Genomic DNA, 57,671 nt, shown 5'->3' on the forward strand with positions numbered 1-57,671 from the left:
TGGTAGAGCACCTGACTTTTAATCAGGGTGTCGTAGGTTCGAGTCCTACATGGCTCACCATTTATTAAACAAACAAGTACCACAGACCACGGTCTGTGGTTTTTTTGTGTATAACAACAATTAAACATGTTCCCTAAAGTGGTTCTAGACCTCGAGCAGGCGTAGTTCTTTAGGATAGGTAGCAATTTATGTTACAATGTCCTAAAGAAAAAGGCTTTCATGGATAGGGGATAAGGAATGAGCATGTCGGATTGGGATCAGCTGCAGCACATTTTGAAATGCCCGATCATTGCTGATGATCTGCTCGTATCGGATCATCCGGAATGGACAAGCTTAGAGCCGGGAACGGTAATGATGGAGCAAGGCGACTCACTTAAAGTCGTCTGGCGTGTCGATTATCGTACATTACGCCAATTAACGATTAAACGCAGCACATGGACCGATACGGAGAAAGCATTGGTGCAGTGGGCGATAACACAGCAAGCGGGACAGGGCTTGGGAAGTACGTACGAGCTGGATAGTAAATCGGATATTGAACGAAAATCTCGTGCCTTAGGGGAATGGATCGTACAGCAGGCTGCTATTGGAGGTACGGAAACGGTACCTGGTAGTTTAGCTTCTGATGGGCGACTATATGCAGAAATGATTCCTTTCTTATTAGAAACGGATCAAGCAACTGAAGCCTCGGCTTTTAGCGATTTGCAGAAGCTTCTGGCATCTTTCTTAGATGAAGAAGTCATTGTCATCCCGCTCAAAACTCAGGAGTGGCTTGTTCTTGCGCCAGTATCGCTGATGCGAGATACGCTGGAGGAACGCGATGATCAGACCGATGTGCTGGAGGAGAGTTTAGTTTCTATAGGCTCTGGACTTCACGAGATGTTGGCTAGCGAGTGGATTGGCGAATGCCATTTAGCAGTCGGTCGACCGATGAAGCCGGTAAAGTCCATTGTGCAGACGGTCATACTGCTGCAGGAAACGATTGAGCTTGGACGGATTTATGACATGGGATCGAATATACATTTGCCTTGGAATATGCATTTGGAGCGGTTGCTTATTAGCATTCCGGAAAATGTACGGTTGCGCTATGTGGAGCAAGCATTCGGCAGGTCGGATGTATTCATGGAGCCGGAGACGTTGTCTACGCTGGAGACTTTCTTTGCATTGGATTGTAATGTCAGTGAAACAGCGAAGAAGCTGTTTATTCATCGGAATACATTGTTGTACCGATTAGATAAGCTCAAGCAGGAATCGGGACTTGATGTTCGCGTATTCCGGGACGCAGTTTTGATGAAGATCATTTTGCTATTGTACAAAGTTACGAAAAGGACCTAAATTTTTTGTAAGGAATGTGCATAGTCATATGGGATGCACTGAGTTAATATAGAAACATAACGAAACGAATCATATAATTGTTTAGGGGGAAATGACTCATGGCAGGCGTACGCTTAGAGCATGTGTACAAAAAGTATCCAGGTTCCGATCTCGCATCCGTTAAAGATATCAATCTCGACATTAAGGATAAAGAATTCCTCGTACTCGTCGGCCCATCGGGTTGCGGTAAATCGACGACGCTTCGGATGATTGCCGGCCTTGAAGAAATTTCCGAAGGTAAACTGTTCATCGGCGACCGTCTGGTGAATGACGTTGCACCTAAAGATCGCGACATCGCGATGGTATTCCAATCCTACGCCCTGTACCCACACATGAACGTGTACCAAAACATGGCGTTTGGTCTGAAACTTCGTAAATTCAAAAAAGCAGACATCGACAAACGCGTTCGTGAAGCTGCTAAAATTCTCGATATCGAGCACTTGCTCGACCGTAAACCTAAGGCTCTGTCCGGTGGTCAACGTCAGCGTGTAGCACTCGGCCGTGCTATCGTTCGTGAACCACAAGTATTCTTGATGGACGAACCGCTTTCCAACTTGGACGCTAAACTCCGTGGTCAAATGCGCGCGGAAATCTCCAAACTGGCTAAACGTCTTGAAACGACTGTTATCTACGTAACACATGACCAGGTCGAAGCAATGACGATGGGTGACCGTATCGTTGTTATGAAAGACGGTATCATCCAACAAGCAGCTTCTCCTGAAGAGCTGTACAACCACCCAACGAACATCTTCGTTGCAGGCTTTATCGGCGCTCCTTCGATGAACTTCATCACGGGCAACCTGAATGACAAAGGCGGCGAGCTTCGCTTCAAAGCTGATGGCATCGACGTTGTTATTCCAGAAGGCAAAGCTAAAGTTCTTCGTGACAAAGGCTATGCTAACAAAGAGGTTGTTCTTGGTATTCGTCCAGACGATTTCCACGAAGAGCCAGTATTCATGGAAGCTTCGCCAAACACAATCGTTTCGGCTCATATCGACGTTGCTGAGAACCTCGGCCACGAGATGATCCTCTACCTGAACGGTATTGGTACGCAAGCGGTAACGGCGCGTGTAGACGGTCGTTCGACGCTTCGTGAAGGCCAAAACGTTAAACTCGCACTCGACATGAACAAAGCTCATGTATTCGATAAAGAGTCCGAACTGAACGTATTCGAGAACTAATCGATTCGTAATAGATGAACAGCCTCTGAGCTCACAGCTCGGAGGTTTTTTTTTGTTATACTAAACCGTTTGCCTGCTGGTATGTCTAAATGGAATTCAACGGGTAAGAACCGCCAGAAGCCTTATCGTGTGAGCATGCTGAAGATGAAACTGCTTTAGAGGCAGCGGCGATACAAGGCGATGGAAACTTCGATAAAGATGAAACGGGCTAAACATTGCGTTTGGCCCGTTTTTCATTTACGATGAAGACATTGGAAAAACGGCAATGGGAGGCAGCAGTGATGGCCAAAAAGGTGAAAGTATCGGAACTCGTTCAACAGTTCCAGCTTGAGATTTTGTCCGGCGAGGAAGGGCTGCGCCGTACGATAACGACAGATGACCTGTATCGACCAGGTCTTGAGATGGCAGGTTATTTTCATTACCATCCGCGTGAGCGGGTGCAAATACTCGGCAAGACGGAGCTGACATTCCTTCAGACGCTTAGTGCGCAATCACGTTCGGAGCGGATGGAGAGGTTGTGCAATGATGAAGCGCCATGCATCATTATTACACGCGGTCTAGAAGCGCCGCTTGAATTGCTAGAGCAGTCTAAACTCGCGGATGTACCTGTTCTGCGAAGCGGTATGGCGACAACGATACTACAAAGCCGTGTAACGAACTTCTTGGAGCGTAAGCTTGCACCAACTGCAACGATTCACGGTGTACTGGTCGACGTATATGGTATTGGCATGCTTATTACGGGCGGCAGCGGTATCGGTAAGAGTGAGACGGCGCTTGAGCTTGTGAAGCGCGGTCACCGATTAGTCGCCGATGATGCAGTCGAGATCAGGCAGACGTCTGATAATCAGCTGCATGGTTCCGCACCGGAACTCATTCGTCATTTGCTCGAAATTCGTGGTCTCGGCATTATTAACGTTATGACATTGTTCGGAGCAGGCGCAATTCGCAACAACAAACGGATTGAGCTTGTTATTCGACTCGAGAACTGGCAGCCGGACAAGCAGTATGATCGTCTTGGTCTGGATGAGGAAACGACTCGCATTATTGATACAGATGTTCCGCTCGTTACGGTTCCTGTACGACCAGGCCGCAACTTAGCGGTTATTATTGAAGTCGCAGCGATGAATTACCGTTTGAAACGGATGGGTTATAATGCTGCATTGCAATTCACGAACAAGCTGACAGAGACGATCGCTGACGATATGGACGATTATGAATGATGAACGAAGCCGGCTCGCTCGAGCCGGTCTATTGTATGACAAATCGTATAAAGGAGACTCGGCCCTATCATGTTGGAAACGCTTCGTCTTAATCCAATAGCATTTGACCTTGGACCGATTACGGTACACTGGTACGGTATCATCCTAGGCATGGGGGCGCTGGTTGGCCTGCTGCTCGCCGTACAAGAAGGCAAACGGTTCGGCATTACCCCAGATTTCTTCATGGATCTGCTGCTCCTTGGCGTGCCGTCGGCTGTCATCGCTGCACGGATTTATTATGTAGCATTCGAATGGAACCGCTATAAGAACGATTTCTTCTCCGTCTTCAAAATATGGGAAGGCGGTATCGCGATCTACGGCGCGTTAATCGGCGCTTTCGTATGCGGCATTATCTATGCGCGTCAGAAGGGTTACAACTTCCTGCGCATTGCCGATATTTGCGCACCATCGCTTATCGCTGGTCAATTGATTGGCCGTTGGGGCAACTTCGTCAATCAGGAAGCTTATGGCGGTCCTGTCGAGGAATCGTTCCTGCGGGACAAGCTTCATCTGCCGGGCTGGATTGTGGATCAGATGAATGTGGAAGGCATCTTCCACCACCCGACGTTCCTGTATGAGTCGCTCTGGAATGTGGTCGGCATTATTATTCTGTTCGTTCTTCGCCGCCAGAAGTTTCTGCGCGCCGGCGAGCTGCTGTGCACGTACTTCTTCTGGTACGCACTCGGCCGTTTCTATATTGAAGCATTGCGCACGGACAGCTTGGCGTTCTCCGGTCCAGACTGGCTCGCATCGTTCATGAACGGATTGTGGACACCGATGGAGTGGATGGGCTTCCAGCAAGGTTACTTGAACATTGCAGTAGAAGGCAATGTACGTGTGTCGCAGCTCGTTAGTGTTATTCTGCTGCTCGCAGCGGTCGTCTTCGTAGTTGTAAGACGTGTAACGATCTCGAATCCGGTTCATTATCTCGATCCGCTCGTGTCCAGCAAGCAGAAGGCTTCGGATAACAAGAGCGGATCATCGGATATTGCGAATAGTTAATGAGCAGCTCCTGAGTGGAGCGTTGCATTGAAGGAACACAATCGGCTCCGTCTGCTCAGCCATCGATTGGCTGGCGGCGGAGCCGATTAAGCAGGAAGGGGATTTTGGTTTGACACAGCAGCAAATTAAGACCATGTTATTCGATTTGGACGGTACGGTGCTCGACACGAACGAGTTGATTATTCAATCTTTTATCCATGCGCTGGATGGGATTGTTGAACCGGGCTTCGGCGCGGAGCACATTATTCCTTCCATGGGATTGCCGCTCGTTGATCAACTGCGGCAGTTTTCTGGCAGAGAAGATGTAGCAGAACTGCTGGTCAAATATCGCGAATTCAATTTACGTGTGCATGACGATTACGTACAGGCCTTCCCGTATGTGAATGAAGTGCTGAAGACGCTGCATGAACGCGGCATCCAGATGGGCGTTGTAACGACCAAGATGCGCCTTACAACGGAGCGGGGGCTGACGTTCGTTGGCATTCGAGACTATATGAGCAGCATCGTATCGATCGATGATGTGAAGAATGCGAAGCCGCATCCTGAGCCTGTGCTTCGTGCGCTTGAAGAGCTAGGGGCCGACCCGGCCACTACGATGATGGTAGGGGACAGCGCGGTCGATATGGAATCGGCTGCAGCAGCTGGCGCCATCCCTGTTGGTGTTGCTTGGTCGCTGAAGGGAGAACAGAAGCTCCGCGTAAGCGGTGCGCAGCATATTATTCACGACATGCGGGATTTACTAAAGTTCGTCTAACCAACGTCTAACGGGAGCGGGTACTTGATGGGACGTAACGTTGAACGATTCAAGATGGTAGGCCCAAATGCGCTGTGGCAGGTTTATCGTACGGTGAGCCGGTTCAAAGCGGTACGCAATTTCATAGCGATTCAAATCGCGCGTTACTGTCCTTCTCTACCGGTGAAAAATGCGATTTATCGCCATGTGCTTGGCATGAAGGTGGGGCGCGAGACGGCGTTCGCGCTGATGGTGATGGTCGATGTATTTTTCCCGGAGAAGATTGAAGTCGGTGACAACTGCATTATTGGGTATAATTCCACGCTGCTCACGCATGAGTATCTCATCGGCGAATATCGGACAGGCAAGATCGTCATCGGCAACAGCGTTATGATCGGGGCGAACACGACAGTGCTGCCCGGTGTTACGATTGGCGACGGGGCAGTTGTTGCAGCAGGCTCGGTGGTGCACCGGGATGTGCCCGCAGGCGCTTTCGTAGGCGGTAATCCTATGCAGGAGTTACGCAGATCAGGTCAATAATGAAGGCCAGACTCCCTTGTGGAGCTGGTCTTTTCTCATGCATTCGACAGCGTGTGATGTCCCTTGACGGGTACGTCAGATCATGGTACGATTACGACTAATCCTTTGTTTTGGTAGTATGGTAACATGGTATCGCTTTAACGCACTAAATCAACATTAAACGAAATGCATTATTGGATGCAACAACATGAGAAGAACGATGGAACAAAACATAGAGCAATCATCAAGCCATCCATATAACTATCGCTAAGAAGGTGAATCCGTATGTCGAAACCTAAAGTGTTTGAGAAACCGATCGGGGTCAAAGATTATTTGCCGCACGCTGTTGCGAAGCTGCGCCGGATTGAGCGTCAGACGCTCGAGTGCATGAACCGTTGGGGTTATGAGCAGATCATCACGCCAACGATGGAGTTCTACGATACGGTCGGCGTAGCGAGCTCTACATCCGATCAGAAGCTGTTCAAGCTGCTTAATAATCGCGGCACGACGCTCGTACTGCGTTCGGATATGACGGCGCCAATCGCGCGCGTTGTATCGTCATTGTTGAAAGAAACGGCATTCCCGCTGCGTCTGTCGTACCATGCGAACGTCTTCCGCGCGATTGAGGAAGAAGCGGGCCGCGATGCGGAATTTTTCCAAACAGGCGTGGAGCTTGTTGGGGATCCATCGGCTGAAGCGGATGCTGAAGTTGTCGCACTGGCGATTGCATCGCTTAAAGCAGCAGGCGTTGAACGGTTCAAAATCGCAATTGGTCACGTCGGTTTCTTGAACGGTCTGTTCGAGGAGACGCTGCCGGGCCGCCCTGAGGCGCAGGAAGCGCTGAAAGCTTGCCTGCTCGGCCGCGACTATGTCGGCTATCGTGAGCTGCTGCGCAGCCTGTCGCTGGCGGAGCCGGTATTGAAGGAGCTCGAAGGCATTCTTCGTCTGCGCGGCGGACAAGAAATTTGCAATCAAGCGCTGCAGCTGAGCGGTACAGAAACGGCAAAGGCGTCCATTCAGCATCTGTGCGAGATTTGGGATGTGCTGAAGGCGTATGGCGTATGCGAGAATGTGTTGATCGACCTGACGATGATCGGCGATTTCTCCTATTATACGGGTATGACGTTCGAAGGTTATGCGGCGGATCTCGGATTCCCAGTCGTAAGCGGCGGCCGTTATGACAATCTGCTTACGCAGTTCGGACGTCCAGCACCGGCTACAGGCTTCGCGATCAAGACGACGCGGGTGCTCGAGCTGCTTGATGGTGTAGAAGAAGCACAGCCGGAGCGTGTACTGATTAGCTATGATACTAATGGCCGCGCGGCAGCGCTTGAGGAAGCGCAGCGTCTTCGTTCGGAAGGCGTCATCGTGGTTACGGAGCGGGTAGAAGCAGGACAGCAAGTTACGAATTCTGCTGACAGAGACGGATATGCTAAATTTATCTCGTTTGTCGGATCGCAGGGAACGAAGGGAGAGCAATCGAAGTGAGCGGACAGCAGGAGATTTTGAAGGTGGCAATGCCGAAGGGCCGGATCTATAAACAGGCATCGAAGCTGTTCCGTGAAGCGGGACTGCCGATTCCAGTCGATTTTGACGATTCGCGTAAGCTTATTATTGAAGTGCCTGATGCGAAGATGGAATTCATTATGGCGAAGCCGGTCGACGTGCCTACTTATGTAGAGTACGGCGTAGCAGATATCGGTATCGTCGGCAAAGACGTATTGATGGAAGAAAATAAAGACGTCTATGAGCTGCTCGATCTTGGCATCGCGAAATGCCGGATGTCCGTTATCGGACTGCCGGACTGGAAGCCGGTTATTAATCCACGTGTCGCTACGAAATATCCGAACGTGGCATCGCAATATTTTCGCGAGTTGGGTCAGCAGGTAGAGGTCATTAAGTTGAACGGTTCGATCGAGCTGGCGCCGCTGATCGGTCTCGCGGACCGCATTGTCGATATGGTCGAAACAGGCCAAACGCTGAAGGAGAACGGTCTCGTGGAGATGGAATCGATCTTCGGCATTACGAGCCGCCTCATTGCAAACCGAGTGAGCTATCGGATGAAGAACGAGCCGATTCAGAAGTTGTGTGATCTGCTGCAGCAGACGCTTGCGGCACGAGTGTAACGAACGGATAATAGAAGGCTTATTCGGCGGGCGGCTTGGCGGTTCAGGACCAGAGCTGCCCTTCCGAGTAGGCGTAGTCATTGGGGGATGGAAACGATGCGGATTATGCGTGCAGAGCAGTTCAACATTGACCGTCAGGTCGAATACGGCACTCCGGAGCAAAATGAAGCGGTCAAATCGATCGTCGAAGCGATTCGTACCGAAGGTGACGCAGCGCTGCTGCGGCTGACGGAACAGTTCGACCGCGTGAAACTGGAAGCATCCTCGCTTCGCGTAACTGAAGCAGAAATTCAAGCAGCGTACGATAAGGTCGACGCTGATTTTCTCGTTGCGATCCGTGAAGCGGCGGTAAACGTACGGACGTTCCATGAGAAGCAAATGCGCAATTCGTGGATCGACATGCAGCCGGACGGAACGATGCTCGGTCAAGTGCTGCGTCCACTCAAGCGTGTCGGCGTGTATGTGCCAGGCGGCAAAGCGGCATATCCTTCGTCGGTATTGATGAACGTTATTCCAGCTCAAGTAGCAGGCGTACCTGAGATCGTCATGGTAACGCCGCCGTCAACAGGCGGTCAAGAAGGCATTAACCCGTACATTCTAGTCGCAGCAGCGGAAGCTGGCGTGAAAGAAATGTATCGGGTCGGCGGGGCGCAGGCTGTAGCGGCATTGGCCTACGGTACGGAATCGATCGCGCCAGTCGACAAGATTACAGGTCCAGGCAACATCTACGTGGCACTCGCTAAGCGTGCGGTATTCGGTGTCGTCGACATCGACAGCATCGCCGGACCGAGTGAAATCGCAGTGCTTGCCGATGACTCGGCAGACGCTTCTTATGTAGCGGCTGACCTGCTCTCGCAAGCGGAGCATGATGAGATGGCGTCAGCCGTGCTTGTCACAGCTTCGGAGCAGCTCGCTGAAGCGGTTGCCGCTGAAGTGGAGCGCCAGCTCGCATTGCTGCCGCGCGAAGCGATCGCGCGCAGCTCGATCGACAACTACGGCGCGGTACTGCTCGTCGACTCGCTCGACGCGGGCATCGACGTCATCAACCGCATGGCGCCGGAGCACTTGGAGGTGCTCACGGCGGACCCTATGGCACTTCTCGCGCGCATCGAGAACGCTGGGGCCATCTTCTTGGGACCATACAGCTCGGAGCCAGTAGGCGACTACTTCGCAGGCCCGAACCACATCTTGCCGACGAACGGCACGGCTCGCTTCTCGTCGCCGGTTAACGTGGACGACTTCTTCAAGAAGTCGAGCTTGATCTACTACAGCAAAGAGGCTCTTCTCGCGAGCGGCGACAAAATCATGACGCTCGCCCGCCACGAAGGCCTCGAAGGCCATGCCCGCGCCATCGAAATCCGACTGGAAAAAGAGGGCGGCAAGTAAGAGGAAGTACGTTGCTGTTCGTCCGAACGTGGCAGGTATAAGAAGAATCGTTGCAGTCCGCGCAGTACCTTCAGGCGCTTCCGCGCGGCGAGCTATGCGGGCCAAGCGGACCCATCCTATATAAAAAGTGCTGAGCTGGACGTATGCACCACCGCGAACAAGAGCGGAGAGTGCCGGAATCACTCTGGAGAAGCGGAGTGTTCGCCTTTGTCACTCGGATTGTTACCATATCTGAATCTATAAGTTCAGAACAATCCGAGGACAACAGCGATCGGAAGAGTGATCCGCGCTCGGAGCGGGCTAGAACTCAAACATAATGTTTTATCTTTTCTCTTCACACCTATCAAACCAAAGTGAGGTCAAACAATATGTCCGAAATCGTACAACGCGCAGCCGACGTGGCGCGCAAAACCAACGAAACCGATATCAAACTCGCCTTCAACGTCGACGGCAGCGGTCAAGTAAATCTCGAAACTGACGTGCCTTTCCTCAACCATATGCTCGACCTGTTCGCGAAGCACGGCCAGTTCGATTTGACGGTCGACGCTCGCGGCGACGTGGACATCGACGATCACCACACCGTCGAAGACATCGGCATCTGCCTCGGCCAGACGCTGGCGAAGGCACTTGGCGACAAGCGCGGCATCAAACGTTATGCAAGTGTATTCGTACCGATGGACGAAGCGCTGGCGCAGGTTGTAGTCGACTTGAGCAACCGTCCGCATTTTGAATACCGCGCACAATATCCTTCCCAGCAAGTCGGCAGCTTCTCAACTGAGCTTGTAGAAGAGTTCCTCTGGAAGTTCGCGCTTGAAGCGCGTGTGACGCTGCATGTTATCGTTCACTATGGCAAGAACACGCACCACATGATCGAGGCCGTCTTCAAAGCGCTTGGACGCGCACTGGACGAAGCAACTAGCATTGATCCACGCGTACAAGGAGTGCCTTCGACGAAAGGGGTGCTGTAACCGATGATCGCCATTATCGATTATGGCATGGGCAACCTGCACAGCGTTAGCAAAGCAGTCGAACGGCTAGGCCTCGACTTCAGCATTACGGCTGATCCCGCTGCGATTCTCGCGGCGGACGGCGCGATTCTGCCAGGCGTCGGCGCTTTCGGCGACGCGATGGACAATCTGCGCGAGACGGGGCTGGACGAAGTAACGAAGCAATTCGTTGCGACGGGCAAGCCGCTACTCGGCATCTGCCTCGGCATGCAGCTGTTGTTCAGCGAGAGTGAGGAGTACGGCAATCATAAAGGTCTGGATCTGCTGCCGGGCCGCGTCGTTCGTTTCCAAGGCGACTACAAAGTGCCGCATATGGGCTGGAACAAGCTGTCGTTCCGTCAGTCTTCGCCGATGTTCGATGGACTTGATGAAGGACATGTGTACTTCGTCCACTCGTACCACGTAAAGCCAGAGCTTGAGAGCGACCTGCTCGCAACCGTTGACTACTATCAGCAAGTAACAGCAATCGTCGGACGCAATAATGTGTACGGCATGCAGTTCCACCCAGAGAAAAGCAGCGATCTCGGCATGCAACTGCTTGGCAACTTTCTGAAGCTGGCTGTGAAAGCATCCGAGTAAGCATAAGAACGATTAGCGCATAATGCATTGATTACAATAGAGAATCCGTTAGGGGAGGAGAGATCAGCATGTTGGCCAAAAGAATTATTCCGTGCCTCGACGTAAAAGACGGCCGCGTAGTAAAAGGAGTTAACTTCGTTAACCTTCGCGACGCTGGCGATCCCGTAGAGCTCGCTGCAACGTATGACCGCGAAGGCGCCGATGAGCTCGTGTTCCTCGACATCTCGGCTTCCGTCGAAGGGCGGGCAACGATGGTTGAGGTCGTCAAGCGGACGGCTGGCGAGATTACGATTCCTTTCACCGTGGGCGGCGGCATCTCGCATGTCGACGATATGAAACGGCTGCTGCGCGCAGGCGCGGACAAAATCGGCATCAATACGGCGGCGATCCGCAACCCGCAGCTTATCGCGGACGGTGCGCGCAAGTTCGGCTCGCAATGCATCGTCGTAGCAATCGACGCGAAGTTCAACCCAGAGTGGGGCGAATGGGAAGTGTTCACGCACGGCGGACGCAACGGAACGGGCATTAAAGCGCTGGAGTGGGTACGCGAAGCGGAGCGGCTCGGTGCAGGCGAGATTCTGTTGACAAGCATGGATGCGGACGGAACGAAGGACGGCTTCGACGTGAAGCTGACTAGAGCGGTATCGGAGCTGGTGAGCATTCCGGTCATCGCATCAGGCGGAGCGGGACGTGTTGAGCACTTCCACGATGTGTTCGCAGAAGGCAAAGCGGATGCTGGCCTTGCGGCCACTATTTTCCACTATAAAGAAATGACGATTCAAGAAGTGAAGGACGATTTGCGGCGCAAGGGAGTGGAAGTGCGATGAGCGACAACACGAATGCGGCAGTAGTGCCATACGAAGAGCTCCAACAGAAGATCAAGTGGGATAAGGACGGTCTTGTAGCTGCAATTGTGCAGGACGCCGTTAGCAAAGAGGTCGTTATGCTGGCGTACATGAACGCGGAATCGCTCAAGCTGTCGATCGAGAGCGGCGAGACGTGGTTCTGGAGCCGTTCGCGCAGCGAGCTGTGGCACAAGGGTGCAACCAGCGGTCATACGCAGCCAATCCGTTCGATCCATTATGACTGTGATGCAGACACCTTGCTCGTACGCGTCGACCAGAACGGTGCAGCGTGCCATACGGGCCGCTACTCCTGCTTCTTCAACCCGATCGTCGAAGAGGCGCCGGCAGCAGAGAACGATGCAGCAAGCGGCGACCGTTTCCGCATGCTTAACGAGCTCGAAGCGATTATTTCGAAGCGCTACGCGGAACGACCAGAGGGTGCTTACACGACGTACCTGTTCGAGAAGGGTCTGGACAAAATCCTCAAGAAATTCGGCGAAGAATCGATCGAAGTCATCATTGCGGCAAAGAACGGCGACAATGACGAGCTGCGCAGCGAAACGAGCGACATGCTGTTCCACTTGATGGTGCTGCTTCGCGAACGCGGCGTTTCGCTCGATGAGGTTATGGCTGAGCTCGGAAAGCGCCATAACAAACCAACCACGAACAAAATGAATCGATAATAGAGGTAGTTCAAAAAGTCCTTCTTGGTGCTGAAAACCGAACTTTTTGAACCGATTAATCAAGCTCGAACGTATGAAAGCACGGAAGGGGAAACCGAGCATATGCTAATCGATTACCATACGCATCATGAACGGTGCGGCCATGCGGTCGGCAAGCTGGAGGAGTATATCCAGCAGGGCATTGCGATCGGCTTGCAGCAAATCGGCGTGTCGGACCATATGCCGCTTTTGCACGTCAATCCAGATGAGTACTACCCGGAGATGGCGATGCCGATGGATGAACTGCCTCGCTATGTCGAGGAAGCGTTCTCGCTGAAGGACAAGTACAAAGGCCGGATCGATGTCCGCGTCGGCTTGGAAGGCGATTATATCGAAGGTTCGGAAGAACAGATCGAGACGATCGTGAACGCGTATCCGTGGGACTATGTGATCGGATCGGTTCATTTTCTAGGAACATGGGATATTACAGACTTCCGCCAGACGCATGGATGGGAAGGCCGCGATCCGATGCAAGTGTACGAGCAGTATTATGACGCGGTTATCAAGGCGGCGAATACAGGCTTCTATGACTACATCGGTCACATCGACGTCATCAAGCGTTTCGGCTTCAAGCCGGCAGGCGATGTCACCCATCTGGAGAACGCTGCGCTTGAGGCTGTGCGCCTGAACGACCTGGCAATCGAGTTGAACGCATCGGGGCTGCGGCATGCATGCGCGGAGATGTTCCCAGGCAAACGGATGCTGGATTATGCAAGAAAGTTGGACATTCCGATTACGATCGGTTCGGATGCTCATCAACCCGCTAGATTGGCCGAATACTTGGATCAAGCGCGAGCGCGGCTGAAAGAAGCAGGTTTTACACAGCTAGCGACGTTTGAGCGCCGAATTAGAACAATGGTCGATTTTTGAATTCTGCTGTAATCGATGTATAATGAATATTGTCGAACAAGCAGTGTACGTAAAATTTTAGTGGTTCAAACGCTCAGGAGGGTATCATGTTAAGCGACAAGTTGCGTATTTTTTCGGGTTCCTCGAACCCGAAATTGGCCGAGAAGATTGCGGAGGAGCTAGGGCTCAAGCTCGGTGCCATCAAGCTGTCCCGGTTCAAAGGCGGCGAGATCTATGTCAACTACGAAGAAGGGATCCGGAACTGTGACGTATTTCTAGTACAGTCACTTTCGCATCCGATCAACGACCATTTCGTCGAGCTGCTCATTATGATTGATGCAGCGAAGCGGGCTTCCGCTCGGACGATCAATGTCATCATGCCGCATTACGGCTATGCGCGCCAAGAGCGCAAAGCTGCACCGCGGGAGCCGATCTCGGCCAAGATGGTTGCGGACGTGCTGACGACGGTTGGCGCTCATCGCGTTGTGACGATCGATCTGCATGCACCGGCGATTCAAGGCTTCTTCAACATCCCGGTTGATCATCTGACGGCGCTCGACCTAATCAGCAACTACCTGAAACAGAAACAAATCACCAACCCAATCGTTGTTTCGCCGGATGCAGGCCGGGCATCGACTGCGGAAATGCTGGCTAACTACCTGGACTGCCCATTCGCGATGATGATCAAGAAGCGTCCAGCGCATAACGAGTCCGTCATTACGCACGTTATCGGGGATGTAGAAGGCAGAACGCCAATCATTATCGAAGATTTGATCGATACTGGCAGCACGATTATTAACGTTGTCGAAGGACTGAAGGAACGCGGCGCGGAAGATGTATACGTCTGCGCAACGCATCCATTATTCTCCGGCAATGCCCTGCAGCGTTTGGATCATCCGAATATTAAAGAGGTCGTAGTAACGGACTCGATCGCCCTTCCGGCGCATCGTCCAGAGCGTTACCGCGTACTGTCCGTCGCGCCGATGCTGGCGGAAGCAACTCGCATCATTATTCAGGGCGGATCGATTAGCACCCTGTTCAAAAACGCTGGCGTATAAGCCGGCTACCAGCCGAAAAATCGCGGGTCGCTTCGTGCGCTCGCGATTTTTCCGCTTTTTCCAGCCTGTAAGGATAGGCGGGGCTATGATATAATCGTACCAACATTAGACGACTACGGGAGGTGCCTTGCATTTATGACTAAGAAGCAGCGTGCGGCGGTTTCAGGCAGGCTAGCAAAAATTATACCCATCCAATGGGACGCGACGTACTTCTTCGAGCGGGCTGTTCGTTCGCTGGATCGTTATCATTATGACAAGGCACTGAAAAACTTTCGCCGCGCAGCGCAGTTTGAGCCTGAAAATCCAGTGAACCACTGCAATATGGCCGGCATTCTATCAGAGCTTGGCAATTACGAGGAATCGAATCAGATTCTCAAATGGATCATAGACGAGCTTGACCCTACGATGACCGAATGCCACTTCTATATGGCGAACAACTATGCCAACATGGAAATGTACGAGGCCGCAGAGGATTCGCTAGTCCAGTACTTGGAGGAAGACGACGAAGGGCATTTCATCGATGAAGCAGAAGAAATGATGGAACTGCTGACATTCGAACTGGCTCGTCCGACGAAGCAGGCGAATGTGAAGTCGCTTGGCGGCATGCGGGAGCATGATCGTGCGAGGATGCTTCTGGAGGAAGGCAAGTTCGCGCAAGCGGTCAAAGTACTTGAAGACGTTGTTCAGCGTTACGAGGACTTCTCATCCGCACGTAATAATCTCGCACTGGCCTATTACTATATGGGGCAATTCGACAAGGCGATGTCGACGATTCTCAAAGTGCTCGAGCTTGATGAAGGCAACCTTCATGCGCTCTGCAATCTGGCAATCTTCTATCAGCATATGGGTGAGCGGGAGAAACTGACGGAATTGCTTAAACTTCTTCGTAAAACGTTTCCGTTTCATCAGGAGCATGCGTTCAAGCTGGCAACGACGCTCGGCATATTAGGTGAACATGAGGGAGCCTATCGACAGTTCGTTCGATTACTCCGCACAGGCAGTTCTGGCGAGGCCAGCGTGTATCACTATGCCGCTGTCGCAGCTTGCCAGACAGGTCGATATGCAGATGCAGAGCGTCTGTGGCAGCAGTGCCGCAGCCATGATCCACAGTCAGAAGTAGCGCCTTATTACCTGGACTATCTCTCGGGAGTCCGTGCAAGCGGCGGCCAGCCGGCGCCGATCAGCTATCATTATCATCTGCCCTTCGAAGAGCAAATGAAGCTGTGGGAGCGGCTGCCTGGTGAAATTGTGCCCGAACGGTTTAAGAAAGATCCGCTTGTGCGCTCTTCCTTCTTCTGGGCGCTGCGTCATGGCGATCGGCAGACGAAGCTGCAAGTCATTCAAGCGCTTGGCATTATTGGCGATGACGAAGTGAAGGAAGCGCTGCGTGCATTCATGAACGAAGCGGGCGAGGAAGACGACCTGAAGCGAATTGCGCTGCTCGTGCTCCGCTCGCTGGGTGAGACGACACCGATTGAAGCGGTGATCGGCAACGAATCGACCGTCATCGAACCGCAGCAAATGCCGACACGTCTGCCTGTCTGGGAAGCAAGCTGGCAGGCTATACTGGATGACGCGCTTACCCGCATGCGGACAACGGGTTATGATCTAGTTCAGCAGCATGACTTGCTGACGTTGTGGATAGATTTCTTGTCGCGGCTGTATCCGGATGTGCCGAAGTTCGGGAAGGTGCAGGGCTGGGCTGCTGCGCTCGAATATTGGACGGCGAAGATGCACAGCCGTACGATATCGTTCGAGGAAGTGGCCCGCAAGTACGAGACAACGGCAGCGACGGTGAGCCGACATGCGAAGCGAATTGACGACGTATGCGGCATCCGTGAGAAAATGCGTTCAACGAACGCACTGCTGCAAACGCATCGTATCGACATGAATAATGAACATGATTGATGCGTCCCCGGCAAGGGTATTCTAAAGGGCAATAGCATCTTATACAGGGCTGCTTGCACGCTTGATACAAGCGGCAGGCGGCCCTGCAGTCGATCAGGAGGGCATACTATGTACAAATCCATTATTATCGGAACAGGTCCATCGGGACTGACGGCTGCCATCTATCTGGCGCGCGCGAACATGAAGCCGCTAGTAATTGAAGGACCGGAGCCAGGCGGACAATTGACGACAACGACGGAAGTCGAGAACTTCCCAGGCTTCCCGGAAGGCATTATGGGACCTGACTTGATGGCGAATATGCGGAGGCAAGCGGAGCGTTTCGGCGCTGAATTCCGGACAGGCTGGGTCAACAGCGTGGACCTGTCACAACGTCCTTTCAAACTGCAAGTCGAAGGCCAAGGAGAGCTGGTGGCAGAGACGCTCATCATCTCTACTGGCGCATCGGCCAAATATATCGGAATTCCAGGCGAGAAGGACAACGTTGGACGCGGTGTCAGCACTTGCGCAACCTGCGACGGCTTCTTCTTCCGCGGGAAGAAAATTATCGTAGTCGGCGGCGGCGACTCGGCGATGGAAGAGGCAAACTTCTTGACGCGCTTCGCAACGGAAGTAGAGCTTGTGCATCGCCGTGATGAGCTTCGGGCTTCGAAGATCATGCAGGATCGTGCACGCGAGAATGAGAAAATCAACTGGAGTCTGAATAAGACTCCTATCGAAGTTGTCGCGAACGGCATGGGCGTTACCGCGCTCAAGGTACGCGACAATGCAACAGGCGAAGAGGAGCTGCTTGAGACGAGCGGCATCTTCGTAGCCATCGGACACACGCCGAACACGGGCTTCCTTGGTGGACAGGTCGATACGGACGAGCACGGCTACATTAAAGTAAAACCGGGCACGACGGAGACGAATGTTCCAGGTGTATTCGCTTGCGGCGACGTGCAGGATACGAAGTACCGCCAGGCGATCACAGCAGCGGGAAGCGGCTGTATGGCCGCGCTTGAAGCCGAGAAGTACCTGGACGGACACATTACCCAGGACTGGAGCGTTTCGCTGTAATTGATTTCAAGCTATAGACGTCCTTCTTGCTCAAAATGCAGGAAGGGCGTTTTTGGTTAACAATGTGTCTAGTAATATCAATTAATGATTAGCGATTTTTAATCTATCTACTATATAGCCCAAGTCTTGGATGCATCACAGCTCGATAGGGCACGCGACTCCTATTACCTGAGTATGCGATAGCGCCTCTGTCCATCCAAGGTTATTCATACCGAGTTCTCGGGGTAAAGGTTTCCGTAAGGAAACCACATCGGGAGCATATGCGTAAAACCCCGGGGGTTCCCTAGCAGGGAGGATTCAGGTGGGCAGAAGCCAGATTTTGGGTGGGCAGAAACTCTGATTTTAGCTTGGATAGAATTTATTGAAAAACGGGATAAAAAGGGGCGAAGCCCCTTCCAACTGTTCCAACTTTGCGTGCCTTGACCTATTAGAAGCGTTGGCTTATAGTTGGTAACAGAAGAAGTTTAACTTTGTGAACGAGGTGGCCTAGTAATGTCTGAGCAAATCTACGTAGGAGTCGATATCGGCGGCACCGCCATTAAGGTAGGTATCTGCAACCAAAACGGCGAACTTCTCCATACGTATGAAGGACCGACCGAGAATGATAAGGGGACGGAAGTCATCCTGCACAACATTGCAACTTATGCGAAGCGGATCGTAGAGCAATCGCATTTTGAATGGGAACAGGTCGGTGGCGTAGGCGTAGGTATCGCTGGCTTCTTGGACATTCCGAACGGCATTGTCAAGTTCTCTGCTAATCTCGCGTTGCGAGATGTACGGTTGAAAGATTACTTGGAAGAGCAATTGGGAACGACGGTGCGTATTAATAATGATGCCAATGTTGCAGCGCTCGGCGAAGCATGGGCAGGAGCAGGCAAAGGCGTCGACCACTGCGTATGCTATACGCTCGGAACAGGTGTCGGCGGCGGTATCATCATCAACGGTAAAATCTATGAAGGCTTCAACGGCATGGCCGGCGAGCTTGGACATATGCAGATCGTACCGGATCTCGAAGCGATTCAGTGCGGCTGCGGCAAAATGGGATGCCTCGAGACGGTATCTTCGGCAACGGGCATCATTCGTATGGCGAAGGACGCAGTAGAGCGCGGTGATCGTACGTCGCTGTCGCTCGTTGAGAATATTATGGCTAAAGAAGTTATCGATGCGGCGAAAGCCGGCGACGAGGTCGCTTCGCGTATCGTTAATCGTGCCGCTTACTACCTGGGCAAATCGATGGCGTCTGTGGCGGTTGTACTGAACCCGCAGCGCTTCATCGTTGGCGGCGGCGTATCGAAGGCAGGCGAGTTCCTCTTCGATCAAATCCGTCAAGAATTCCGCAAGTATACGCCTGATCGCGCATCTGAGAACGTAGAGATCGTAGCAGCTACGCTTGGTAATGATGCAGGCATCGTTGGTGCGGCAGGATTGATTTTGCGCTCGTAGCGAACGCTTGTCAGCCAGCGGGCTGATACAACAGAGAGAAGGCTGACCCGCCCTTACCGGCGGGTTTGTCCGTGATAGGGCCAAATCGGCTTGGCCTTGGAGAGGAGTGAACGAAGGCATGGACAATGAATCGGTGCAAGTGGCAAAACTCGTTATTATAACGGGCATGTCGGGAGCGGGCAAAACCATCGCGGTGCAGAGCATGGAGGATCTCGGATTTTTCTGCGTCGATAATTTGCCGCCCGTTCTCATTCCGAAGTTCGCGGAGCTTATTGAACAATCGAATGGCAAGATCGGCAAGGTTGCGCTCGTTATCGACTTGCGCGGCCGAGAGTTCTTCACAGCGCTGTCGGAGTCGCTGAACTTCATCAAGGAGCACTACACGATCAGCTGTGAGATTCTGTTCTTGGATGCGACAGATGCGGTGCTCGTGCAGCGGTACAAGGAAAGCCGCCGCAGACACCCGCTCGCGCCGGACGGCATGCCGCTCGACGGCATCGGTCTCGAGCGCCGGATGCTTGAGGATCTTAAAGGGATGGCCACGCAGGTCATCGATACGAGCAGCCTGAAGCCAGCGCAGCTGAAGGAACGGATCGTGTCGCGCTTCACGAACACGGAGCGCACCGGTATCAATGTGAACGTGATATCCTTCGGCTTTAAGTATGGCATTCCGATAGATGCGGATTTGATCTATGATGTGCGTTTTCTGCCGAATCCGCACTACATTGAGCATTTGCGCCCGAACACAGGGCAGAATCCGGATGTTTATGAATATGTTATGAAATGGCAGGAAACGCAGACGTTCCTGACCAAGCTGCTTGATATGCTGAACTTTCTTATCCCGCTGTACCGGAAGGAAGGCAAGAGCCAGGTTGTCGTCGGCATCGGATGTACGGGCGGCAAACATCGCTCGGTAGCGATTGCCGAATACTTGGGCCGAATGCTCGGGAGCAGTGATACTGAGACGGTGCGCGTCAGCCATCGTGACTCCGAGCGGGATCGCCATTAAATGGGGTGCGTGAATGAAAGGCAGTAAACAATCGGCAGCCGTGCGCCCCAAGATCGTCGTCATCGGCGGTGGGACGGGATTATCCGTTATGCTGCGCGGGCTTAAAGAGAAGCCGCTCGACATAACGGCAATCGTTACAGTTGCGGATGACGGAGGCAGCTCCGGCATCCTCCGCAACGAACTCCAAATCCCGCCGCCGGGCGATATCCGCAACGTGCTGCTTGCTCTTGCCGATGTAGAGCCGCTGTTATCGAATCTGCTCAACTACCGATTCAATAGCGGCACTGGGCTTGCGGGCCACAGCCTCGGCAATTTAATGCTGGCAGCCATTACGGATATATCCGGCGATTTTGTATCGGGCGTCAGAGAACTTAGCCGCGTACTAGCCGTTCGCGGACGCGTGCTTCCTGCAGCAGGCCAGGCGATCGTGCTCAAGGGCGAGATGATGGACGGCACGATCGTGACCGGTGAATCCATGATTCCGAAGGCAGGCAAGGCGATCAAACGCGTGTTCATCGAGCCTGCGAATGTGGAGCCGCTTGCCGAAGCGGTCGAAGCCTTGCAAGAAGCCGATGCGATTCTGATCGGACCTGGCAGTCTGTATACAAGCATTATTCCGAATCTAATTGTGCCGAAGCTAGCGGAGGCGATCGTTGCCTCGGACGCGCTCAAGATGTTCGTCTGCAACGTTATGACCCAGCCAGGTGAAACGGACAATTACTCGGTAGGCGATCATCTCGATGCGATCTATCACCATATTGGCTACCACCTGTTCGATTATGTTATCGTTAATGACGGTGAGATCCCTCCACAGGTGCAGAGCAAATATGCAGAGAAGGGCGCGAAGGCGGTCCATCTCGACCTAGATGAAGTGAAGAAGCGCGGTTACAAAGTCATTGCAGACCGGCTGGTGCTGTTCCGCACTTATTTGCGGCACGATGCAGAAAGGCTGAGTCAGCATATTTTCCAACTAGTTGACGACTGGATGACACGAAAGAGGTGAATCGACATGTCCTTTGCGGCGCAAACCAAAAAAGAACTGACAATGATTGAAACGGACGCATGCTGCGAGACGGCAGAACTGTCCGCGTTGATCCGCATGAACGGCTCTGTGTCGTTGTCGAACCGCAAAGTGATTCTCGACATCTCAACGGAGAATGCGGCGATCGCTAGACGGATCTATAGTCTCATCAAGAAGAAATTCGATGTGCATACCGAGCTGCTCGTGCAGAAGAAGATGCGGCTGAAGAAAAATAATATCTACATCGTGCGTATACCGAACAAGGTTCAGGAAATACTGAAGCAGCTAAGCATTGTCTCGGAAGGATTTCTTTTTCAACAAGGGATCGACAAAGAGATTATCAAGAAGTCATGCTGCAAGCGGTCTTACCTTCGCGGTGCGTTCCTTGCAGGAGGATCGGTCAACAACCCGGAGGGCTCGTCCTATCACCTGGAGATCGCCTCGATGTACGAGGAGCACTGCCAAGCGCTCGCGGACCTGGCGAACAAGTTCGAATTGAACGCACGCTGCATCGAGCGGAAGAAGGGTTTTATTTTCTACATCAAAGAGGGCGAGAAAATTATTGAGCTGCTGAACATTATCGGCGCTCACCAAGCGCTGTTCAAATTTGAAGACGTTCGCATCATGCGCGATATGCGCAACTCCGTCAATCGGATCGTAAACTGCGAGACGGCGAATTTGAACAAGACGATCGGGGCAGCCGTACGGCAAATCGATAATATCAAGCTGCTGCAGAAGGAACTCGGGCTTGATCAGCTGCCAGAGAAGCTGCGCGAAGTGGCGGAAATCCGGCTGATGCATCCCGATATGAATTTGACTGAAGTCGGCGAGTTGCTCAAAGGGAAGGTCAGCAAGTCAGGTGTTAACCATCGGCTGAGGAAAATTGATGAATTGGCTGAAAAAATACGTAACGGTTGACGTTTTCCCTAGTGCTACAAGCGCGATAATGATATAATAATTAACAAAATGCCGCGTTTGCGGCGATTTCATCAGCTTAGAAGCCGTTTTACGCGGAATTACGACTGATTACGTTCATGTCAATAGAAATATGTGTAGGGGGTATGGTTTCCATGACAAGACATCCCGTTGTCGTTCGTCTGAAAACAGGTCTGCACGCAAGACCAGCAGCTCTATTCGTTCAAGAAGCTAATAAATTTTCGTCTGAAGTATTCGTGGAGAAAGACGACAAGAAAGTGAATGCCAAATCAATTATGGGCATCATGAGCCTTGCGATCAGCTCCGGTACGGAAATTCACATTAGCGCCGAAGGTTCTGACGCTGATCAGGCTGTAACCGCTTTAGTTAATCTTGTAAGTAAAGAAGAGCTAGAAAACCAATAATCGTCCGGATGGCGAGTTAGCAAGACCCCCGATAAGGGGGTCTTTTTAAGTTTTTTCTACCCACCCAAACCCTCTCTGCAAGGGAGGCCCCATGGGGCTCCCGCCCCCTGGACCCCGGAAAGTGTCGGCAGCAGGACAGAGGTGCATGGGAGGGGACGGCGTGCTGGGAGTCGCGTGCCCCTGTGGGACACAGCTTTCGTTCGAGCATGATAGTTGCTTATTAAGGTATGTAGAGCCGTGCCCCTTACGAGGCACGGTTCTATTTTGACGTTATTGCCTATCAGGCTGCAGCTATTGTTTGAGATATCAGGCAGAGTTGCCGACTTTATGAGCGGTAGATCGTCTGCTCCCTGCTCGGACCTACGGAGATCATTCGGATCGGTACGCCGATGGCTTGCTCGATCCATTGCACGTACTCCTGGGCTTGTGACGGGAGCTGGTCGAACGAGCGAATGTGAGAGATGTCGCAGCGCCAGCCCGGCAGCGCCATGAAGACGGGGGCAGCCAATGCTAACTGATCCGCTGGTAGAAATTCATTCGTTACTTGGCCGTTCACAAGATAGCCTGTGCAGACTGGGATTTCGTCCAGATAGCCGAGCACATCGAGATTGGTTAGCGCCGCTTCGCTTGCACCTTGTACCATGCAGCCGTAGCGGGTAGCAACGGCATCGAACCAGCCGACACGGCGGGGGCGTCCGGTCTTCACGCCGTACTCGCCTGCATCGCCGCCAAGACGGCGCAGCTGCTCAGCGGCTTCGCCTGCGAGCTCAGTTACGAACGGCCCTGCGCCTACGCAGCTGGAGTAAGCTTTGGTCACTGCTATGATGCGTTTGATCGCATGTGGTGGAACACCTGCGCCGATGGATGCGTAACCGGCTAGCGTGGATGAGGACGTGACGTAGGGGAAGATGCCGTGGTCAGGGTCGCGAAGGGCGCCAAGCTGGCCTTCGACGAGAATGGATCCGCCGGCAGCGAGCGTTTGATGAAGAAGGACGGTTGTATTCGCGATGAAAGGCGTCAAGCGGCTCTTCACTGCTAGCAGCCGGTCTGCGATTTGATTCGCGTCAATCGGTTCAGCCTGATAGAGCTGTTGCAGCAATGTATTCTTAGTAATGAGTGCAGCCTGGATCCGCTGGCGAAGCTGTGCTTCATCGCCTAGCAGCGCGCTGATCGGGATTCCGATTTTGAGTGCCTTATCCGCATAGAAGGGGGCGATGCCAGAGCGGGTCGAGCCGAAGCTTTGTGCGCCAAGCCGTGCCTCCTCGCAGGTATCCAACTGAATATGATAAGGGAGTACAAGCTGTGCACGGTCAGAGATTCGAATATCCGGCTCGGAGATACCTCGGGCCAGCAGATTGTCGTATTCACACAAGAAGTCTTCTGGATTGAAAGCGACGCCTGGACCGATTACATTCGTCGTCCCAGGTGTGAACACGCCTGATGGCAGCAGGTGCAGCGCAAATCTGCCGAATGCATTAATGATCGTATGTCCGGCATTGCTGCCGCCTTGGTAGCGGACGACGCAGCGATATTGCTCCGCCAGCAGATCCGTTATTTTTCCCTTACCCTCATCTCCCCAGTTCGCCCCTACTACTGCTGTTACACTCATTCGATTCACTCCTCTAGACATGATTGAATTTCCAAAACTGATTATAAATGCGATAATGATATTAATGAAATGAATAAACCTAATGTCTGATATAAAGGAGATTAATATTCGGTGAGCGACCTCGTTACAAATATGGAGTGGTACCGCGCTTTCTATTGGACGGCGAAGGCGGGAAGTTTGTCAGGAGCCGCTGAAAGGCTTTATATTACGCAGCCTGCGGTCACGCATGCCATTAAGCAGCTGGAGTCGCAGCTTGGCGGGCAGCTGTTCTTCCGGACTTCGAAGGGGGTCACACTGACTGCGGAAGGCGATGTGCTGTTCCAGCACATCGAGCAGGCCTTTAATTTCATCCATGCAGGCGAGCGGAGGCTGGCGGAGCGGCATGAACTTACGGTAGGGGAAATGCGCATCGGAGCGGGAGATACGCTGTGCAAACATTATTTGCTGCCGCGCATGCGACAGTTCCGTGAGCAATATCCCGGCATTCAGTTTCAGGTTACGAACCGAACATCGCGCGAGACGGTGAAGCTGCTGAAGGAAGGGGCAATCGACTTCGGCATCGTGAATCTGCCGCTGGAGGACCCGAAGCTGCATATTCAAGAAAGCATGATCGTGCAGGACTGTTTCGTTGTGTCGAATACTTACTGCAAATGGACGGCGGCCGAGCAGCCTATGTCTCTCAATTGGGAGGAGCTAAGCCGCTACGAGCTGCTCTTGTTGGAGAAAGGCAGCGCAACTAGAACTCATATCGATAGAGCGGGAAGCGCGAATGATGTTGTACTAACGCCAAGCATGGAGCTTGGCAGCTTGGATCTGTTGAGTGAATTTGCTCGAACGGGATTCGGTATTGCGTGCGTGGTGAGAAATTTTGTCGAGGACTTATTAGACCGAGGAGAGCTGGTGGAGTTGTCGATTAGTCCGCCAATACCGTCCAGACGTATCGGCATCGCAACATTGAAGGATGTCCCTCTGTCTACAGCGGCGAAAGCATTCGTAGCCATGCTGCAGTAGGACCAGGCGCGTTATCAAGAGGAAAAGCCCCTCATTCCGTTATGGATTGAGGGGCTTGCTGTCGTACATGTGGAAGAGCGGATTACAGCTTGTCGATGACTTTGTCGATCAGGCCGTATTGACGTGCTTCTTCGGCGCTCATGAAGTTGTCACGGTCCGTATCGCGTTCGATTGTTTCGAACGATTGACCCGTGCGTTCAGCCATAATGCGGTTCAGCTTGTCGCGCGTCTTCAGGATGCGGCGAGCACGAATCTCGATGTCGCTCGCTTGGCCTTCTGCACCGCCGAGCGGCTGGTGAATCATGACTTCGGCGTTCGGAAGCGCATAACGTTTGCCTTTGGCGCCTGCATTAAGCAGGAAAGCGCCCATCGATGCAGCCATACCGACACAGATCGTGGAGACGTCCGGCTTAATGAATTGCATCGTGTCGAAGATGGCGAGGCCGGCCGAGATGGAACCGCCTGGGCTATTAATGTACAGGGAGATGTCCTTCTCTGGATCGTCTGCCGCAAGGAACAACAACTGCGCGATGATGGAGTTGGCTACAAGGTCGTTCACCGGCGTCCCGAGAAAAATAATGCGGTCCTTCAGCAGTCGCGAGTAAATGTCATACGCACGCTCGCCGCGGTTGTTCTGCTCAATGACCATTGGCACATAGTTCATATCCATGAAAGTTCCCTCCCGAATAGGAATTGTAGAATAGTTTCAGCACTAGCATAGTCAGATGCGGTACGCTGCAAACGTATATGTACGAATGCTGCTAGCACACTGATGTAGGATGCGAAAGTGCTGCTGATGAATTTTATAATAGCGGAATGATCAGTAAAAGTCAAAGAAGGTCAAGAAAAACGTAAGGAGGGGAGACAGAGCAAGAAACTGTTGTGTGTAAAACATCGTTAGTTAAAGATTCTCTTAACTCTTTAATCTACTGCTTTAAATAATTTACCGAAAATGATATAAATTACATGTGTTCAAAAAAAATACTAAAAGATGGTAAATTTGTGATGGGTTTGTTATCAGGAAAAGTTAGGATGAGGTCAAAGGTTGCAGTGCTATTACTTGTCATTATGTCATTGATATGTTTGAGTTCTGTTAATGCAGCATCTAAGAACACTACTAGTGTAAAACCTCCAAAAGCTAAAAATGCTCAGGTAACTCTAGACGATATAACAAGTCTTAACGAATACATTAGTATCCATGGGGATACGTATCTGGTAACAGAAGGAGGGTTGCTAGCTCAACTGAAAAAAAATGTTGCAAGTAATAGAGAACTGCAGGGTTTTACTGGATTAGATAAGAAACTATTAAACGAAGCATTTAAGAATGCTGCCTATACAGGACTGAGTGCAGGAAAATATAAAGTATACACTATCCAATTTGAATATACTAATGCGGCAAATGACAAAGTTTCCGTACTTGTCACATACGATATGGACAGAAAAATGCTTATCGAAGCATTAAATATTAGTGAGTCGCCTAGCAATGAGATAACCGTAAATTCAAGAAATGTTGGCTTGACGTTCATTGGTGATCGTGCAGAAGCTATGGAAATTGTTAATGCTAAGACTGTGGAACAAAAGAAAGCGTTGAAGGAAAAAAATAAAGAAAAACATAAAAAAGAAATAGAACAAGCTTCAACCTCAGACAAAAATGGAAACATTATTGATTCAGTTGCATCAGTATTTTCCGTTGATACTGCTTCTGCAAATACATGCAGTGGAAGTCTTAATTTAAACGGTGCCCAATGCAGTTGGGTAGCAGTAGGCTATTGTGCAGCTGCGGGTCTTTTTGGTTTCCTACCGGGATTGATTTGCGCGATCGGGTATACTTATGTTTGTAACTATACTTGTTAATAAAATTTGATTGATACAGTTATGGCTGTCGATTGAATCGGCAGCCTGTAATATTTTGGTTAGTCGAGTATAATGTAATATTGATTGGTTGATTGGTATAAGATTTAAAATACAACCTGTTCACTAGAGGGAGGTTAATCATGAGATGCAAATCATTATCCGGGTAATTCTAATTGCCTTGTTAACATTCTTTTTGAGGTATAACATTGATAATGATATCAATTTGCTGGACTTAATCGCACCAATAGTATTGATTCTAGGAATCATAAATGAAAGAAAAAATTATAAAATGCGAAAGAGAAAGAAATAAAGAAGGTAAAAACCCCATTAAGAATTCCTTAATGGGGTTTTTGTTGATTTATAAAACAAAAAAATCATCACCCACAGCGGGATGTGATGATCTTAGATTCTCATTAATATTTAAATTGATTAGGTTGGCGCGCCCGCTAGGAATCGAACCTAGATCTCAGGCTCCGGAGGCCTACGTCATATCCATTGGACCACGGGCGCAAAAAAGCGGAACGAGAGTTATCATACCTTAATTTCCATAGGAATGCAAGTGCTGGACGATGAGAAAAATAAAAGTTGTCTAATGCGTGTCGGAAAACGGTTACATGGGCGAAAAGGAACTTGCAGTCTTTTCCGCGATTCGATAAAATAAGTGTGGGACTTAAAACGAGTATGCGGGACGCGAAAGGTCCACCTCGTACGGAAGCCCAACGGAGTTTCTTCATAATGTAGAAACAAGAATTCGGCTGTAGTGGAGTGAATGCGCTAGATGCGACCCATGATCGAACTGCAGCAGCAGCTTGTGCCGGATTTATTGGAAGTCATGAGGAAACGCTACTTCATCCTGCATCAAGTTATGCTGTCTGATTCTGTCGGACGGCGCGCGTTGGCCGGAGCCCTCGGGATGACGGAACGCGTGCTGCGAGCCGAGACTGATTATTTGAAAGCGCAAGGACTGCTCGAGATTCATGCTTCTGGAATGCGCATCAGTGAGCAAGGACGCATGCTGCTTGCAGAGATGGAACCGATGTTCAAGGAATGGTTCGGCTTATCGGATATGGAGGATAAGATTCGGCGCCATTATGGACTGAAGCGAGTGTACATCGTACCAGGTGACTCTGACACCTCGAAGACAGCGAAGCGGGAGCTGGGCCGCGCTGCGAGCCAAGCATTGACCCGATTGCTGAACAAGGACGATGTCGTCGCGGTAACAGGCGGAACGACAATGGCGCAGGTGGCTAATCATCTGACATCGCCAATGCCGCTGCCGACGAACTGGTTCGTACCCGCGCGAGGCGGACTGGGCGAGAGCTTGGACTACCAGGCGAATACGATTGCCTCGATGATGGCGAAGCGAACAGGCGCGCAGTATCGATTGCTTCATGTACCCGACCATCTGGGAGAAGAAGCGTACGTCACCCTTATGCAAGAGCCGAACATTCAGGAAATCGTGAATGTCATTCGGAAGGCCAGAATCGTCGTTCATGGAATCGGGGACGCGATGGTCATGGCAAGACGCCGCAAGGTGGATCAAGCCATTGTCGATGCGATGAGAGCTGAAGGTGCGCTGGCGGAGTCGTTCGGGTATTATTTTGACCGGAATGGGGCTGTCGTTCACAAGATGCATACCGCGGGCTTGCGGCTCGAGGACATTGTAGCGACGGAGGTTGTCATTGCGGTAGCCGGAGGCGTAAGCAAGGGCGAAGCGATTGCGGCCGTCATGAAGTTCGGACACGATGATGTGCTTGTCACCGATGAAGCGGCAGCACAAGTTATTGTTAGGATTATTGATGAGGCCGATTTGGGCAATGCTTAATAAGGTGCGTTTTTGAAACAGGATATCTTGATGGTTACGCGCTCCGGGTTTCCGGGCCGTACGCCATCTTGAGTATATATTACACTTATTGTCTAGGAGGAATTTCCAAATGGTTAAAGTTGGTATTAACGGATTTGGCCGTATCGGCCGTAACGTGTTTCGCGCAGCGCTGAACAACCCTGCAGTTGAGATTGTTGCTGTAAACGATCTGACAGACACGAAAACGCTGGCTCACCTGCTCAAATATGACACGACGCACGGCAAGCTTGAAGGTACGGTTGAAGCTAAAGAAGGCGCGCTGATCGTAAACGGCAAAGAAATCAAAGTATTTGCTGAGCGCAACCCAGAAAACCTCCCTTGGGCATCCGTAGGTGCTGAAATCGTCGTTGAATCGACTGGTATCTTCACGGCTAAAGAAAAAGCTGAGCTCCACCTTAAAGGCGGCGCTAAGAAAGTTATCATCTCCGCTCCAGCTACGAACGAAGACATCACGATCGTTATGGGCGTTAACGAAGACAAATACGATGCAGCTTCCCACACGGTTATCTCCAACGCATCTTGCACGACGAACTGCCTCGCGCCATTCGCGAAAGTTCTTAACGATAAATTCGGCATCGTAAAAGGTATGATGACGACGGTTCACTCGTACACGAACGACCAATCCGTTCTGGACGTACCTCACAAAGACCTGCGCCGCGCTCGCGCTGCTGCAGAGAACATCATTCCTTCGTCGACGGGCGCTGCTAAAGCAGTATCCCTCGTACTGCCAGAACTGAAAGGCAAACTGAACGGCATGGCTATGCGCGTTCCTACGCCTAACGTATCGGTAACGGACCTCGTTGCTGAACTGAAAGTTAACGTAACGGTTGAAGAAGTTAACGCAGCTCTGAAAGCAGCTTCCGAAACTTCGCTCAAAGGCATCCTTAACTACTCCGAAGAGCCGCTCGTATCGAGCGACTACAACGGCGACCCAGCTTCCTCCACGGTTGACGCTCTGTCGACGATGGTTGTTGAAGGCAACATGGTTAAAGTTGTTTCTTGGTACGACAACGAGTGGGGCTACTCGAACCGCGTAGTTGACCTTGCAGCATTCATCGCAAGCAAAGGTCTGTAATACGGTTCAAATCCCCCAAACCCCCTTTGGTCTTCAAAGGGGGCCCCAAAGGGCTCTGCCCTCTGGACTCCCGTTCTAATGCAGCGTGGGAGGTACAGTCGGCGTCCCTGCGAGGGATTGTGCTAGGAACGCTTTAGTCCTGACGGACACGCTTTGGCTGCGGCGCTCCCGTGCAACGGAAGGGATGCCGCCGTCCGGCTGGACTAGGTTTTAACGTTCCTTCTTCGAAGGAACGTTTTTTTATTGTAAGCGGTGCTTCGATGGCAGCTCGCTTAAGCGAGCCGCTTGCGGTAACGCTCCGAAGGCGTGTCGGCCGCTTGCAGCGGACACACTGGACGTGATGCTTCGAGGGCGTTCGCTGAAGCGAACGCAAGTACTTAATGGATTATTCATCTTCGCCTATTCTGAAGGAGGCTTTCTCAATGAACAAGAAAAGTGTTCGCGACGTCGAAGTCGCAGGTAAACGCGTATTCGTACGCGTCGATTTCAACGTACCGCTCGAAAATGGCAAAATCACGGACGACACGCGTATCCGTGAAACGCTCCCTACGATCAAGTTCCTGATCGAAGGCGGCGCCAAAATCATTCTCGCTTCCCACATGGGCCGTCCAAACGGTCAAGTGGTTGAAGAGCTGCGCTTGACGCCAGCTGCTGAGCGTCTGTCCGAGCTGCTCGGCAAGCCAGTTGCAAAAGCTGGCGAAGTTGTTGGCGATGCAGTTAAAGCACAAGTGGCTGCACTGCAAGCTGGCGACGTGCTCCTGCTTGAGAACGTTCGTTTTGAAGCAGGCGAAGAGAAGAACGATCCAGAACTCGCGAAGCAATTCGCTGAACTGGCTGACCTGTTCGTGAACGATGCATTCGGTGCTGCTCACCGTGCACACGCTTCGACGGAAGGCATCGCTCACCTGCTTCCAGCGGTATCCGGTCTGCTCGTAGAGAAAGAGCTCGATGTTCTCGGCAAAGCGCTGAACAACCCAGAGCGTCCTTTCACGGCAATCGTTGGCGGTTCGAAAGTTAAGGACAAAATCGACGTTATCAACAAAATGATCGAAATCGCAGACAACATCCTCATCGGTGGCGGTCTGTCGTATACGTTCCTTAAAGCGCAAGGCAATGAAGTCGGCAAATCGCTGCTCGACAACAGCAAGCTCGACCTGACGCTTGAGTTCATCGAGAAAGCGAAGAAGCTTGGCAAGAACCTGTACCTGCCGGTTGATATCGTTGTAACGGACGACTTCAGCGCAGACGCTAACACGCAAATCGTTGGCGTAGACGGCATCCCAGCTGAATGGGAAGGCATCGACATCGGTCCTAAGACGCGTGAAATCTACGCAGACGTTATCAAAAACTCGAAGCTCGTCGTATGGAACGGACCAATGGGCGTATTCGAAATCGAGCCATTCTCCCATGGTACGCGTGCAGTAGCGCAAGCTTGCGCTGAGACGGCTGGTTACACGGTTATCGGCGGCGGCGACTCCGCTGCAGCAGCTGAGAAATTCCACCTGGCTGACCGTATGGACCACATCTCGACGGGCGGCGGCGCTTCCCTCGAGTTTATGGAAGGCAAGGCTCTTCCAGGCGTAGTAGCCCTCAACGACAAGTAAGACCGTTGATCACGAAGTAACGCTTAGAAGCATATTCGGCATCGAATCTTGCATTAGCTCTCGAGCTCCGTTGCTCATGTAGGGTTAGCCTACATTCCGCTACTCGCTCTTCGATCTAACGCAACCTTCTCGGTGCTGAACGGTCTTACGGGCTATTGATCACAAAGTAATCCCCGAAGCGTACTCGGCATCGAGCTTTGCTAAGGTTTAGAATGCTAGCTTATGCTTGCGATGAAGGTTTCCACCGGAAACTTTGCAGATCATGTAGGTCCGACTGCATGACACCTCGCACAGCTTTTACGTCATTAAAAGCTGCATCGTAAGTTTAAGCGGCTTCGAACTGAAGCAATAACCTCGGTGCTGAATAGCTTGCGGGTTATTAAAATAAATAGATGCACTTGAAGGGAGTTTCTCTGACATGAGCAGAAAACCGATCATTGCAGGCAACTGGAAAATGTTCAAAACGGTTGGCGAAGCACAATCGTTCTTCTCCGAAGTGAAAGGCAAAGCGGAGGTTGACGGCGTAGAGAGCGTAATCTGCGCTCCATTCACGGCGCTTCCAGCACTCGTAGAAGCCGCGAAAGGCACGAGCATCGCAATCGGCGCACAAAACCTTCACTTCGAAGACAACGGCGCATTCACGGGCGAAATCAGCGGCGTTATGCTGGCTGACCTCGGCGTGAAATACGTTATCATCGGCCACTCCGAGCGTCGTGCATACTTTGCTGAGTCCGACGAGATCGTGAACAAGAAAACGCACGCGGCATTCAAACATGGTTTGACGCCAATCGTTTGCGTAGGCGAGAAGCTCGAAGAGCGCGAAGCTGACCAAACGAAAGAAGTGTGCAAAGTACAAACAGAAGCTGCATTCCAAGGTCTGTCGGCTGAGCAAGCAGCAGAAGTCGTTATCGCATATGAGCCAATTTGGGCAATCGGAACGGGCAAATCGTCCACAGCGGCTGACGCTGAAGACGTTATCGCTTATATCCGCGGCATCGTAGCTGGCCTGTACGGCGAAGCAACGGCTAATGCAGTTCGCATCCAATACGGCGGCAGCGTGAAACCGAACAACGTTACAGAGTACCTTGGTCAAGCGAACATCGACGGCGCACTGGTAGGCGGCGCAAGCCTCGAGCCAGCATCGTACATCGCGCTGGTTGAAGGAGCGAAGTAAGATGACGGCTCCTAAACCGGTAGCATTGATCATCCTTGACGGCTTCGGACTTCGTAACGATGTTGTTGGCAACGCAGTAGCACAAGCTAACAAACCGAACTACGATCGTTACTGGTCGACGTATCCGCACACGACGCTGACGGCATGCGGCGAAGCAGTAGGTCTGCCAGAAGGTCAAATGGGCAACTCCGAAGTTGGCCACTTGAACATCGGCGCTGGCCGTATCGTGTACCAGGACCTGACTCGCATCAGCAAGTCGATCCGCGACGGTGAGTTCTTCGACAACGAGACGCTCGTAGGAGCGGTTCGCCAAGCGAAGAACAGCGGCAAGAAGCTTCACCTGTACGGCCTGCTGTCCGACGGCGGCGTACACAGCCATATTGAGCACCTGTTCGCACTGCTTGACCTGGCGAAGAAAGAAGAGATGAACGACGTGTTCATCCACGCTTTCCTCGACGGACGCGACGTATCGCCAGACAGCGCTGTCGGTTATCTGGAGCGTCTCCAAGCGAAAATCGCAGAAGTTGGCGTAGGCAAGATCGCGACTGTACAAGGCCGCTACTACGCAATGGACCGCGACAAACGTTGGGAGCGTACGGAGAAATCGTACCGTGCAATGGTATACGGCGATGGTCCTCAATATACGGACGCGCTGCAAGCGGTGAAGGAATCGTACGAGAAGTCGGTCATGGACGAATTCGTTATGCCGACGGTTATCGTTGAGAACGGCAAACCAGTAGGACTCGTTGAATCGGAAGATTCGGTCGTGTTCTTCAACTTCCGTCCTGACCGTGCGATCCAGCTGTCGCAAGTGTTCACGAACGAAGATTTCCGCGGCTTCGACCGTGGCGACAAATGCCCGAAAAACCTGCACTTCGTGTGCCTGACACTGTTCAGCGAGACGGTTGGCGGCTTTGTTGCTTACTCGCCGAAGAACCTCGACAATACGCTGGGCGAAGTGCTCGTGCAGAACGGCAAGAAACAGCTGCGCATTGCGGAGACGGAGAAATACCCGCACGTAACGTTCTTCTTCAGCGGCGGACGCGACGTTGAGCTGGAAGGCGAAACGCGTATCCTGATCAATTCGCCGAAGGTTGCAACGTATGATCTGCAGCCCGAGATGAGCGCTTATGAAGTTGCTGCTGCAGCGGTCGCTGAGATCGAAGCGGATAAACACGACGCGATCATCCTCAACTTCGCGAACCCTGACATGGTCGGCCACTCCGGTATGCTGGAGCCTACGATCAAGGCAGTAGAAGCGACGGACGAGTGCATGGGCAAAGTGGTTGAAGCAGTTCTGGCGAAGGGCGGCGTAGCGCTCATCACGGCTGACCACGGCAACGCGGATATGGTCATCGACGAGAACGGTCGTCCGTTCACGGCGCATACGACGAACCCGGTACCGTTCATCGTTACGAAGCAAGGCGCAGAGCTCCGCGAAGGCGGCATTCTGGCTGACATCGCACCAACGATCTTGAAGTTCCTCGAATTGAAGCAACCGGTTGAGATGACAGGCGAATCGATCGTTAAGTAAGACCCTGCATGTCCGAATTGCGTATGGATCGACAGCGGGTGGAGAGACTCGGTTAGATAGACTGTCGGCCAACGCGGGACGTTCTAATTTTTCGCGAAAATAATGTCGGACTGCGCGGCTAGGACGTGCATTCGGAGCGATTTTCGTATACCATAGGAATGTTGGTTTCAACTTGTTATGGCAGCCATTACAACTTAAACCTTAGAAGGAGTGTTACATCCATGTCTATCATTGCTGACGTATATGCACGCGAAGTCCTCGACTCCCGCGGTAACCCAACTGTTGAAGTAGAAGTAACTCTTGAATCCGGTGGCAAAGGCCGCGCAATCGTACCATCCGGCGCATCGACTGGCGCGTACGAAGCAGTAGAACTTCGCGACGGCGACAAAAGCCGTTACCTGGGCAAAGGCGTAGTTAAAGCAGTTGACAACGTTAACTCCATCATCGCGCCTGAAATCATCGGTCTGGACGCTCTTGATCAAGTAGCGATCGACCGCAAAATGATCGAGCTCGACGGCACGGACAACAAAGGCAAGCTGGGCGCTAACGCGATCCTCGCTGTATCGATGGCTGTAGCTCGCGCTGCTGCTGACGCTCTCGACGTATCGCTGTACACGTACCTCGGCGGCTTCAACGCTAAGACGCTTCCAGTTCCAATGATGAACATCGTTAACGGCGGCGAGCATGCCGACAACAATATCGACGTTCAAGAGTTCATGGTTCTGCCAGTTGGCGCTCCAACGTTCAAAGAAGCTCTGCGTATCGGCGCTGAAATCTTCCACAACCTGAAATCGGTTCTGAAAGAAAAAGGCCTGAACACGGCAGTAGGCGACGAGGGCGGCTTCGCACCGAACCTTAGCTCCAACGAAGAAGCGATCACGACGATCATCTCCGCTATCGAGCGCGCAGGCTACAAGCCAGGCGTTGACGTATTCCTCGGTATGGACGTTGCTTCGACTGAGTTCTACAAAGACGGCAAGTATCACCTCGAAGGCGAAGGCCGTTCCTTCACTTCCGCAGAATTCGTGGACCTGCTCGCTTCGTGGGCTGACAAATACCCAATCATCACGATCGAAGACGGCTGCTCCGAAGACGACTGGGAAGGTTGGAAACTTCTCACTGACAAACTCGGCGGCAAAGTACAGCTCGTTGGTGACGACCTGTTCGTAACGAACACGGTTCGCCTCAAAGACGGCATCGAGCAAGGCGTAGGCAACTCGATCCTCGTTAAAGTTAACCAAATCGGCTCGCTGACGGAAACGTTCGACGCGATCGAAATGGCTAAACGCGCTGGCTATACGGCTGTTATCTCCCACCGTTCCGGTGAGTCCGAAGACAGCACGATCGCTGACATCGCGGTTGCAACGAACGCTGGACAAATCAAAACGGGTGCTCCTTCCCGTACGGACCGCGTAGCGAAGTACAACCAATTGCTCCGCATCGAGGACCAACTGGGTGCTACGGCTCAATACGCAGGCGCAAGCGCGTTCTACAACCTGAAAAACTTCAACAAATAATAATAACCGCTCGTCATAGCGGTTATCCAAGCTCACCCCTGGCGTCCGAGGCCGGGGGTGAGTTTTTTATATGGCAGATGAACAGCGCAATATCATTGATTTGTATGTGTGAATGACAAAAATACAAATAATCCGTGCACAAACCGACATAGCAACTGCGATGGACAACCCTTATCATCAAGGTAGAAGCATAGATTGTCCAATCCAATCAGGGTGGTGCTTATTATTATGGGAAAACCGCTTATCGGCATTCAATTGTATACACTTCGTGATCTGACAGAAACAGATCTTCTCGGCACAATTCGCAAGGTAGCAGAACTGGGCTATGAGGCAGTCGAATTCGCTGGCTTCTTCGGCCACTCGGCAGCTGAGGTTAGCAAGGTATTAGACGAGACAGGATTGAAAGCGCCTTCGGCGCATGTGCCGCTGCAATGGTCCGAGCCGGAAGATAAGATGTGGGCAGCGTACGAGGAAGCACTCGTTTATGCGAAAGAAATCGGCCTGACTTACGTTGTTGTCCCTTGGGCGCCTATGCCGGAAGTGCCAACGATCGAAGACGTGAACAAGCTGATAGCTGTGCTCAAGCGTGCATCTAATTTGGCTCGTGAAGCTGGTTTCATTTTTGGTTATCACAACCATGACTTCGAACTGAAGCAAGTAGATGGGTTGTCCATTATGGACCATATGCTGACGCAGCTGTCGTCAGAAGAATTGATCGCAGAGTTCGACCTCGGTTGGGTGCACATGGGCGGCGCCGTTCCGGTTGACTACATCAACCGTTATGCAGGCCGAGTGCCGCTGGCGCACTTCAAAGACTTCGGCGATGGCACGAAGGACACGGAAATCGGCCGCGGCGTCGTAGACTTCGAGCCGGTATTGGCGGTAGCGGAGCAAGCGGGCATCGAGTACTTCATCGTTGAGCAGGAGCAGTTCCAAGTGTCGTCGCTCGAGAGCGCGAAGATCTGCCTGGAATTCTTCAGACAACGCGGATATTAATCGTTATAATAAATAGCAATGATAGAAGGGACGGTACGCGAATGAGCGGCCGTCTTCTTGCTGTAAGAGAGCGAGGAGTGTACGATATGCGAATTGGCGCGATAGAAGCGGGCGGCACGAAGTTTGTATGCGGAATCGGCGATGAGACGGGGGCTATTCATGAGCGGACAAGTTTCCCGACGGAGCAGCCGGAGGTGACGCTGGCGCGTGTGGCCGCATTTTTCGAAGGGAAGGGTGTAGAGGCAATTGGAATCGGGTCTTTCGGTCCTATCGGCCTTAATCCTGCGAATGCGGACTACGGACACGTGACGACGACGCCGAAGCCGGGTTGGTCGGGATACGACTTCCTTGGCGAGATGAAGAAGGGGTTCGATGTACCGTATGGATGGGATACAGATGTGAATGCGGCGGCCTATGGCGAGTCGGTATGGGGAGCAGCGCAAGGATTGAATAGCTGCGTCTACTATACGATTGGCACGGGCGTCGGAGTAGGTGTCTACGCAGAAGGTCGTCTCGTGCACGGGTTGGTGCATCCGGAGGGCGGCCATGTACTGACGCGTCGGCACCCGGAGGATCCATTCGCTGGCTGCTGTCCGTACCACGGTGACTGCCTGGAAGGAATGGCGGCAGGTCCTGCAATCGAACAGCGCTGGGGGATTAAAGGTAACGAGTTAACGGTTGACCATCCGGCTTGGGCAATGGAGGCCTTCTATATTGCGCAATCGGTAGCGAATACGGTACTGATGTTTTCTCCTCAGAAGGTCATTCTCGGCGGCGGCGTAATGCATCAACAGCAGTTGTTCCCGCTCATTCGAGCAGAAGTGAAGCGTCTGTTGAACGGCTATGTGAGCGCCTGCCAGCTTACGGAGGACATCGACAGCTACATCGTCCCGCCTGGCCTAGGCAACAATGCGGGCTTGTGCGGAGCGCTAGCTCTTGGCCTAGCCGCAGCCAATCAATCCCGTTCATAGTTGTGCAAAAGGGCTGTTCGCGCACTCGAAGTCACTCACAGACTTCGACGTTGCACGAACAGCCCTTTGTTGTTGCGGGGACCACACTAGTCAGCTTGAACAAAAGCTGTGCCCCAAAGGGGCACGCGACTTCTTATACGCAGAACTTCATAAATATCGTTGTCCCTCCAACATCTCCATTTCGGGCCTCGTGCATCCAACCTTTCTCTAACGGACCAAGAAACCGCTATTTGCGAATAATCGAACACCTCAGATTCTAACGGACTCAGATGCACCTATATGGTGGATTATCACGTGTGGGGCCAGTATTCTGATCAAATAGCGCTTGTGAAGTCCGTTATGGCTTAAAACGAGCAATACCACAGCGATTAGAGTCTCTGTGGTTCGTTAGCGTGAGGAAGAAGGGCGATACTCTCTGAAACACATTAGTCAGCTCGAACAAAAGCTGTGCCCCATAGGGGCACGCGACTCCTAGCACGCAGTATCTGACGAGCGTCGTTGTCCCGCCATCATCACCTCCGAGCAAGAGTTCCTTGGGCTCTCACTTGCTCGGAGGTTAAAAGAAGGGACATCAATGGGCGGTGACTGGTGAATTTCAACGAATACAGTGTGCGGAAGATGAAGCTGAATTAGGTACAGTCGCAAGAAGCTTTGCCGCGGATGCGGCAAGTGCGGGCACACGATCAATGAGAATCAAGATATGGTCCTTGTGAGGAGTCCAGAGGTCACACGACCTTTGGGGCCCTCCCTAGCAAGGAGGGTTTGGGTGGGTAGAGAAAAGCTGATGTCCAAGGGGCAGAGCCCCTGGAATCCTCCCTTGAGGGAGGACTTAAATGGGTTTCCTCCGGAAGTACCCATGCCCCACCACAAAGAACAGGATGAAACTCACGCTTATGACCGTATACAACGTCGTCATCGACAGATGGAAAGCATCAGGTCCTTCATCGAGCTGCTGGGACAGCAGGACGAGCACTGGCTGGTCCCAAGGATAGTACGGCGCGAAGCGCTCCGAGTTCGCGATAATGATGTTCGGCAGCGTGAAGATCGCATTGATGGCAAGAGGCGCTGCGAAGCTGGCCCATGCGACCGATACGCCCATCTGCAGGGCAGCCAGAGGCATGCAGGCGATCCAACTGCCAATCAAACTAAACAACAATCCAGACCATTGAATCGGGTCTGTGTAGCCCTTGACCATACCAACAATGAGCATAGCACCGAGGAATACGGCTTGCGTGGCAAGCAGAAGCAGCATGACGCACACGAACTTGCCGGCATAGACAGCGCTTCGGCTGACCGGCAGCGACAGCAGCTGCTTCCAGCCGCCGCCTGCATGCTCCAGCCGGCATACGGAGGCTGCGAAAACCCCAGTTAGCAGCGGCATAAGCAGAAGGGCATGCATAACCCCCATCATGTGCAGCAGCCCATCCCATTGGTTTGCGCCGCTGCCCATATCTTCATTTTCAAGCAAGCCGATCAGCGAGCATAAAGCAGGGCTGACGAAGATCAACCACATAATCGGCGATTTACGCCATTTGATCCATTCGGATCGCAAGACAGCCCACATATTATTTCACGTCCTTTCGTACGAAATGGACGCTTCCGGCGAGATAAATGCAAAGTCCAACAACTAAGCCAAGCGCAGCAGGGATGAGCGGCTCATTCCATTGATTGTCGAGCATCGGCCATTTGTACGGCACGAAGTCACGCAGCGCCCCGCCGAACATGGATACGACCGTACCGAGAACGCCGACCGTGAGCGGAATGGCTTGATTGGCCAGCGAGACGGACAGCCACAGCTGTACAGCGCCGATTGGCAGTGCAGCCAGAAGCGGCAGATAGCAGACGCGAAGCAGCTCGTCGTATGGAATGTCGGTCCCGATGGACAAACACAGGCCGAGTATGATGGTACCAACGGCGAGCATCGTGCAGGCGGCGAACATGAGCCCGATCAGCATCACGAACTTGGCGGCGTATACGGATAGACGGGATAGCGGCAGTGCCAACGTCTGCTTCCACGCGTTCGTCGCATGCTCGACGCCAGCAATCATCGAAGCGATAATCGCCAGACCCATGATAAGCGAAGGTACGGCGAGAAAATGCGTTTCGCTCAGCAGATGACCCCATGGATCATCCGCATTGAGCTCCATCAAATAGTCGTACCGAAGCGCGTAGTTAGCAGCTTGCAGCAGGACGACGCCGAAGCCGCCGGCTGCAATAAGCGGCCAGATCGCTTTGCGGCGAACTTTGAGCCGTTCGACGGCGAGAAGCTGGAGCAGCATCATAAGCTCTCCTCTCCGTCGGTCAGCTTCAGGAACAAGTCCTCCAGCGATTGTCTGACTTCCTCGACGCGGTACACCTCGATGCCGCTCTCCACAAGGGTGCGAACATAATAAGCAGCTATTTCGTCATCCACGGAATCGACAAGGATGCGATTGCCGCCTTCCTCAGGTACAGCCCCCGTGCGCGGCGACTCCAATGCTGCTGCAGATTCAGCGCGGACGCCGATCCTCGCGAGCACCTCGGCTGCCTGGGGAACAGCCCCGACTCGCAGCGATAATCGTCCCTTCGAGCGGCTGCGAAGCGACCCGATCGACTCCTGCGCGATGAGTCTACCTTGTGCGATAATGCCGACCTGCGTCGCCATCTGCTCGATCTCCGAGAGCAGGTGGCTCGATACGACGATCGTAATGCCATGCTGCTGCGGCATGCTCTTGATCAGCTCGCGCATCTCGAGAATGCCGGACGGATCGAGACCGTTCGTCGGCTCATCGAGAATGAGCAGCTCAGGGTTGCCCAGCAGTGCAGTCGCGATGCCCAGCCGCTGCTTCATGCCAAGCGAGTAGCCTTTGACCGGACGGCCAGCATCTTTGGTCAGTCTGACGATCGACAGTACCTCATCGATTCGTCCCGAAGGAACCCCCAGAATTCGCCGTACGGCCTCCAGGTTCTCGCGCCCAGTCAGGTGTCCGTAATAGGACGGATACTCGACGAGCGAGCCGACGCGGCGGAGCACATCGATTCGATTGCTCTTCAGCTCGCGTCCGAACAGCTTGACCGAGCCCTGCGTTGGACGGATCAGGCCGAGCAGCATGCGGATCGTCGTTGTTTTGCCGGCGCCGTTCGGACCGAGGAAGCCATATATTTCGCCGCGGCCAACGCGCAAATTCAAATTTTGCACGAGCGCTTTGCGCCCGATTGCTTTCGTTAGACCGGCTGTTTCAATTACCCAATCGTTCGTATTCGATGGTTTCATAGGATTTCATCACCTCGAAACCCATTGTAGCGAATGAAGGTTAAACAAACGGGGGGCTCAAGTTTAAATTTGGTTTAAACCTTGCAGGGTGATCCTCGTACCTTCCGCCGAACTGTCGATCGTTAGATGCAGCCCCATCTCCTTGGCCATAAGCTTAACGATGTTGAGGCCAATGCCGGAACCGGCCGCTTCGGATTGGCTGTCCATGCCAGGTCCATGGTCGACGAAGGAAACGAAGCCGCTGCCGTTGAGCTCATAGAGTCGAACGAGTGCATAACCGCCGTCGGTGGCATGGCGCAAAATATTTTGGAACAAATTATCGGCAATCCGTTCCAACCACTGCGGATCAATCTGCCAACGGAAGCCGTGATCCGGAGCATCCAGCTCCAGCTCGATGCCCTGCTGCTCGAAGGCCGCGTACCAGTTCGCGCACAGCTGGCGAAGCAGCCGGTTCATATCGATCGACTCCGGGCGGTAAGGATATCTTCCCGCGGAGAGCAGCGTATAGGAGAGCAGATTGTCGATCAATCGGCTGAGGTAATCGACCTTGCGATCGATCACCTGCAGCGACTCGCGTCCGCGTCCGCTAAGCTGCTCTTCATTCAGCTGGAAAGCATGGCCGCGAATGGCGGTGAGCGGTGTCCGGAGGTCATGCGACAGGTTGGCGATCAGCTGCCTGCGAAGCTGCTCTTCTTCGTTCTCGCGCAGCCGTCCATGCTCCAGCTGTTCGATCATCGTGTTGAACGCAAGCTCCAGCCGCCCGATTTCGTCCTGCTTGCCAACGGTTATTCGCCCTGGGATGCCAGGGAAAGCAGCAGCGCTAATGGTCATCGCCTTCTGCATGAGCAGCAGTCTGCGGGAGATCCGATAGAAGAACAACCAGGAGGCTCCGATGAACAGGAGAAGAATGATCAAAAGCAGAGCAGGGAAAGCAAAGGACCAATATTTCGCGAACGTCGTATTCTTGAACGTTGGCGTAATGACCGTCCGAGGCACTTCCAGCGTGATGAACCCTTCGGACGGCTGACCGCCGATGAAGGCGACAATCGTGAACAGATCATGGCTGCCTGACCGCTCCTTCATGAACTGTATGGCGTCGGCTGCGGTCCAATGCTGTTGTATCTTTGCATCACTAGGCAGTTGAAGCCTCGTGTCGCCTGCGGGATCGACCCAGTAGATGGTCGCTTTGCTGTAGCGCTTATAGAGCTCTTCCAGCCGTTTCTGAACCGTTTCATCGGACTTGCCTCCAAGCGATTTAGCTTCGCTATGCCATTTGTTCTCAAGTTCAATTGCGCCGCCATAGATCGCATACTCCTTTTCGTAAGGCGGATAGATGAGGAACAATACGGTCACAACAACAATAATGGCCAGAGGAATTAGAATGACAGCAACGGACATGAGGATGACATAGCGGGAGACGAGCGAGCGGCGGGCATCCGACAGCCAGTTCAACAGCCGTTTCATTGCTTCACCCGGAAGCCGATGCCGCGAATCGTCTCGATAATGGCAGGCGCGCTCGGGTTGATTTCGATTTTCTCTCGAAGATAGCGAATATGGACGTTGAGCGTCTTGTCGCCGTCCCAGCTGGGCTCGCCCCAGACCGCTTCATAGATCTGCTCCTTCGTCAGAATCTGATTCGGATGGCGAAGCAGGTGGAGGAAGATGTGAAGCTGCTTGCCTGTCAGAATGATCTCTTCGCCTGTCCGCTGATCGATGAACATCGGCTTGGACAGGTCGATATCGAGATGGCCGAGCTTCAGCTGTCCGAGATGGGCGGTCTTGCCGCTGCGCCGGAGCAGCACTTCGATTCGAGCCGCAAGCTCATCGGGGTGGAACGGCTTGGTCATATAGTCATCAGCAAACTGAAGTCCCTCCAGCTTGTCATCGATCGTGGAGCGGGCAGAGAGCATCAGAATCGGTTTGTCGGGCGCAATGCGCTTGAGCCGTTGGCCGACGGTGAATCCATCCAGTCCGGGCAGCATGACATCGAGGATGACCAGGTCGGCATCGGCCACTCGCTCAGCGGCACCGTCTCCTGAACGCAGCCAGTCAACAGCAAAGCCTCGTCCGGTCAAATCGTTCTTGATCATCCCACCGATGTCCAGATCGTCCTCAATATATAAAATCCGCCTCATGGCGAAGCACCTCCTAGTGTTAGTCATTCCCATCATACGAGCGAAGCGTCCAAATGAAAAGAGCAGCATCAATAGTCGGTATTGTGTGGCAGAGGTGGTTGTGATACAATAAAAGTACTGTTTTTAGGCTTGGCCTGAAACTGACGGACGGTTGACCCGTTCAAGGCTTTAACTCAGGAGGTGGGAAAGTGGACATTTTATTCAAAATCTTGCTTATCATCGCGGCACTTGGTTTGATCTCTGTCGTGCTTCTTCAGAAAGGTAAGAGTGCAGGTCTGTCCGGCGCCATCTCCGGCGGTGCGGAGCACTTGTTCGGCAAACAGAAAGCACGCGGCCTGGACTTGTTCCTGCAGCGTCTGACGATCGGCTTCGCAGCTGGATTCTTCATTCTGGCGCTTGTCGTATCTTACTTCGTTAAGAACTAACCTTGTTAAACATTAGCTATGTACATAGCTAACGACATAAGCGCGAGGAGCGCAGAGAAGAAGCAGGACCAATTGGTCCTGCTTCTTTGTGCATTGTCCGCGGAATTTGAAATAGCGGCATACGGTATCGGCGGAAGAGCGCGACAAGAGCGTTATCGAATGGGGTAACAGATTATTGCTTCAATTGCGTATTGAAAAAGTTGACCACCTCGGATGTTATGCGCTGATGAATATTATTCAAGCTCCCTGTTCGGTTCATAAGCGGAAGGAGCGGGGATAGACGATACAAGTCGGTGAAGGCGAGATGATCAGCGCCTTCAATCATTACGGCACGGGAGCCTTGTGCAGCCAATGCATTAGCCTCTCGTCTTGGAATCTCTACCGTAAGTTTGTCGTATTCGGCTCTGGTCAGCCCGGCTGACCGCAGCTCTGGATCGCTAGGCTCACCGCTGGACTCTGGGCGCTTCGATTGAAGCAGCAGCAGCGGCTTCTGAAGCGATGTGCTTCGCACTCCGGTGCCGAACATCGTCCCGTCCATGTTCACAGCCGCCTTAACTCGCTCGTCCGTGCACAGCATCTCCACGGCATTCGCACCGCCGAAGGAATGGCCGGCCATGCCGACATGCTCCCAATCCAGATGGCCGGCGAGAGGGAAATTCGGGTTGACGCCAACGTTGTCCAGCCGCTCCAGCTGGTCCAGCACGAAGGAAGCATCCTTGGCCCATACGTTCGCGATTAATGCGTCGTTCGCATCCCAGTCAGCCGGCGAAGGAAAAGCGTCGTTATGCACCGTTGCAACGGTGCCGTCCTGAAGCTTAGAGGCAATCGAATAATTCGTATGGTTGATCGATAAGACGATATAACCGCTGCTGGCCAGCGCTTCGAACAAGAACGTATCCGTAGCGTACAAGCCGGGCATTCCGTGCGAGAACAGCACGACAGGATAACGAGCTTGGCTTGCCGATACAGGAGCATCCTTATAACCATGAGATTCGATCTGATTCAAATGAGACAGCAGAAATTCGGGGAAATGATACCGCTGCGCCAATGCTGGCGCCATAACGTCCCACTCCGGCAAATAAGGTGCGCGCTCTAGATCAACAACCGATTGCGGATCGGCGGGGTACCATACTTGGACCGTAAGCTCCCTTTGTCTAGAGGGATCATCTGAGGCTCGCTCCGAACGCGACTCGTCGGTCCAGTGATACACGGAAGTTCCAATCGCATACGGACCGCCAGGCTGCTCCAGTGAGAATACAGGCAGAAGCGTCGGCGGGGCGGCCGCGATGACTGCCAAGAGAATGGCAAGCAAAGCAGCGCCAAGTCTACGAATAAACATAGGCCGCCTGCGCTTGCGTTGAGGAATCTCGGAACGTGAACGACGAGTCCTGCGTATTAGGAGCAGGCAGTGAAGCACAATCCCGCCAGAGACGATTACAGCGGGCATCATCGTCCATACCATAGGCAGCAGCAGCAGACGAATAACAATAAGGACGACCAGTGTGCCCGGAATGGCAGCCTGAATCCATCGATAGTGAGACCAAGTCTTCGACAACAGGACAACTAGCGCTGCAACGACAGAGACAATAATAGTCAGATCAATTCCACTCACAGCAGGTGCACCTCATCGCTTGGAAACTTTCTACATATTACCACATAAGGGTGTTCGGAGAGGGGAACAGCGAGTTAAGAGATCTTAAAAAAATGACCTGTACATCTTATGCCGATTGCGGATATCGATTATAATGGATTATCCAGCCATTTCTGGCTTGCGCGTATTGTAGGAGGTTGACGATGAAAGAAAGATATTCGGTTGACGAGGTATGCGAGCGTTATGGCGTAACAGCGCGGACACTTCACTACTATGAAGAGATCGGTCTATTGATTGGCGTGCCGAGAACGGAAGGCGGCCATCGTTATTATGATGAACGGATTATTACACAGCTGGAGCAAATTATTCGACTGAAGGAAGTGCTGGGCATCTCGCTTCAGGAAGTGAAGACGATCGTGGAACTGGAGGCCAAGCTGGAGCAAATTCGCGGCGCGTATCGCCAAGAGGACTCGGCCGAGGAGAAGACGAAGATTCTCGATCAAGGCGAGCAAGAGCTGCAGCGGTTCATCGATCAGATCGACGGGAGACTTGATAAGCTTAGTCAGCTCCGCCAAGGGTTCCAACAACGGCTTGACCGCGTGAAGAAGTTGAAAGAAACCGGCGCGCCGCAAGGAAGCTAGACGATTCATCTACTTGAGGTCGGCGCGGAACGGTCGATGTGTCGAGGGAATGAACGAGTTATAGGATTGCGGCATCATGCTGTTATAAATAAAGGGTTGCCAAACAGGCCGGATCCGCGTCGAATGACGTTGATCTGGCCTTTCATGTTAGCGTGTATTAGGATGGCTCGTTGCCCCAAGCGAGTGTGCCGTTGACATACAGCGTCACTTTGCTGTTGTTCACGAAGCTCGTGCTCGCTGTGCTGAAGGAATAGTCATTCGACTCGCTGAAGTTAGTCCAATCGGTCTTGCTGAAGCGGGTCTGAATCTGGCCGCTGTTGCCGCCTGCGGCGATCGAGCCAGCGCCTGATTTGAAAGTCAGCTCAAGATACGTATCGGCTGTTGCGGTCGGCGTCGTCATAGAGACGAATTGAGCCTGCACATTGTCGCTGCCGATCTGCGCCCAGTCGCAGAAGAAGTTGAAAGCCGTTGAATTGTCTTTTGTAAAATAATAACGAACCTTCAGCGTGCTCATACCGACGGCACTCGTGCCGCTGTTCGTAATGATGAATTGTGGTGCTGCCGCGCTGTTCGCTGCATCCGTATCGTTAGGGCGGTATTGGACAGCAAGGCCAGTCGCCGTACCTTCACCAGTAGATGGAGAAGCGGGAGTGACGGAGACGGTGTTCGACGTTGCTGAACCCGCCGCATTCGTCGAGACTACGCGGTAATAGTAGGTCGTATCGCCGACTGCGGTCGTATCGGTATACGTTAATGCCGTTAAACTTCCGCTCAGATCGGCAAAGCCGCTGCTGCCGGACGTCGAGCGCTGCACCTTATACGACGCTGCACCGGAGGAAGCCGTCCACGACAACGATGCCTGTGAAGTTCCCGCTGTACCGGTTACTGTGAAGGAGCCGGGCACTGTCACCGCAGACGTAGGGGTGACAGAAACGGTGTTCGACGTCGTCGAGCCAGCCGTATTCGTTGCGACAACGCGGTAGTAATACGTTGTACCGCCGGCAGCGGTCGTGTCTGTATATGTTAACCCCGTTAACGTTCCGCTCAAATCCGCGAAGCTGCCGCTGCTGGATGTGGACCGCTGTACCTTGTAGGAAGCTGCACCAGAGGATGCAGTCCACGACAGCGCTGCTTGAGCAGTTCCCGCAGTGCCTGTCGCCGTGAAGGAGCCAGGGACGGTCACGACAGGCGTCGTCGTACCGCCGACCGTATAGATATTCGGCTGAGCTGGCGTCGCCATGCCTTCTCCTAAATAGTAGCTCGTATGCGGAGGCTGGTTATATGCAACGTTCTGCCAAGCGACGCCGAGACGGTAGACGGAATCATGCATCAGCGTAGGGAGCTTGTAGGTCGTTGTCGCGGTTGTTGTGTAGAGACGAAGCGCGCTGCTGTCCGTTGTGCGCCAGATTGCTTCTTCGCGCCAGTCGCCGAGCAGGTCGGCCTGCAGGCTCGGCGTGCCTTTGGTCGTGTTGTTGGAGTAGGTGCCGGTTGCGGTCAGCAGATTGCTTGTTTTGCTCGTGGAGTAATTCCACTTGTCGATCTTGCCTACGCCTGCGCTGATGCTGGAATCGTAAGTATGATCGAGCAGCTCGCGAAGCAGGTCGCCGTCCCACCAGATCGCGAAGTTGATAGAAGGGGTGGATGTTGATATCGTCGTGCCCGTGACGGAGTGGACGCCAACGCCTGATGCCCATTGCTCCTCGCCTTTATAACGCGGATCGATATCGGCGGATAAGCCGCGGCCCGTGTCCGCGCCTGTTTGCTGCCCCCATAGGATCGCGCCGGTTGCAGCATCGTGCACTTCTGCTCCGTAAGCTGCGCTCGTGCTCTCATGGACGTTGAAGGATTCCAGACCTGGCCGGTCAGGGTTCAGGTCGCCGACATGCATCGCATCGCCGTGCCCGAGGCCCGTCGTGTACAGCTTGGCGCCATTATCGTCGAGAGCCATAGCGCCGTAGATGATTTCGTCTTTGCCATCGTTGTCAACATCGGCGATGCTCAGCTGATGGTTGCCTTGGCCGGCATAGGAGCTGTTGCCTGACGTATTCGAATCGAACGTCCAGCGTTTCGTCAGCGTGCCATTGCGCCAATCGTAAGCGACGAGGACGGTTCTCGTGTAATAGCCGCGCGCCATGATGAAGCTTGGACGCACGCCATCGAGATAAGCGACGCCTGCGAGGAAGCGGTCGACGCGGTTGCCGTAGCTGTCGCCCCAGCTGGAGACGGTGCCGCGCCCTGGCTCGTAGTTGGACGTGTTGAGAATTGCGCCCGTATTGCCTGCGAATACGGTGAGGTACTCGGGGCCGCTGAGCACATAGCCGCTGGAGTTGCGGTAGTCAGCGGTAGAGCTTCCGATAACCGTGCCGATGCCGTCCTTCGTGCCGTCGGCTGTTTTGCTGACGACCTCCGCTTTGCCGTCTCCATCCAGATCGTAGACGAGGAACTGCGTGTAATGGGCGCCGGCACGAATGTTCTTGCCTAGATCGATACGCCATAACCGCGTACCGTTCAGTTCGTAGGCATCGAGATAGACGTTGCCCGTATAGCCGGACTGCGAATTGTCCTTGGCATTGGACGGGTCCCATTTGAGTACGATTTCGTAATCGCCATCGCCGTCCAAGTCGCCGACGCTCGCGTCGTTGGCGCTGTATGTGTAGCTGACGCCGTCCGGCGTTGTACCGCCGGCAGGTTTCTGGATCGGAATGTCCTTGTAGTTGTTGCTCCATACCGTTGCTGCAGCAGACTGCGCTTGTACGGCGCCGTTCACAACGGCTGCAACTGTATACGTATTGCTGGCAGTACCCGCTGTGTCGACATAGTTGGTGCTGTTCGCAATCGGCGAAGCAGTGATCAACGTACCGTTGCGATAAACGTTGAAGCTGGTGGATGCGGCTTCCGTGCCAAGCAAGCGCCAGCTCAGGTAAACGCCGTTGCTCACTTTGACAGCGACGACGCCGCGATTCAGAAACTCCATCTGGCGCGCCGAAGCTGCGTAGACAGTATCGGGTTGCTGCGGAATGAATGGGACGGAGATCAAGAGCGCCATTGCTGCGGTCATCAGCTGGCGCATCGGTCGATGCCATGCTGTGCTCGTGGAGCGAAACATAATGATTCCTCCTAACGATAATGGGATTTAAGCGACAATCTTAGCTAAGGGGGGTAGCTGGATAGCGCTTACATTTAAATTGTAAGGGTGGATGAGCTTTGTAAATAGAGGGCTGCAGGAGCAATTGCGGCTAACTTCGCTGGGTTCGAAATAATCACCTATTAACATTTCGATGAATGCAAGAAGCTTGAATGAATAATCAGTAGAATAATAGAGGTTGTTCACCGAAACTAATTTCGAAAAACAATCGAACGAGTAAGTCGAAAGGCCTCGGACAAGAATGAAGACGTGCGAATAAAATGAATGGTGGGTCAAATGGTTCAGCATTGCGGCGGGCGAGAGGGGAAACGGCTCTATTTTTCATCAGGATGCGGATGAAGGGCGGTCGTTTCGTGTATACTTAAGTGTATATGAAAATATATCCTTATTTGTCGAACTACAAGAGACCCGAAAGTGTGGAGTCGGGGGCGGAGGAATCATGAGCTTAGAGCAGGACTTGCTTGATTTTATGAGAGAAACGGCGTATAAGCCGATGACTTACCAGGAGTTGGAGCAGCACTTCGGAATCGAAGACGCGGATGATTTCCGCGCATTCCTCAAGCTGCTTAATGAGCTCGAAGAAAAGGGCCAGATCGTCCGTACGCGCAACGACCGCTACGGCGTCATTGAACGGATGAATCTCGTGCGCGGCCGTGTGCAGGCGCATGCGAAGGGATTCGCTTTCCTCATTCCGGAGGAGAAGGACCATCCGGATGTTTATTTGCACGCGAACGATTTGAAGAGTGCGATGAATGGCGATATCGTGCTCGTTCGCGTTACGTCCCAGAGCGAAGGCGGCGGACGTCTGGAGGGCGAGGTCGTCCGCGTCGTGACGCGCGCCGTAACGCAGGTGGTCGGCACGTTCGATAACCACGAGGCGTATGGGTTCGTGCTGCCGGATGATAAGCGGATCAACCGCGATATTTTCGTCCCAAGAGGGCAGTTCGGCGGTGCGGTATCGGGGCAAAAGGTTGTCGTGCGCATTACGTCCTACCCTGAAGGACGCGCTGCAGCGCAAGGCGAGGTCATCGAGGTGCTTGGTCATAAGGATGATCCGGGCGTCGATATTCTGTCGATTATCCGCAAGCATCAACTGCCGGAAGGATTCCCCGATGATGTGATGGCTGAAGCCGAGGCAGCGCCGGATTCGATTACGGAAGAAGAGATCGTGAAGCAGGGACGCCGCGATCTGCGTAATGAAACGATCGTGACGATCGACGGCGAAGACGCGAAGGACTTGGACGATGCGGTCCATGTCGTACGGCTGGAGAACGGCAATTACAAGCTGGGCGTTCATATCGCGGACGTTGGCTATTATGTGACCGAGCACTCGGCGCTCGATCAGGAAGCGTATCGGCGGGGCTGCAGCGTCTATCTCGTAGACCGCGTCATTCCGATGCTGCCGCATCGGCTGTCCAACGGCATCTGCTCGCTTAACCCGCAGGTCGATCGGCTGACGATGTCCTGCGAGATGGAATTCGATCCGAACACGATGAAGCGGGTGCGTCATGAGGTGTTCACGAGCGTTATTCGAACGACGGAACGGATGACGTATACGAACGTGAAGCGCATTCTGACGGCAACGGAAGAAGAGCCGGAGCTTGAACTGAAGGAGCGCTATGCAGGGCTTCTGGACATGTTCTCGCTGATGGAAGAGTTGGCGATGAAGCTGCGCCGCAGACGGATGAAGCGCGGCGCTATCGACTTCGACTTCCAAGAGTCGAAGGTTATCGTGGATCCGGAAGGCAAGCCGATCGATATTATTAAGCGTGAACGTTCGATCGCGGAGATGATCATCGAGGAGTTCATGCTGGCGGCCAACGAGACGGTAGCGGAGCATTTCCACTGGCTGCGCGTGCCATTCCTGTATCGGATCCACGAAGATCCGGACGGCGAGAAGCTGCTGCATTTCATGCAGATCGTCTCGAACTTCGGCTATGTGGTGAAGGGCAAGGGCAATTCGGTTCATCCGCGCGCGCTGCAAACGCTGCTCGAGGAGATTCAAGGCACGAAGGAACAAACGGTCATCTCGACGATGATGCTTCGTTCGATGAAGCAGGCCAAGTACGATGCGGAATGCCTGGGTCACTTCGGCCTTGCAGCAGAGTTCTATTCGCACTTCACATCGCCGATTCGTCGTTACCCGGACCTTGTCATTCACCGCGTCATGCGCGAGGTGCTCGAGAACGGTGGGGCAATGCCGGAGGCGAGGGTTGAAGCGTTGGCTCCGCGGATGCAAGACATCGCTCAGCAGTCGTCGGAGCGTGAACGCGTCGCTGTCGATGCGGAGCGGGATACGGATAAGCTGAAGAAATGCGAGTATATGCTCGATAAGGTCGGCGAAGAGTTCGACGGCATCGTCAGCAGCATCACGAGCTTCGGTATGTTCGTGGAGCTGGACAATACGGTCGACGGGCTTATTCGACTCAGCCAGTTGACGGACGACTACTATCACTTCCATGAGCTGCACATGGTGCTGATCGGGGAGCGGACGTCGAAGGTATATCGGATCGGCGACGAAGTGAAGATCCGCATCGCGGACGTGAACATGGACGAACTTACGATCGACTTCGAGATGGTCGATATGAAACCGCGCAGCAGCGGCGGCTTCCGCGGCTTCGCCGACTCCGGCGGCAATGGCGGACGCAGCGGCGCGGCAGCAAGGCGGCGGCCCGGGACGCGGCAAGCGCGGAGCGGGCGGCGGTGCGCCGGGCGCAGGCGGACGCGGCGGTGCGCCGGGCGAAGCGGCTAGCGGCGGCGGACGCGGACGGCGCGGCAAGCGCGGCGGCGAGTACGCGCTAGGCGCAGGTGAGCAGCGCGGCGCGTGGGGCGCAGGCGAGCAGCGCGGCGCGTGGGGCGCTGGCGGCGAAGCGGCTGGCGGCGGAGCTGCGGGCCGCGGGCGTCGCGGTCGAGGCGGCGACGGCGCGCAAGGAGCTGGCGAACGCAGTGCGTGGAACGCGCCTGTCGAGCCGGTGAGCGGCGGACGTCACGGACGCGGAGGCGAAGGCGTTCGTGGCGCGGTTGAAGCAGCGAGCGGCGGAGCAGGCCGCGGACGGCGCGGACGTGGAAGCGACGGCGAGCATGGCGGAGCGGCGCTCCGCACGGATGCGCCAGCAGCTAATGAGGCATTCGACGCACCGATTGATCACGATGCAGGTGCTGTATGGAGCACACGTCCACCGCGCAAGGAGCGCAAACCGAAGCTCGATATGTGGGGGCTGCCGGTTCCGGCAAACAGCAATCCTCGGCGCGATGATGGCGGGGAGCGGGACGACGGCACCTATCAGCCAGGCAACGGCAGACGCAGTGGCGGCAATCGCCGTTCAGGCGGTGCGCATGGTGGCGGCGGTGCTCATGGCGCGCCAGGCGGCCGCTCATCCGGCGGACGTAAGCGTCCGGGTTCGGGCGGCGGAGGTCCAAGTGCAGGCGGCAATGGCAGTCGCCAGCCGTCCAGCGGCGGCGAAGGCGGTAACGCAGGCGGCGGCGGTAAGCCGCGCAAGAAGAAAGGCGGCGGCGGTAACGCCACAGCTGCCTTCGTTCGCAAGAATCGCAAATAAGGCAGCTGCATTAGCTGCCTTATAATTAATATTGAGAAAGGGGTCGGCACGCAGTCCGCAGCAAGAGCAGACGGAATGCGTATCGCCCCTTTTTTTTATCATATGAAGACATGAGAAAGTGGACGCCGTTGCAAACTGTGCAATGGAATCCACTTGGAGTAGTTTGTTTATCGTGCGCCATTGTAATTCGTGCAATTGAAAGTCGCTCACAAATCCCGCTAAGCCCCGTTTCCCTCGATTGGAGCTTATTCTGTTGCACATTCTGCAATGGGACGGGAAGAGGGGGCGGGATGTGATCATATCGGTTGGACAAACTACAATGTGGTAGGTTGCTGTACGTTAGTCGCCGGTTGAATCTTTGGAATCGCCGGTTTTGGACTGTGTATTCTGGCTGCCGTGGCCTTGCTGCTTCTTGGCGCTGTCTCTGCGTGAGTTTTTTTGGTGATGTCCGCGGGACATGATGATCGGTCGCCTCCTCTTGGTGGTTGTTCTTCAGCTATATTGGTATCTCCGCGCGAATAAAGGATTATGCAGGTAGATGGTGGCTTGTCCGGATACGCCTTGAATTGGTAAACGAATGTTGCTACAATTAATGTCTAGCTGGCCCGTTGGGCGATGGGAACGATTCAAACGAGGAGAGGGTGAAGACGTATGGCGCCGAAGAAGAATCAAGAGAACAAACCGCTTGCGCAGAACAAGAAAGCTTCGCACGACTACTTCATCGAGGAGACGTATGAAGCGGGCATCGTGCTGACCGGTACGGAGATCAAGTCGGTCCGCAATGGCCGGGCGAACATTAACGACGCATTCGCGACGATTCGCAATGGCGAGATGTACGTGAACAATATGCACATCAGCCCTTTCGAACAAGGCAATCGGTACAATCCGACCGATCCGACGCGCGCGCGCAAGCTGCTGCTGCATAAGGTACAGATTCATAAGCTGCTCGGACTGTCCAAGCAAGAAGGCTACACGATCGTACCGCTTAAGATCTATGTGCGCAACGGTTATGCCAAGCTGCTGATCGGTCTGGGTAAAGGTAAGAAAAACTATGACAAACGCGATACGGCAGCGAAGCGTGACGCAGAGCGTGATATTCAACGGGCGCTGCGCGAGAAGCAGAAGGTCGCACGGTAATTTCTTGCATAAGCTGCGCCGAATTGCTACAATTAAACTCTAACGCTCAATAATGGACAGGTTGGTCGGCAGTCGTAATAGCTGCCAGCAACCAACTAGACATATGTTGCGGAAGACGTGCTATACTGAGTTCAGTAAGACGAAGCAAGCAATCAGCAACACATTGCAATTCGCAGTAAGCATTCGTGCTCAGGATGAAGGTGCAGCAATGTGCCAACCCATTCGAGTCGCCTGCATGGCTAACGGTACGCTTAAGTGACGATGCCGATTATGCCGATATTTTCGGGGGCGTTTATGGATTCGACAGGGGTAGTTCGAGCATGGGTCGCGGGTAGTGGGGAGCGTCCGCTTCATCAACGCTAAAGCCAATTAACTGGCAAACAACAACAAACTTACGCTTTCGCAGCTTAATAACCTGTGAGCGTGCTCCTACCTAGCATCGCCCATGTGACTAGACTAGGGGCTAACAAGTAGTGGGATACGCCGCTTCGGTCTCCGCCTGGGGTCGACGGAAGAAGATAATCAGGCTGACCCAACGCGTAGTCGGTTACGGGACGACGCTCGGGTGACATCAATACCGTGACTACACCCGTAGAAGCCTGTGTGGCGTTGTCTCTGGACAGGGGTTCAAATCCCCTCGCCTCCACCATCATTAACCCCGACCGCATGAGGTCGGGGTTTTTGCTTTTCTTTCGTGGAGTGCTTTAGGTGAAAGATTGCAAGGATAATATGAACATCGAAAAGCTGGTTCGCTCCAGTGCAAGAAAATCCACTGCCGCATGAGGCAGTGGATTTTTGCTGTTTATTGTCCGAAGCGAATGACGAGAGCAGCGATCCAGTCGATTTCACAGAACACCCTACCCAGATTGCGTCAAAAAGTAACGATCGAATAAATCAGGTCACCTACGATAGAGAGAACCTACGGGGCCAGCCGATATAATGAGGTCATAATCCTGATGAATCTAACGAGGTATGTGCCATGACTAATCCTTCTATCGCGAATGTTTCAAATTCTACCGTCCAGTCGAGGCGACAGAGCGGCATCGCTCGGTTCGCGCGCAACGTCGTGAGGTACCGCGTACTGCTGCTTATGCTTTTGCCGACTACGATCGTGTTCTTGCTCAATTGCTATATTCCGATGTTCGGCGTCATTATTGCTTTCAAGGATATCAACTACGTCGACGGAATTCTTGGAAGTCCGTGGGTGGGGCTGGATAACTTCCGCTTTCTCTTCGCCACTTCGGATGCTTGGCGCGTAACGGTTAATACAATCGCCTACAACGTCGTCTTCATCATATCCGGCCTCTTACTCTCCGTCGCAGTCGCAATCGCCGTGAATGAAGTGCGAGCCAGATTCGCATCGAAATTTTATCAGACGGTCATGATTATGCCGAATTTTCTGTCCATGGTCGTCGTTAGCTACATCGTCTATGCCTTCTTGCATCCGGAATACGGATTTGTAGTCAAGCATGTGCTGCCTCTATTCGGCTACGACTCGGTTAACCCTTACATGCATCCGCAAGCGTGGCCATACATTCTGTGGCTGACGAAGATGTGGCATTCCGTCGGTATCGGAAGCGTCATCTATTTGGCGGCAATTACCGGCATCAGCGAGGAACTGTATGAAGCTGCCGTCATGGATGGAGCCGGTAAATGGCAGCAGATTACAAGAATTACGATTCCGCTCTTGACCCCCGTGATGGTCATCCTGACGATTCTGAATCTGGGCGGCATCTTCCGCTCCGACTTCGGTCTGTTCTACCATGTAACGCTCGACTCCGGCGCGCTGCGCTCCACGACGGATGTCATTGATACGTTCGTATACCGGGGGCTGATTCAGCTCAACGATTTGGGGATGTCCTCCGCCGCGAATTTCTATCAGTCCGTTGTCGGCTTCTTCCTTGTTCTTGGAGCCAATGCACTAGCACGAAGACTGAACCGTGAGACAGCGCTATTCTAAAGGAGAATTGTAATGACGAAAGCAAACAATGCGAAGCCCTATCAAACATTGCCCAGAACGGCGAATTTGGTTATCCATTTCTTCTTTATCGTAATGAGCCTGGTGTGCATCCTTCCGATATTTCTGATCGTCGCCATCTCGCTGTCCGACGAGAAACGGTTAACGCTCAGTGGCTATAAGTTCTGGCCTGAACGATTTGATACGTCTTCTTATCACTATCTGTTTACGAATTCGACGACGCTGATCAAAGCCTACGGCGTTACATTGACCGTCACGCTTGTCGGAACCGTACTGGCGGTCCTGTTAACCGCGTTGTATGCCTATCCGATCTATCGCAAGGACTTTCCGTTCAAACGGGCATTCAATATGTACCTGCTCATTACGATGCTGTTCTCCGGTGGGCTCGTTCCGTTTTATTTGCTATATACCAATTATTTGCACCTTAGAGATTCGCTGATTGCGCTTATTCTTCCCGGCCTATCCAACGCCTTCTATATTTTTATCACGAGAACATTCTTCCAACAGACCGTACCGGAGGAAATGATTGAGTCGGGGAAGCTGGACGGCGCATCGGAGTGGCGGATTTTCTTCCAGCTGGTCATTCCGATCTCGCTGCCGGTGCTGGCGACAATCGGATTGTTCACGACGCTGATCTATTGGAACGATTGGTTCAATTCTTTGCTGTTCATTAACGATACCGACAAGTACTCTTTGCAGTATGTCATGATCCAGATGATTCGCCAGGCGGAGTTCTTCAAGACTCAGTTGGCGGGAACCGGGGTCGGCTTATTGATTCAACAAGCGGTTCCGACGGAAAGTCTCCGCATGGCGATGGTGGTCGTCTCGATCGGTCCGATTCTATTCGTCTATCCTTTCTTCCAGAAGTATTTCACGAAGGGTCTGACGATCGGGGCCATCAAAGGCTAAAGCTGTCTAACTCTGGCAAATTTGCCGGTTAGAATATACAATAATATGACTAGGGGGCACGACAAAATGAAGGCAGCGAAAAGGTGGAGCACTGCGCTTGCTTTGCTGGGCGTGTTGGCGTTAGTGGTTTCCGGTTGCGGGAGCAATAACGGCAATAGCGACAAAGACGACAATAAAGGCGCACAACCTTCCGGTTCTGTGAATGAACAAGACAAGGCAGCTAGTACCGATGCCGGCAATCCCGATATTGCCAAGTTCCGCAAGCTTAAAGTGTATACGGTAGGGAACTTCCCTCAGCCCGACAGCAAAGCGGTCATAGAGGAAATCAATAAATATTTGAAAGAAAAAATCAATGCGGAGATCGATTTCCAAGGTCTCCCTTGGTCATCCTGGTCGGAGAAGATGGCACTGTCTTATCAGTCGGGAGAACAGGTCGATTTGACGTTCGCCCCGAGCTGGGGGGATTTCGCCAATAACGTGGCAAAAGGCGCATTCCTGCCGCTAGACGAGCTGTTGGCTAAGTATGGACAAGGCATCACGGACTCGCTGGACCCTCGATTCCTCGAAGGCGGCAAGGTCGACGGCAAGATCTATGCGATTCCGACGAACAAGGAAATTGGTGAAAGCCATACCATTATGCTGCGCAAAGATTTAGTCGACAAGTACGGCTTCGATATTAACAGCATCCATACGCTGGAGGACCTGGAACCGTGGCTGGAAACCATCAAGAAGAACGAGCCTGGTCTTTCTCCGATATGGCTGTCGGGCAGCGGATCCGACACGCTCTCTTACTTCGACAAAACCAAGAAGAGCATGGAGGAAAACTTCCGTTACGAGCTTGTCATCGGAGCGCCGGCCGGTATCGTACTTGATACGAAGACGGATAAAATGATCGTGAATACGATGGATTCCGAGGCGACGATCTATCGTCTGAATCTCTATAACGATTGGTTCAAGAAGGGCTATATCAACAAGGATGCCGCCACGACCAAGACGAGTGCGGAAGACGCGCTGAAAGCCGGCAAGACCTGGATGAAGTTCGGTTCGGATAAGCCGGATTCCGACAAGGAAGATTCCCTAGCCACCGGCGTCGCGCTGGTCAAGCTCGTCGGGAACGATCCTGAGCTCAGCACCGCCAGCATCAGTAACTCGATGATGGCGATCGGCCGGACCTCTGTAGATCCGGAACGGACGATGATGCTGCTGAACCTGCTCCATACCGACAAGACATTGATCAATCTGATCGACTTCGGCGTGGAAGGCAGACAATACGTGAA

47 protein-coding genes, 1 tRNA gene, 1 other RNA gene and 1 pseudogene (1 of these 50 running past the window's edge) are annotated in these 57,671 nt (G+C 53.0%); 40 read left to right on the forward strand and 10 right to left on the reverse strand.

The window, feature by feature from the left end; genetic code table 11:
- The first annotated feature begins 237 nt into the window (after positions 1–237).
- From SBI19_RS11225 to SBI19_RS11330, 22 genes are all read left to right on the forward strand, one after another.
- Positions 238–1,332 carry a PucR family transcriptional regulator gene (locus SBI19_RS11225; RefSeq protein WP_317968052.1) on the forward strand — a complete coding sequence of 365 codons (1,095 nt, stop codon included), beginning with the start codon at positions 238–240 and terminating at the stop codon, positions 1,330–1,332.
- Between the two features lie 98 nt (positions 1,333–1,430).
- On the forward strand, positions 1,431–2,552 hold the full coding sequence (locus SBI19_RS11230) for an ABC transporter ATP-binding protein (RefSeq protein WP_317968054.1): 1,122 nt from the start codon (positions 1,431–1,433) through the stop codon (positions 2,550–2,552).
- 281 nt (positions 2,553–2,833) lie between these two features.
- Positions 2,834–3,772 (forward strand): HPr(Ser) kinase/phosphatase, encoded by a 939-nt coding sequence (gene hprK / locus SBI19_RS11235; protein WP_317968056.1) that lies wholly within the window; start codon positions 2,834–2,836, stop codon positions 3,770–3,772.
- Positions 3,773–3,844: 72 nt separating this feature from the next.
- Positions 3,845–4,813, forward strand: coding sequence for a prolipoprotein diacylglyceryl transferase (gene lgt / locus SBI19_RS11240; RefSeq protein WP_483312275.1), 969 nt, complete (start codon positions 3,845–3,847; stop codon positions 4,811–4,813).
- A gap of 133 nt (positions 4,814–4,946) precedes the next feature.
- Positions 4,947–5,567, forward strand: a complete 621-nt coding sequence (locus tag SBI19_RS11245) for an HAD-IA family hydrolase (RefSeq protein ID WP_317968259.1) — start codon at positions 4,947–4,949, stop codon at positions 5,565–5,567.
- 27 nt (positions 5,568–5,594) lie between these two features.
- Positions 5,595–6,086 carry an acyltransferase gene (locus SBI19_RS11250; protein ID WP_317968060.1) on the forward strand — a complete coding sequence of 164 codons (492 nt, stop codon included), beginning with the start codon at positions 5,595–5,597 and terminating at the stop codon, positions 6,084–6,086.
- 264 nt (positions 6,087–6,350) lie between these two features.
- Positions 6,351–7,553: an ATP phosphoribosyltransferase regulatory subunit gene (locus SBI19_RS11255; RefSeq protein WP_317968062.1), complete on the forward strand. Its 1,203-nt coding sequence runs from the start codon at positions 6,351–6,353 to the stop codon at positions 7,551–7,553.
- A gap of 29 nt (positions 7,554–7,582) precedes the next feature.
- Complete coding sequence (hisG, locus tag SBI19_RS11260) at positions 7,583–8,191, forward strand: ATP phosphoribosyltransferase (RefSeq protein WP_217490350.1); 609 nt, start codon at positions 7,583–7,585, stop codon at positions 8,189–8,191.
- Positions 8,192–8,287: 96 nt separating this feature from the next.
- Complete coding sequence (gene hisD, locus SBI19_RS11265) at positions 8,288–9,577, forward strand: histidinol dehydrogenase (RefSeq protein ID WP_317968064.1); 1,290 nt, start codon at positions 8,288–8,290, stop codon at positions 9,575–9,577.
- A 368-nt stretch (positions 9,578–9,945) separates the two neighbouring features.
- Positions 9,946–10,545: an imidazoleglycerol-phosphate dehydratase HisB gene (gene hisB / locus SBI19_RS11270; RefSeq protein WP_317968066.1), complete on the forward strand. Its 600-nt coding sequence runs from the start codon at positions 9,946–9,948 to the stop codon at positions 10,543–10,545.
- A 3-nt stretch (positions 10,546–10,548) separates the two neighbouring features.
- Entirely contained in the window at positions 10,549–11,163 is a 615-nt protein-coding gene (hisH, locus tag SBI19_RS11275; RefSeq protein WP_317968068.1) for an imidazole glycerol phosphate synthase subunit HisH, read from the forward strand.
- 68 nt (positions 11,164–11,231) lie between these two features.
- Positions 11,232–11,990, forward strand: a complete 759-nt coding sequence (gene hisF, locus SBI19_RS11280; RefSeq protein ID WP_317968070.1) for an imidazole glycerol phosphate synthase subunit HisF — start codon at positions 11,232–11,234, stop codon at positions 11,988–11,990.
- Positions 11,987–12,691, forward strand: coding sequence for a bifunctional phosphoribosyl-AMP cyclohydrolase/phosphoribosyl-ATP diphosphatase HisIE (hisIE, locus tag SBI19_RS11285; RefSeq protein WP_317968072.1), 705 nt, complete (start codon positions 11,987–11,989; stop codon positions 12,689–12,691). Before hisF ends, hisIE begins: the two co-directional genes overlap by 4 nt.
- 102 nt (positions 12,692–12,793) lie before the next feature.
- On the forward strand, positions 12,794–13,600 hold the full coding sequence (gene hisJ / locus SBI19_RS11290; protein ID WP_317968074.1) for a histidinol-phosphatase HisJ: 807 nt from the start codon (positions 12,794–12,796) through the stop codon (positions 13,598–13,600).
- Positions 13,601–13,686: 86 nt separating this feature from the next.
- Positions 13,687–14,637 (forward strand): ribose-phosphate diphosphokinase, encoded by a 951-nt coding sequence (locus tag SBI19_RS11295; RefSeq protein WP_317968076.1) that lies wholly within the window; start codon positions 13,687–13,689, stop codon positions 14,635–14,637.
- Between the two features lie 135 nt (positions 14,638–14,772).
- On the forward strand, positions 14,773–16,545 hold the full coding sequence (locus SBI19_RS11300; RefSeq protein WP_317968078.1) for a tetratricopeptide repeat protein: 1,773 nt from the start codon (positions 14,773–14,775) through the stop codon (positions 16,543–16,545).
- A gap of 108 nt (positions 16,546–16,653) precedes the next feature.
- Entirely contained in the window at positions 16,654–17,601 is a 948-nt protein-coding gene (gene trxB, locus SBI19_RS11305) for a thioredoxin-disulfide reductase (protein WP_317968080.1), read from the forward strand.
- Between the two features lie 492 nt (positions 17,602–18,093).
- A complete protein-coding gene (locus SBI19_RS11310; RefSeq protein WP_317968082.1) occupies positions 18,094–19,044 on the forward strand; it encodes an ROK family glucokinase in 951 nt (316 codons plus the stop codon).
- A gap of 118 nt (positions 19,045–19,162) precedes the next feature.
- Positions 19,163–20,053, forward strand: coding sequence for an RNase adapter RapZ (gene rapZ, locus SBI19_RS11315; RefSeq protein ID WP_317968084.1), 891 nt, complete (start codon positions 19,163–19,165; stop codon positions 20,051–20,053).
- A 13-nt stretch (positions 20,054–20,066) separates the two neighbouring features.
- Positions 20,067–21,056: a gluconeogenesis factor YvcK family protein gene (locus SBI19_RS11320; protein WP_317968086.1), complete on the forward strand. Its 990-nt coding sequence runs from the start codon at positions 20,067–20,069 to the stop codon at positions 21,054–21,056.
- A gap of 6 nt (positions 21,057–21,062) precedes the next feature.
- On the forward strand, positions 21,063–21,992 hold the full coding sequence (gene whiA, locus SBI19_RS11325) for a DNA-binding protein WhiA (RefSeq protein WP_317968088.1): 930 nt from the start codon (positions 21,063–21,065) through the stop codon (positions 21,990–21,992).
- Between the two features lie 152 nt (positions 21,993–22,144).
- Positions 22,145–22,414 carry an HPr family phosphocarrier protein gene (locus SBI19_RS11330; RefSeq protein WP_110044041.1) on the forward strand — a complete coding sequence of 90 codons (270 nt, stop codon included), beginning with the start codon at positions 22,145–22,147 and terminating at the stop codon, positions 22,412–22,414.
- A gap of 325 nt (positions 22,415–22,739) precedes the next feature.
- On the opposite strand, the gene SBI19_RS11335 is transcribed toward SBI19_RS11330, so the two are convergent.
- On the reverse strand, positions 22,740–24,023 hold the full coding sequence (locus SBI19_RS11335) for an adenylosuccinate synthase (RefSeq protein ID WP_317968093.1): 1,284 nt from the start codon (positions 24,021–24,023) through the stop codon (positions 22,740–22,742).
- Positions 24,024–24,134: 111 nt separating this feature from the next.
- Between SBI19_RS11335 and SBI19_RS11340 the strand changes: the two genes are divergently transcribed.
- Positions 24,135–25,034, forward strand: a complete 900-nt coding sequence (locus tag SBI19_RS11340; RefSeq protein WP_317968095.1) for a LysR family transcriptional regulator — start codon at positions 24,135–24,137, stop codon at positions 25,032–25,034.
- A gap of 82 nt (positions 25,035–25,116) precedes the next feature.
- Here the strand turns inward: SBI19_RS11340 and clpP are convergent, their stop codons facing one another.
- Complete coding sequence (clpP, locus tag SBI19_RS11345) at positions 25,117–25,698, reverse strand: ATP-dependent Clp endopeptidase proteolytic subunit ClpP (RefSeq protein WP_191207057.1); 582 nt, start codon at positions 25,696–25,698, stop codon at positions 25,117–25,119.
- Between the two features lie 302 nt (positions 25,699–26,000).
- Here clpP and SBI19_RS11350 point away from each other — a divergent pair, with 302 nt between their 5' ends.
- A complete protein-coding gene (locus SBI19_RS11350) occupies positions 26,001–26,888 on the forward strand; it encodes a hypothetical protein (protein WP_317968097.1) in 888 nt (295 codons plus the stop codon).
- A 435-nt stretch (positions 26,889–27,323) separates the two neighbouring features.
- Here the strand turns inward: SBI19_RS11350 and SBI19_RS11355 are convergent.
- Positions 27,324–27,398, reverse strand: a tRNA-Arg gene (locus SBI19_RS11355).
- Between the two features lie 268 nt (positions 27,399–27,666).
- Here SBI19_RS11355 and SBI19_RS11360 point away from each other — a divergent pair.
- The 8 genes from SBI19_RS11360 (at position 27,667) to SBI19_RS11395 (ending at position 37,623) form a co-directional block, all read left to right on the forward strand.
- Positions 27,667–28,713, forward strand: a complete 1,047-nt coding sequence (locus SBI19_RS11360) for a sugar-binding transcriptional regulator (protein ID WP_317968099.1) — start codon at positions 27,667–27,669, stop codon at positions 28,711–28,713.
- A gap of 109 nt (positions 28,714–28,822) precedes the next feature.
- On the forward strand, positions 28,823–29,827 hold the full coding sequence (gap, locus tag SBI19_RS11365) for a type I glyceraldehyde-3-phosphate dehydrogenase (RefSeq protein WP_317968101.1): 1,005 nt from the start codon (positions 28,823–28,825) through the stop codon (positions 29,825–29,827).
- Between the two features lie 422 nt (positions 29,828–30,249).
- The gene (locus SBI19_RS11370; protein WP_317968103.1) at positions 30,250–31,431 is read left to right on the forward strand and encodes a phosphoglycerate kinase; all 1,182 of its coding nucleotides are present in this window, start codon (positions 30,250–30,252) and stop codon (positions 31,429–31,431) included.
- Positions 31,432–31,849: 418 nt separating this feature from the next.
- On the forward strand, positions 31,850–32,605 hold the full coding sequence (tpiA, locus tag SBI19_RS11375; protein WP_317968105.1) for a triose-phosphate isomerase: 756 nt from the start codon (positions 31,850–31,852) through the stop codon (positions 32,603–32,605).
- A gap of 1 nt (position 32,606) precedes the next feature.
- Positions 32,607–34,139 carry a 2,3-bisphosphoglycerate-independent phosphoglycerate mutase gene (gene gpmI / locus SBI19_RS11380; RefSeq protein WP_317968107.1) on the forward strand — a complete coding sequence of 511 codons (1,533 nt, stop codon included), beginning with the start codon at positions 32,607–32,609 and terminating at the stop codon, positions 34,137–34,139.
- A 221-nt stretch (positions 34,140–34,360) separates the two neighbouring features.
- Positions 34,361–35,656, forward strand: a complete 1,296-nt coding sequence (gene eno, locus SBI19_RS11385) for a phosphopyruvate hydratase (protein WP_317968109.1) — start codon at positions 34,361–34,363, stop codon at positions 35,654–35,656.
- Between the two features lie 228 nt (positions 35,657–35,884).
- Complete coding sequence (locus tag SBI19_RS11390; protein WP_317968111.1) at positions 35,885–36,652, forward strand: sugar phosphate isomerase/epimerase family protein; 768 nt, start codon at positions 35,885–35,887, stop codon at positions 36,650–36,652.
- 86 nt (positions 36,653–36,738) lie between these two features.
- Entirely contained in the window at positions 36,739–37,623 is an 885-nt protein-coding gene (locus tag SBI19_RS11395; RefSeq protein ID WP_317968267.1) for an ROK family protein, read from the forward strand.
- Between the two features lie 829 nt (positions 37,624–38,452).
- On the opposite strand, the gene SBI19_RS11400 is transcribed toward SBI19_RS11395, so the two are convergent.
- From SBI19_RS11400 to SBI19_RS11420, 5 genes are all read right to left on the reverse strand, one after another.
- On the reverse strand, positions 38,453–39,187 hold the full coding sequence (locus tag SBI19_RS11400; protein ID WP_317968113.1) for an ABC transporter permease: 735 nt from the start codon (positions 39,185–39,187) through the stop codon (positions 38,453–38,455).
- 1 nt (position 39,188) lies between these two features.
- Positions 39,189–39,905, reverse strand: coding sequence for an ABC transporter permease (locus tag SBI19_RS11405; protein WP_317968115.1), 717 nt, complete (start codon positions 39,903–39,905; stop codon positions 39,189–39,191).
- A complete protein-coding gene (locus SBI19_RS11410; protein ID WP_317968118.1) occupies positions 39,902–40,876 on the reverse strand; it encodes an ABC transporter ATP-binding protein in 975 nt (324 codons plus the stop codon). The genes SBI19_RS11405 and SBI19_RS11410 overlap by 4 nt, the downstream gene beginning before the upstream one ends.
- 63 nt (positions 40,877–40,939) lie before the next feature.
- The gene (locus SBI19_RS11415; protein ID WP_317968120.1) at positions 40,940–42,340 is read right to left on the reverse strand and encodes a sensor histidine kinase; all 1,401 of its coding nucleotides are present in this window, start codon (positions 42,338–42,340) and stop codon (positions 40,940–40,942) included.
- Positions 42,337–43,011 carry a response regulator transcription factor gene (locus SBI19_RS11420; RefSeq protein WP_317968122.1) on the reverse strand — a complete coding sequence of 225 codons (675 nt, stop codon included), beginning with the start codon at positions 43,009–43,011 and terminating at the stop codon, positions 42,337–42,339. Before SBI19_RS11420 ends, SBI19_RS11415 begins: the two co-directional genes overlap by 4 nt.
- A 188-nt stretch (positions 43,012–43,199) precedes the next feature.
- On the opposite strand from SBI19_RS11420, the gene secG reads away from it, so the two are divergent.
- Complete coding sequence (secG, locus tag SBI19_RS11425; protein WP_191207007.1) at positions 43,200–43,436, forward strand: preprotein translocase subunit SecG; 237 nt, start codon at positions 43,200–43,202, stop codon at positions 43,434–43,436.
- Positions 43,437–43,608: 172 nt separating this feature from the next.
- On the opposite strand, the gene SBI19_RS11430 is transcribed toward secG, so the two are convergent.
- On the reverse strand, positions 43,609–45,048 hold the full coding sequence (locus SBI19_RS11430; RefSeq protein ID WP_317968127.1) for an alpha/beta hydrolase family protein: 1,440 nt from the start codon (positions 45,046–45,048) through the stop codon (positions 43,609–43,611).
- A 182-nt stretch (positions 45,049–45,230) separates the two neighbouring features.
- Between SBI19_RS11430 and SBI19_RS11435 the strand changes: the two genes are divergently transcribed.
- Positions 45,231–45,668 carry a MerR family transcriptional regulator gene (locus SBI19_RS11435; protein WP_317968129.1) on the forward strand — a complete coding sequence of 146 codons (438 nt, stop codon included), beginning with the start codon at positions 45,231–45,233 and terminating at the stop codon, positions 45,666–45,668.
- A gap of 157 nt (positions 45,669–45,825) precedes the next feature.
- Here SBI19_RS11435 and SBI19_RS29650 read toward each other — a convergent pair whose 3' ends face one another.
- Positions 45,826–48,774, reverse strand: a complete 2,949-nt coding sequence (locus SBI19_RS29650) for a rhamnogalacturonan lyase family protein (protein WP_483312274.1) — start codon at positions 48,772–48,774, stop codon at positions 45,826–45,828.
- 478 nt (positions 48,775–49,252) lie between these two features.
- Here SBI19_RS29650 and rnr point away from each other — a divergent pair.
- From rnr to SBI19_RS11480, 6 genes and pseudogenes are all read left to right on the forward strand, one after another.
- Positions 49,253–51,507 (forward strand): annotated as a pseudogene (gene rnr / locus SBI19_RS11450) (ribonuclease R); the annotation flags it as partial.
- A gap of 1,514 nt (positions 51,508–53,021) precedes the next feature.
- Positions 53,022–53,507, forward strand: a complete 486-nt coding sequence (smpB, locus tag SBI19_RS11460) for an SsrA-binding protein SmpB (protein WP_191207013.1) — start codon at positions 53,022–53,024, stop codon at positions 53,505–53,507.
- 284 nt (positions 53,508–53,791) lie between these two features.
- Positions 53,792–54,156: a transfer-messenger RNA gene (ssrA, locus tag SBI19_RS11465) on the forward strand.
- 330 nt (positions 54,157–54,486) lie between these two features.
- Positions 54,487–55,467 (forward strand): ABC transporter permease, encoded by a 981-nt coding sequence (locus SBI19_RS11470; RefSeq protein ID WP_317968135.1) that lies wholly within the window; start codon positions 54,487–54,489, stop codon positions 55,465–55,467.
- A 12-nt stretch (positions 55,468–55,479) separates the two neighbouring features.
- Positions 55,480–56,394: a carbohydrate ABC transporter permease gene (locus SBI19_RS11475; protein WP_317968137.1), complete on the forward strand. Its 915-nt coding sequence runs from the start codon at positions 55,480–55,482 to the stop codon at positions 56,392–56,394.
- Between the two features lie 66 nt (positions 56,395–56,460).
- On the forward strand, positions 56,461–57,671 hold the 5' portion of the coding sequence (locus tag SBI19_RS11480; protein ID WP_317968139.1) for an ABC transporter substrate-binding protein. The gene runs 400 nt beyond the window's last position; 1,211 of the gene's 1,611 nt are visible here — the first part of the coding sequence; its start codon is at positions 56,461–56,463; its stop codon lies off the right edge, out of view.

This window comes from Paenibacillus sp. CCS19 (assembly GCF_033239625.1).
Classification (GTDB): domain Bacteria; phylum Bacillota; class Bacilli; order Paenibacillales; family Paenibacillaceae; genus Paenibacillus_T.

Excerpts from the sequence above, each read along its gene's own strand:
- SBI19_RS11225 (WP_317968052.1), top strand. The coding sequence starts at position 238 with ATGAGCATGTCGGATTGGGATCAGCTGCAGCACATTTTGAAATGCCCG.
- SBI19_RS11230 (WP_317968054.1), top strand. The coding sequence starts at position 1,431 with ATGGCAGGCGTACGCTTAGAGCATGTGTACAAAAAGTATCCAGGTTCC.
- hprK (WP_317968056.1), top strand. The coding sequence starts at position 2,834 with ATGGCCAAAAAGGTGAAAGTATCGGAACTCGTTCAACAGTTCCAGCTT.
- SBI19_RS11245 (WP_317968259.1), top strand. The coding sequence starts at position 4,947 with ATGTTATTCGATTTGGACGGTACGGTGCTCGACACGAACGAGTTGATT.
- SBI19_RS11250 (WP_317968060.1), top strand. The coding sequence starts at position 5,595 with ATGGGACGTAACGTTGAACGATTCAAGATGGTAGGCCCAAATGCGCTG.
- SBI19_RS11255 (WP_317968062.1), top strand. The coding sequence starts at position 6,351 with ATGTCGAAACCTAAAGTGTTTGAGAAACCGATCGGGGTCAAAGATTAT.
- hisG (WP_217490350.1), top strand. The coding sequence starts at position 7,583 with ATGCCGAAGGGCCGGATCTATAAACAGGCATCGAAGCTGTTCCGTGAA.
- hisD (WP_317968064.1), top strand. The coding sequence starts at position 8,288 with ATGCGGATTATGCGTGCAGAGCAGTTCAACATTGACCGTCAGGTCGAA.
- hisB (WP_317968066.1), top strand. The coding sequence starts at position 9,946 with ATGTCCGAAATCGTACAACGCGCAGCCGACGTGGCGCGCAAAACCAAC.
- hisH (WP_317968068.1), top strand. The coding sequence starts at position 10,549 with ATGATCGCCATTATCGATTATGGCATGGGCAACCTGCACAGCGTTAGC.
- hisF (WP_317968070.1), top strand. The coding sequence starts at position 11,232 with ATGTTGGCCAAAAGAATTATTCCGTGCCTCGACGTAAAAGACGGCCGC.
- hisIE (WP_317968072.1), top strand. The coding sequence starts at position 11,987 with ATGAGCGACAACACGAATGCGGCAGTAGTGCCATACGAAGAGCTCCAA.
- hisJ (WP_317968074.1), top strand. The coding sequence starts at position 12,794 with ATGCTAATCGATTACCATACGCATCATGAACGGTGCGGCCATGCGGTC.
- SBI19_RS11295 (WP_317968076.1), top strand. The coding sequence starts at position 13,687 with ATGTTAAGCGACAAGTTGCGTATTTTTTCGGGTTCCTCGAACCCGAAA.
- SBI19_RS11300 (WP_317968078.1), top strand. The coding sequence starts at position 14,773 with ATGACTAAGAAGCAGCGTGCGGCGGTTTCAGGCAGGCTAGCAAAAATT.
- trxB (WP_317968080.1), top strand. The coding sequence starts at position 16,654 with ATGTACAAATCCATTATTATCGGAACAGGTCCATCGGGACTGACGGCT.
- SBI19_RS11310 (WP_317968082.1), top strand. The coding sequence starts at position 18,094 with ATGTCTGAGCAAATCTACGTAGGAGTCGATATCGGCGGCACCGCCATT.
- rapZ (WP_317968084.1), top strand. The coding sequence starts at position 19,163 with ATGGACAATGAATCGGTGCAAGTGGCAAAACTCGTTATTATAACGGGC.
- SBI19_RS11320 (WP_317968086.1), top strand. The coding sequence starts at position 20,067 with ATGAAAGGCAGTAAACAATCGGCAGCCGTGCGCCCCAAGATCGTCGTC.
- whiA (WP_317968088.1), top strand. The coding sequence starts at position 21,063 with ATGTCCTTTGCGGCGCAAACCAAAAAAGAACTGACAATGATTGAAACG.
- SBI19_RS11330 (WP_110044041.1), top strand. The coding sequence starts at position 22,145 with ATGACAAGACATCCCGTTGTCGTTCGTCTGAAAACAGGTCTGCACGCA.
- SBI19_RS11335 (WP_317968093.1), bottom strand. The coding sequence starts at position 24,023 with ATGAGTGTAACAGCAGTAGTAGGGGCGAACTGGGGAGATGAGGGTAAG.
- clpP (WP_191207057.1), bottom strand. The coding sequence starts at position 25,698 with ATGAACTATGTGCCAATGGTCATTGAGCAGAACAACCGCGGCGAGCGT.
- SBI19_RS11350 (WP_317968097.1), top strand. The coding sequence starts at position 26,001 with ATGTGTTCAAAAAAAATACTAAAAGATGGTAAATTTGTGATGGGTTTG.
- SBI19_RS11360 (WP_317968099.1), top strand. The coding sequence starts at position 27,667 with ATGCGACCCATGATCGAACTGCAGCAGCAGCTTGTGCCGGATTTATTG.
- gap (WP_317968101.1), top strand. The coding sequence starts at position 28,823 with ATGGTTAAAGTTGGTATTAACGGATTTGGCCGTATCGGCCGTAACGTG.
- SBI19_RS11370 (WP_317968103.1), top strand. The coding sequence starts at position 30,250 with ATGAACAAGAAAAGTGTTCGCGACGTCGAAGTCGCAGGTAAACGCGTA.
- tpiA (WP_317968105.1), top strand. The coding sequence starts at position 31,850 with ATGAGCAGAAAACCGATCATTGCAGGCAACTGGAAAATGTTCAAAACG.
- gpmI (WP_317968107.1), top strand. The coding sequence starts at position 32,607 with ATGACGGCTCCTAAACCGGTAGCATTGATCATCCTTGACGGCTTCGGA.
- eno (WP_317968109.1), top strand. The coding sequence starts at position 34,361 with ATGTCTATCATTGCTGACGTATATGCACGCGAAGTCCTCGACTCCCGC.
- SBI19_RS11390 (WP_317968111.1), top strand. The coding sequence starts at position 35,885 with ATGGGAAAACCGCTTATCGGCATTCAATTGTATACACTTCGTGATCTG.
- SBI19_RS11395 (WP_317968267.1), top strand. The coding sequence starts at position 36,739 with ATGCGAATTGGCGCGATAGAAGCGGGCGGCACGAAGTTTGTATGCGGA.
- SBI19_RS11400 (WP_317968113.1), bottom strand. The coding sequence starts at position 39,187 with ATGTGGGCTGTCTTGCGATCCGAATGGATCAAATGGCGTAAATCGCCG.
- SBI19_RS11405 (WP_317968115.1), bottom strand. The coding sequence starts at position 39,905 with ATGATGCTGCTCCAGCTTCTCGCCGTCGAACGGCTCAAAGTTCGCCGC.
- SBI19_RS11410 (WP_317968118.1), bottom strand. The coding sequence starts at position 40,876 with ATGAAACCATCGAATACGAACGATTGGGTAATTGAAACAGCCGGTCTA.
- SBI19_RS11415 (WP_317968120.1), bottom strand. The coding sequence starts at position 42,340 with ATGAAACGGCTGTTGAACTGGCTGTCGGATGCCCGCCGCTCGCTCGTC.
- SBI19_RS11420 (WP_317968122.1), bottom strand. The coding sequence starts at position 43,011 with ATGAGGCGGATTTTATATATTGAGGACGATCTGGACATCGGTGGGATG.
- SBI19_RS11435 (WP_317968129.1), top strand. The coding sequence starts at position 45,231 with ATGAAAGAAAGATATTCGGTTGACGAGGTATGCGAGCGTTATGGCGTA.
- SBI19_RS29650 (WP_483312274.1), bottom strand. The coding sequence starts at position 48,774 with ATGTTTCGCTCCACGAGCACAGCATGGCATCGACCGATGCGCCAGCTG.
- smpB (WP_191207013.1), top strand. The coding sequence starts at position 53,022 with ATGGCGCCGAAGAAGAATCAAGAGAACAAACCGCTTGCGCAGAACAAG.
- SBI19_RS11470 (WP_317968135.1), top strand. The coding sequence starts at position 54,487 with ATGACTAATCCTTCTATCGCGAATGTTTCAAATTCTACCGTCCAGTCG.
- SBI19_RS11475 (WP_317968137.1), top strand. The coding sequence starts at position 55,480 with ATGACGAAAGCAAACAATGCGAAGCCCTATCAAACATTGCCCAGAACG.